The organism is Veillonella sp. Ser01 (assembly GCF_053850375.1).
In genome coordinates, this window is record NZ_JBSPUA010000004.1 from 1 (window position 1) to 57671 (window position 57671).

A 57671-nucleotide genomic window follows, 5' to 3' on the forward strand; every position below is an offset into this window, starting at 1 on the left:
AGGAGTGAAACGACGACAGATTCACTGCATCACTTTCTTCCGAACGTAAGATTTACCGAGCTGCGAAGCAGAGAAGGAAAATCCACAGTGAGGAAGCAAGTAGGGCCACCGAAAAGTAATTAGATCTATGCGACACATGGGGCCCACACATCACCTTCGACGAAGCCCTAAAATGTATATTGTACAATAAACTGTTTTATTATATAACGCCATGGGCGAGTGTGATATGAAGCCGCGGCTAGTGGTAGGAGGTAAACTTAATCTACACGGTAACGCGGCACAACGTGCCAATGTTACCGAACCGTAAAGCAGTTGGGTAGCTTCAGGTACTTGTAATTAACCGATACCTCCGTGTATAGCACCATTGGTATCCGTACCACCAAGTAGTTGAGTAAGTTCATAGTCTAGTAAATATAATTACTATAGACCGCTATATTTTAGTTGTGTAACTATAGATCAATGTAAATTGGATTTATCTATAAGATCATAAATTTACCCTCTGTTACATATTTGTGGGATCGAGTATTGTTCTTGTATTAAGGCGTAGTAGAAGAAATCTTGCCTGTTGCACAAATTAGTGAAGCAAAAAGTGAATATGCACAAAAGTTATTGCATTCTATTTTAGATATTAAACATGATTAAGTGTTAACTTTAATAGGATTAATCGGCCCATAAATTTACAAATCCCTCATAAGATATTTCATAGACTTCTATGATAATCTTGTGAGGGATTTTGTTGATAATACTGATATATTTGTGGTATTCTCATTATGTATAAAAGTAGATTGGAGTGATTAGTTTATATGTATAAATATGGCAAGAGCTGTATTAAAAAAATATTATGTTTTCTCGCAATATGTATTGCAATTTTAGCTATCTCTTTTGGCGTTATGTGGGGGCTGTCTACTGATTATAAGATTTATGGTGTCCCTGTACTAAACTATCACCAAGTGAATGATGAAAAGCACTCTGCTTTGACGCTTCATGTCGATCAGTTTAGAGAACAGATGGAATATCTACATAATCAGGGATATAACACGATTACGTTGGCTCAATTATATGATTATTTAGAAAATGGTACTGAATTACCTAATAAGCCAATTGTTATCACCTTTGATGATGGCTATGTAGATAATTATAAAAATGTATTGCCTATTTTAAAGGAATACAACATGAAGGCTACCTTGTTTATGATTAGTGATGCAGCTAATACGCCTGGTTTTGTTTCTACAGAACAAATGCACCAAATGGAAGCGGGTGGATTTGATATTCAAGGCCATACAAATCATCATAAAATCTTAACAAAAATTGATCCTACCGAATTACCGGATGCTCTTCTTGGTGGGAAGACTTCTTTAGAGGGGATTTTGGGTGAGCCTATTGAGTATCTAGCATATCCTGGTGGGTTTAATGATATGCTCGTTCAATATGTAAGTAAACAATCTGGTTATAAAATGGCTTTCACAGTACAACCAGGTACAGTACAGCCAGGCGATAATTTATATGCCTTAAATCGATTGGCTATATTCCAAGGTGACACACCGTACTTATCGTTCTGGTTACGCCTACATTGTGCACCATTCATTCACTATACATGGTCATTACGTGATTTTTTACGCGATAATGGATGGCCTACATTAGCATCTATTATACCGTTATTCTAGGAGGAATTATGTCTTACGAAGTATTAGCAAGACCTTTGCGTGTTGCTATTTTAACAGTTTCTGATACACGTACCTTTGAAACTGATAAGGGCGGTAATAAAGTACAAGAATTTTTAGAACAAGCAGATCATATTGTGGCAGATCGTAAAATTGTCATTGATGATTACAATGAAATCAGAAATGCAATGATTCCATGGTGTAATGATGAATCTATTGATGTTATCATCTCTACAGGTGGTACGGGAATTGCTAAGCGCGATGTAACAATTGAAGCGGCAAATAGTCTCTATGAGAAACATATCCCTGGTTTTGGGGAAATCTTTAGATATTTGTCCTATACAGAAGATATTGGGACTAAGGCGATGGCTTCTCGTGCAGAAGCAGGGGTGAACAATAATACGTTAATGTTCTCTGTTCCTGGCTCTGTAGGTGCTGTTACTTTGGCGATGAGTAAACTCATCATTCCTGAAATGGCACATCTTGTTCGTGAAATTACAAAATAATAAATTAAGACTGCTCATACGTGGGCAGTCTTTTTTGATAATATAAATCAAAAAGTGATTTTATGGATATAAAAATATTCAGGTATAACCTAATTTATAGGCTTAAAATCTATATATGCTAATTCTCAATATTTAAAACAATACCATTGCAGTATTGTTTTATTTCGATTATACTAGATTTAGTAATACGTTTGTCCGAGTGCACGAGAAAGGAGACCTTATGAAGTTAAATCAGGCCACGGATTATGCATTTCGCATGGTCTTACATATGGCGCTCTTACCTTCGGGAACGAAGCTAACGGGTTCTGTATTGGCTGAGCAAGAATTGATTCCAGAACGATTTTTGCTCAAGATTATGCGTAGTCTCATTGCAGCTGGGATTATGAAATCCTTTCGCGGTGTAGATGGTGGGTTTGCCCTCAATCGAGAACCGCAAGAGATTTCATTGCTCGATGTAATTAGAGCGGTAGAAGGGGATGCGTATTTACAACGGTGTTTATATGATGTAGGTTCTTGCTCTAAATCTTGTATGGGGCATTGTGCTATCAATGAAGCTATGGGGAAGGTTCAGGACCAATTGATCAATCAGTTGGAGAAGGTTAACTTTAAAACTCTTGCTCAACGTGAACAGTTGATTGAGTCTGAATCCTTACCATATTTACAAGCTTAATGATACAAGATTTTGGTAAAAGCTCATCAAGTGATGTAGGTATTTTATTCTAAGGAGGAAAACACATGTTTGAAGCTGTAGATTTAGCTCGAATACAATTTGCGCTAACATCTATCTATCACTGGTTGTTTGTGCCGTTCACACTAGGCATGACAGTGACTGTAGCTATCTTGGAGTGGACATATGTGTCTACTGGTAAAGAAGTATACAAAAAAATGGCAAAATTCTGGGGCAAATTGTTCCTAATTAACTTTGCTATGGGTGTGGTAACTGGTATTGTTCAGGAATTCCATTTCGGTATGAACTGGGCAGAATATTCTCGTTTTATGGGTGACATTTTCGGCGCTCCATTGGCCCTTGAAGCATTAATGGCATTTTTCTTGGAATCTACATTCATGGGTGTATGGATCTTCGGTTGGGACCGTTTGAATAAAACTGTTCACGCTCTTGTAGCTACGTTGGTAGCATTAGGTACTAACCTATCCGCATTCTGGATTCTCGTAGCAAACTCCTTCATGCAACATCCTGTAGGTTATGTAATCCGTAATGGCCGTGCAGAAATGGATAATTTTTTAACAATTGTTCAAAACGGCTATGTACCAGGTCAATTCTTCCATATTGTGTTGAATGGTCTATTAACAGCAGGCGTAATTATCATGGCCATCAGTGCTTGGCACTTATTGCGCAACAATGCGACAGACTTCTACCGTCGTTCTGCTAAATGGGGTATGGTTATTGCTCTTGTATTCGGTACTTTAGGCGCTTTGGCAGGCCATCATCAAGGTCAATACATTACAAAAGTACAACCTATGAAAATGGCTGCTATGGAAGCGTTGTGGGAAACACAAGATCCAGCTCCATTCTCTTTAGTAGCTAATATTGATACTAAAGCACAAAAGAATACTGGTGCTCTTGAAATCCCTGGTGGTTTATCCTTCTTGACTCAAAACTCCTTTACATCTGGTAAAGTAGAAGGCATCAAAGATCTTCAAGCTAAATCTGAGGCTCAATATGGTCCTGGTAACTATATTCCAGATGTTCCAGCAATCTTCTGGACATTCCGTATCATGGTTGCCGCTGGTTCCATTATGTTACTTGTTGCATTCGTAGGTCTCATCCTTAATGCAAAAGACAAATTAGTTGGAAATCGCACATTCTTGAAAATTATGTTCTGGACATTGCCATTGCCATTCATTGCTCATTCTACAGGTTGGTTTGTAGCAGAAGCAGGTCGTCAACCATGGCTTGTAAATGGTTTACAATTGACTGCAGACGGTGCTTCTAAAGCCGTTACAGCTCCAGAAATTATGACTACTATCATCGGCTTCACAGTTGTGTATATCATAGCAGCTATTGCGGCTATCTACCTTGCTGTAGAACACATCAAAAAAGGTCCAGATGGCAATCCATCTCACGATGTAGTTGAAAAAGAGGAGGCGAGATTATGGAATTAATTTTTAATAACCTTGAAGTGGTATGGTTTATTTTAATTACTGTACTATTCGCTGGCTTCTTCTTATTAGAAGGTTTTGACTATGGTACTGGTATTTTATTACCATTCATCGGTAAAACTGATGTTGAACGTCGTCAAATGATCAATGCCTTGGGTCCTGTTTGGGACGGTAACGAGGTATGGATGATTACTGCTGGTGGTGCATTATTTGCATCCTTCCCTCATGTATATGCTACATTGTTTAGTGGTTTCTATTTAGCGTTATTCTTGATGCTTGCGGCGCTTATTATCCGTGGCGTATCTTTTGAATTCCGCTCCAAGAGCCCTAACTTGTTATGGCGTAAAACTTTCGACTACTGCATCTTCTTTGGTTCCTTGATTCCTGCATTGTTGTGGGGCGTTACAGTTGGTAACTTGATTCAAGGTACTCCAATTGATGCAAGCATGACCTATGTAGGCACATTCTTTGATTTGTTAAGCCCATACACAGTACTTTGCGGTATTGCGTTTATCTTGGTATTCACATACCATGGTGGTTTGTTCACTTCTATCAAAACAGCTGGTGCTGTTTCCGAACGCGCTCGTGCAGCTTCTTTGGTAGTTGGTGTTCCTACAGCTATCGGTGCATTAGCATTGGTAGGTGCAACTTATGTATTTACAGATTTGTTCAACTCTGTATTAGCAATCGTTTGCTTTGCGTTGGCAATCGTGTTCTTCCTCATTTCTTGGGGCGCAGCACGTACTCGTAATACTAAATTGGGCTTCTTATTTAGCTCCTTATCCGTTATCTCTGTAACGGCTGCTTACTTTGCTGGTTTGTTCCCTCGCATCATGGTTTCTTCTTTGAATCCTGAGTGGAGCTTAACTATTGCAAATGCAAGTAACTCTACTTACACATTGACATTGATGACTTGTGTAGCCTTTGTATTTGTGCCAATTATCTTGGCTTACCAAATCTGGGTATACTGGACATTCCGTCATCGTGTATCTGAAAAAGACTTACACTATTAATAGAATAGAATTATAATTCTAGTGAATTGTAAAATTTAGGTCTCAATGTGAGGCGTGTCGTAGCGGCACGCCTCTTTTTTGTGGTAAGATGGATATAATATTGATAAATTTAGATTCACTTGGACTAACTTAGATTATATTTTAACAGAATTTAACTGAGACTTAGTTAGGGCAGTCTAATCGATTTGATTTTATATTTTTAATAGTTTTACCGTAGAGGATACTATGATACAGCGTACTGCTTTTAAAGCGCTGCTAGAACATAAAGGTCAGCTATTACTACTAGGATTAACCTGTTTAGTAGAGAGTTTGGCTATTGTTGGGCAAGCTTGGTTCTTTGGAACCTTAATTAATAATTTTATATTTTCAGAGAATACCTTACATGATGAAAGGTATTCTATTATCTATTTAGGAATTGCTATTATTGTAAGGTTGCTTGCACATTATATACAAGAATCCGTAGCAAATCGATTAGGTACTGCGGTAAAAGCAACCTTTAGAGAACGGGCCTTAGAGCATATGTTTAAACTTGGTGTGCAACATAAGGAACGCCATGGCGATGTAATACATATGCTTACTGATGGATTGGAGCAAGTAGATGCTTATGTGGCTCGTTATATTCCTCAAATCCTATATGCTATTATGATTCCTCTTATTATGGGCATTGCTATTGTAGATACATTACCTATTATTGGTATCATTTTGATTATTACAGTGCCATTGATTCCGTTCTTTATGATCTTAATTGGTAAGCAAGCGGATCGTCTAAATAAAGAACAGTGGGAGCGGATGAGCTTCTTATCTGGTCATTTTCTTGATGTATTGCAAGGGATTACAACATTAAAGCTCTTTGGCCGTGCCAAGGATCAAATTCAAGTTATTGGTCGTTTATCTGAGGAGTTTAAAGATTCTACATTACGAGTATTGCGTGTGGCGTTTTTATCTGCTCTAGTTCTTGAGCTCGTAAGTACTATTAGTACGGCATTGATTGCGGTATACCTGGGCTTAACATTATTGGATGGTGAAATCCCATTCTTTTCAGCTTTCTTTATTTTGCTATTAGCGCCAGAGTTCTATACGCCATTTAGACAATTGGGGGCTGCCTTCCATACGGGTATAGCAGGTAAGACCTCGATTTTAAAATACGAAGAGTTTATGAATCGCCAGCCATCGCTGCCTATAGGCGGACAATCTCAACTTAAAGGTAAGGTACAAGCAATTGAAATTAAGGATTTAACGTTTACCTATGAAGATAGTGAAAATGGTGTACAACATATTTCATTAGAGGCTAAACGTAATTCTCCGATCATGCTTGTTGGTGAAAGTGGGGCAGGGAAATCTACACTTGCCCATATTATTGGGGGATTTTTAACTGCTCCTAAAGGCAGTGTTACTATAGATGGTCTTGATCTATGTGACATCGATATTGAGTGGTGGCGCCAACAAATTACCTATGTATCTCAACATCCACATATTATGAAAGGAACTTTGCGTGACGTATTATCCTTTGGGATGAATGTAAGTGATGAAGAGATTATAGAAGCTTGTAAAGAGGTACAGCTACTAGATGTGATCAATAGACAACAAGATGGACTAGATACTGTTATTAGTGAAGGTGGCTTGGGTCTGAGTGGTGGCGAACGTCAACGGGTTGCCTTAGTACGTGCATTTTTGCGAAAGGGTCAAGTGTTAATTCTCGATGAGGTGACGGCACATCTTGATGTAAAAACAGAAGCTATTATAAGCAGTGCTATCAAACGTTTGATGGATAATAAAATCGTCATTATCATTGGTCATCGTCTACAAACGATGCATTGGGCATCCACACTATACGTTTTGAAACATGGACGTATTATTCAACAAGGTTCTTATGCGAAGCTTCTTGCAGTAGATGGTTATTTTAAGGACCTTATTACCTCTGGTTTAGGTGAATTTTCTTCAACTATTGAAGAACAATTAAAAACAGAAAAGTCATTTACCTTAGAACATAGAGCAGAGATAGATTATTCAATTCGGGTAGATCATCAAGATGCTTACGTATTGGGACAAGATACAATGCAGACTCCTGAGGTTTCAACTTCTAAGATGGGCGTACAAGGATGGAAATTATTATTTACTGTGCTGAGCCCCGCAAAGTGGTCGTTAGTATTAGCTTTGATTTTTACATTCTTAACGGTATTTATGAATGTGGGCTTATTAACTGTATCTGCATGGTTATTGGCATCAGCAGCATTGCAACCGGGACTTACTTATTTGAGCCTTGCTATTGTAGGCGTCCGCTTCTTTGGTGTTAGTCGTGCTGTATGTCGTTATTTTGAACGGTATACATCTCATCGTATGGCGTTCCAAGGTCTATATGGTTTGCGTGTATGGTTTTATGCTCATTTAGAACCATTGGCGCCGGCTATTCTTAAACGTTTTGGTGCAGGGGATATGCTAGGCCGCATTATGGGGGATATAGAGGTACTACAATTTTTCTACTTGCGTACGTTGATTCCTCCTGCAGCAGCCATTGCTTTAACTATTTTAGTTGCCTATGGTGTATCTACGATTGATAATAGTTTGGTTGCGCCTATAGTTTTAGCAGCCTTTATATTAGGTCTAGTTTTGCCTTTAGGTATATATGCTCATAACAAACAATCGTTGACGGCGATTGGACCTCAACAAGGGGAATATAAATCCCTATTAAGTGATACCATGGATAGCTTGGAGGATGTTATTAGTTACGGTAATGAACAGTTAGTATACGATCGTATTCAACATATGATGAGTAGTGTAGATGCTAATAAAGGTGTTATCGAGCGAGGCATGAACTTAGGCAATACGCTGTTCCTAGGTGGAGTCCAAATTACCGTTGTCATTGTAGCCATATTAGCAGCCAATGCGTTGACCGGAGCTTGGGCCAGTGTTATGGTAGCAGTTGCTGCTATTGGTACACAAGCTTGGTTTGAGGCCTTACAACCTATGATCGCTGCCGTTCATCATGGTGCTGAAAGTAAAGTGGCTACGAGTCGTCTCATAGCACTTGCAGATGAGCCAATTCCAGTAGTGGAACCAAAGGCACCAAAACCATTTAATGCTAATCGAGAGATTACATTTACCGATGTATCCTTTGGTTATGATGCGCATCGTCGTATTTATGAACATCTTAGATTGGACATTAAACAAGGTCAATCGATTGCTATTGTTGGTGCTAGTGGATCTGGTAAGACTACATTGTTTAATATGCTTGAGCGATTATATGATTACAGAGGCTCAATCCATGTTGGTGATGTAGAGTTAAAGGATATTTCTATCGATACATGGCGTAATGCTTTAGGCACGATAACGCAAGATACATATATTTTCCATGCGTCCTTTGAAGATAATATTCGACTAGCAAGACCGGATGCCTCAGAAGCTGATTTAGAGTATGCTATTGATCGTGCTTCGTTGCGCTCTGTAGTGGAACGCTTGCCAGATGGTATTCATACGATTGTTGGTAGTGGTGGTCATGGTCTAAGTGGTGGTGAACGACAACGGGTTGCTTTAGCTCGACTATTCTTGCGAAAACCTCAAGTTGTTTTGTTAGATGAACCATTAGAAGGTTTAGACCAAGTAACGAGGAAGGCTCTGCATCGTGATTTGATGGAATATGTACAGGATAAAACATGCTTATATATTACACATCAGTTAGAAGGATTAGAGCATATGGACCGTATCTTATTTATGGATAAAGGTCAAATTATAGAAGATGGAACTTACGAAGAATTAATTGCCCTTCGTGGTCATTTCTATGAATATTGTTATCTATCCATGGCAAGTATTCAATAAAAATAAATATCAGTTAAACTATCTATTATAAATATTAAACTATAATAGGTTGAATGTTAAACTGCAGTAATAAAGCCCCTTTTACTATGTAAAAGGGGCCTTATGTATACCTATATTTAATAGTATATGTATTAGTCTTTTATCGATAAATCATGCAATATATGGTATAATTTGTATATCAAAAGCTGTTTTTTACCCTTGGAGGGGTTATGACTAAGATCTTCACCAAATTACGAGCTTTGGTGGATGAAACATTATCTGATCATGATACAGTGGTGGATAAGATGCCTACCATGGAAAAGGCACCATTAGAACAAGACCTGTTCGACCACCGTTTATTATATATAGAAGAAGACACAGTTAATCGTATGTTGAGGGCTGCTCTTCGCAATCATTGGTTCTTCTACGCTGTAACGTTTGAATTTGAACCAAACAATCAAATATTCCTATCCATTATTACTAAATGGGGGAATGTGATCAATGTGGAATTCACCTTAGAGGATTTATGGTTTGATGATTACTCATCATCTTTTGCAATCCGTCTCGATACAAATAATATAGATACAGGTGGGTTTATTTTAAACTCTATCCTACACTTATTAGGTAACTGGTGCCTCAGTCTCTTTGGTATATTCTTTAATCCTATTGCATTAGGTGAGAAGGGATCTACTATGCGTTTCGAGAAAAAGGGGATTATCCAGTTCGATTTATTACCAAATACACAAGTAAAAAAATTTATACCTTTGCCTGAACGACATATCGGTAGTAATGGCCCTGTTCTATTGGGGAATCCTCGTACTAGCCAATCTGTTTTACAGTTAGATTACTATGCGTTCCACGATCCAGTAGATACATTCACTGTACCAGATGTACCAACCCGTACTAGCTGGCTTCGTTCTATCGACATTGCGGCCGTTCTCTTGTTACCAATCGGCGTGTGGATTACCTTTATTATCTTGCATCACTACTTGCCTACAGAAACTTTAGAATTCTCATTCTCTACATATTTCTTGATTTCTTTAGGGATTTTTATTATTTCCTTCTTGGTTATGAATATTCCAAGATATTTGTACATGTACTTTGATTCTCGTAAACAGTGGCAAAGTGCATTTGTGCATAACAATATCAAGATACAAATGCGTAAGTTACACCGTCGCATCTTCATGCAGCAGGCTACACTTACATCTGATTGTGATGAAGATACGGCTAATGAAAGCCAAGAGCGAATTAAACATTTATTATTACAAATTCGTGATAAGCGGTTCCTCGCAAATCGACTTAAAATTGCTGACGATGATAGAATGCGTAAGCAAAAGGTTAAGTTTATTATCGCCTATATCGGTTGTACACTGATTGAGTTAATGTTACTCATGAATTATTAGGCATTGATTATTAAATAGCTGAAATAACTGAATAGTTTATAGTAAAGAAAAAACGTATCTCTTTCTAGAGATACGTTTTTCTTTATGAAGTGGGACCTGTTATGAGTTAACGCTTTTTACGACGTTTGCGAACGGTTTTTCTAATTTCTCGTTCTGTTTCTGATTTAGGTTGTTGCATTGACTCATAAGTTGGTCGATTTACAGGCATAAATGGTGGGTTACCATATTGATTCGGTTCTGGCTGACCAGGCAATACCCAGAATAGGAAGCCTATGAGCCATACGAAAAGTTCAAGCAAGTAATTGAATGGCGATACAGCAGAATAGGTATTGATGAAAATGATGATTACCGACCATAGAATACCTGCCCACGCATTAAAGCCGATATCATGAATACGACGGCCAAATAAGATGCAGGATAATGGGAATAAGGATGCTAATAAAATCCATATAACAACCCTTGTAAACCAATAGGCTGGTAAAGAAACAACAAAGTCCAAGAATAGATCATCAATATAGTGAACGATGTGGAATAAAATCATTAAAGCAATGAAGCATATGATAAATTGTAGTCGATTTAACCGTCCCGCTAGATTAAAAATCGATAATCCCATACGTCGACCTTGGAATGCAATGAGCAAACCGACAGTACATATGAGTAGTGTTCGTAATACAACATAGAGTAAATCCATAAGTTCCCCTTTATTTATATCTTATAGTTGAGTTAATTCTGGCAAGACTAGCTCAAAGGCTACACCTTGCTTCATTGATTTTACAGTATCCACTGTGGCTTGAATCGCCTTGGTAGTAAAATTCATTGCTAACTCTGCCGCATCATAAGGTGAATATCCCCTCATTACTGCACCGGATAATACAGCAGTAAAGATATCCCCAGTTCCTGTAGCTTTCACAGGGATAAGAGGAATATCATAAGTTTTTAAATAATCAGTTGGCCCATCATAGACAGCGATAACCGCATGCGTTTCAGATGGTACGCTGGTCATGATAACCATGTCAGGCCCCATTTGGTGCAATCGCTTGCAACGATCGCGCAATTCATCATCGCTAATAGGATCTGTAGAAAATGGAATATCTAATAAGAAACAAGCCTCCGTGTAATTAGGCTTTACAATATGAGCCTTGGAAACAAGTTGGCGCATAGCTACTACCATATCAGGTGTATAAATAGAATAGAGGCGACCATCATCGGCCATAGCAGGATCGACGATAATCATTTGGCCTTTGTTACCGAAGCGATCGATGGCTTCTTCCACGAGATGAATTTGTTCTGGCGATGCTAAAAAACCACTTACAATAGCGTGAAAGTCGATTTCGTTTTTATCCCAGCAGTCCATAAAATCTCTCATATGTGCCGATAAATCTACAAACTCGTAGTGTGGATATTCTAAGTGATTACTCAATACAGCTGTTGCCAATGGAACCGCTTGGCAACGCATAGCGCTGATGATTGGAATCATAACGGTTAGGGCACAACGGCCGATGGAGCTCATGTCTTGAATTGTTAAGACTCTAGGTACTTCTGTCATAGACACCTCCAAAATATTATATATTTTATTGTACGTTATGTAGGGCTTTCTGTAAATGTAATGATGTAATTCATGAAATTAACTTCATAATGTAGTATAATAAAACAGATAGACTTTTTATGGAGGATAGTGACAATGACAAGGTATGTGTTTCGACGCCTAGGTGGCGCAATCATAATCTTATGGGTCATCATTACCGTAACATTTGCATTAATGCATGCAATTCCGGGGGGACCTTTTACAACTGAGAAGAAATTACCACCTCAGGTGAAAGCAAGTATTGAAGCAAAGTATCATCTTGATGATCCTGTGTGGAAACAGTATGGTGATTATTTAGGTGGTGTTATTACTGGTGATTTGGGACCATCATACAAGTATGAAGGCCGTAGTGTAAACGATATTATCAGCGATGCATTCCCAATTTCTGCACAGCTCGGCTTATTATCTTTAATGGTGGCTGTAGTAGGTGGCATTGCAGCAGGTGCTATTAGTGCTATGCGCCCTAATGGTATCGTTGATTATGCGGTAACCATATTATCTACAATTGGTATTTCTGTGCCTACCTTTATTATTGGTGCAGTTCTTGTATATGTGGTGGGCTTTGAACTAGGCTGGTTCCCAGTGGCCTTATGGCGTGGTCCATCTTATATGGTACTACCAGTATTAACGTTAGCTGCACAACCGATGGCATTCATTGCACGCTTAACACGTAGTGGTTTGCTTGATGTGTACCAACAAGAATATATCCGTACAGCTCGCGCCAAAGGCTTGGGTTCTTGGACTATTTTGACACGTCATGCGTTAGGAAATGCTATTTTGCCAGTTATTACTTATTTGGGTCCATTGGCTGCCAGCCTTTTGACTGGTAGCTTTATCGTAGAAACGATTTTTGCTATTCCAGGCCTTGGACAGTATTTCGTAACATCTATTTATAACCGTGATTATACTGTTATTTTGGGCATTACGATTTTCTATAGTACTCTTGTAGTATTTCTTAATATCTTGGTGGATATGATTTATCCGTTAATTGATCCACGTGTTACGACAGAGGAGGGGACAGATGAATAAGGAAGATTTTTTACCTATTGAGCGATCCCCTCAAGAAGAAATTACAAGCTTTATAAAACGTCCGAGTAAATGGGCGAGATTTAAGGTAAATCGCTTGGCCGTAGTAGGGGCAACCATCATTTTGGTGATGATTGTATTGGCTATTTTAGGCCCACTTATTTCGCCGTATACCTATGCAGACCAATCTTTGATTGATGCGAACCAAAGCCCAAGCTTTAGTCATTGGTTTGGTACCGATACATTAGGTCGCGATATTTACACTCGCGTTATGTACGGGGCTCGTATTTCCTTAACCATCGGTTTTGTAGCGGCATTTATTAATCTTGTTATCGGCGTTACCTATGGCGGTATTGCAGGTTACCTTGGTGGAAAGGTTGACCGCATCATGATGGGGCTGGTAGATGTATTGTACGGTATTCCACTTTTACTGTATGTAATTTTGTTGATGGTTGTACTTGGTCCTGGCTTAACATCTATTTTCGTAGCATTGGGCATTGCGTACTGGCTGAATATGGCCCGTATCGTACGTAGTCAAATTTTGAAAGTTAAAAACGAAGAATACATCATTGCTGCTGAAGCGATGGGCATTCCAAAATATCGCATTTTATTGCGTCATATTTTGCCAAACTGTGTAGGTCCAATCATTATTACTTTGACATTGGCCATCCCAGAGGCTATTTTTACAGAAGCATTCCTTAGTTTTATCGGCTTAGGTGTAAATGCACCTATGGCGAGCTGGGGGGTACTCGCTTCTGAAGGGATTAGTAGCATGCGCTCTTATCCGTTCCAATTGATTTTTCCTGCTGTTGCCATTAGTGTTACCATGCTTGGTTTTGCATTCCTTGGCGATGGCTTACGTAATGTATTAGACCCTAAGGAAGGAGATAGATAATGAATAACGCAATTGTTGATGTGCGCAATGTGTCCATTACCATCGATACCTTCCAAGGCCCTTTACGGGTTATTCGCAATCAAGATATCTCCTTACAACCAGGTGAGATTTTAGGTATTGTTGGTGAATCCGGCTGTGGCAAATCGGTGCTAGTTAACTCCTTAATGGGATTACTACCATATGGTAAAACAAAAATCAAAGCCGATACATTTATGATTGATGGCAATGATTGCCTTGAATTCACTGAAGATGACTGGAATGAATTGCGCGGTACTACTGTTGCTATGGTATTCCAAGATCCTATGACATCTTTGAATCCAATCATGACGATTGGAGAGCAACTGTATGAGGTTATCCATCGTACCAATGCATATGGTGAGGATTATGACGAACGAGCTATCGCCATCGACTTGTTAAAGAAGATGGGCCTTTCTACACCGGAAAGACGATTGTCTCAATATCCTCATGAGTTAAGTGGTGGTATGCGTCAACGCGTTTGTATCGCCATGGCTGTGGCAGGTCGTCCAAAGATTTTAATTTGCGATGAACCTACAACGGCTCTTGATATTACAACAGAGGCTCAAATCTTACGCCTTATGCAAACATTAGCTGTAGAGGCTGGTATTGGGATTATATTTATTTCTCATAACTTACGTGTTATCGCTCAAATTTGCGACCGTGTTATGGTTATGTATGCTGGTAAATGTGTTGAATCTGCTACAGTGGAGGGCATCTTTAATGAACCGCGCCATCCGTACACATTAGGGTTATTGCTTGCTCTGCCACAAGGTAAATGGCATGGTGAGTTAAAAGCCGTTGAAGGTCAACCGCCAGATTTGTTTGATTTGCCGCGAGGTTGTGCATTTAATCCACGGTGCAAGTGGGCTATGCGTATCTGTGGTAATCGGATTCCTATGGTTACAAATGTTGGTGAAAATCATCAATTTACATGTTGGTTAGCTAAGTTGGAGGGACTTTAATGAGTTACGTATGGGAAACTGACAATCTCGTTAAAGAGTTCACTCTGTCAGGAGGCTTATTTAAGCCAAAACACACGGTACATGCTGTACAAGGCGTGAGCCTATATCAATCACCAGGGGAGACCCTTGGTATCGTAGGTGAGTCTGGATGTGGTAAATCCACATTTGGCTACACTTTGATGGGCTTACATCAAGCTACATCAGGTTCTATTTATATGAATGGTCGTCAGATTGATCCATATGTGGATCGAAAAGCTGTTCATCCGGTGATGCAAATGGTATTCCAAAACCCTTATGCATCTCTTAATCCACGTCTTACAGTTAATGCGATTCTAGAGGAACCGTTGGAGCTAGATCCAAAATATACACCTCGTGATCGTGTTATTCGTGTAAAAGAAGTGCTTGATCAAGTTGGTTTGAACATGACCTTTGGTGAGCGTTATGCTCATGAATTGTCAGGTGGTCAACGTCAACGTATCGGTATTGCACGGGCTCTTATTATGCAGCCACAGTGTATCATCTGTGATGAACCGATTTCAGCACTAGATGTATCCATTCAAGTACAAATTATGACCTTGCTTGAGAGATTACAAGAACAACATGGTATTTCGTACCTCTTTATTTCTCATGATTTAAATATGGTGCGCTACATCAGTCATCGCATGGTAGTTATGTATTTAGGGGCTGTTATGGAAGAAGGTCCAGCGTTGGATTTATATGAATTCCCACAACATCCGTATACTCGTGCTTTGACCGCCTTAAACGGTCCTGTTATACCGCATGCTCCAATTGGAGCACCGCTTAAAGGGGACCCACCAAATCCACTAAATCCACCAAAAGGTTGTTTGTTTAGTGGTCGATGCCCAGAGGCAGAAGGTCGTTGCTTTACTGAACGTCCGCCTCTTCGTGATTGGGCAGATCGCCGCATCGCATGCTGGCACATATAATGGGAGAATAGTATGGAAAAGTTACTTGTTGGCAAGTCCTTAGAACATCAACTCGATACAGTCATAAAAGAATTAGCACCAAAGGGGAATATATCCTATGTAGTACTTCAATTTGACGATGAAGAGGAGCCGACTATTATTGCTTCTAAAGGGGAAGATACGGTACACTCTAGTGCAAGTTTGATTAAGGTACTCATTATGGAGTATGTATTCCATTTAGCTCGTACAGAGCAATTGGATCTTAATGATACAGTTCCTCTATCTAGAACACCACGTGTTGAAGGCGGTGGTGCATTACAAGAACTGGTAGCAAAGCATAGCTTTACGTATCTTGAGTTATGTCGTCTTATGATGGTTCTTAGCGATAATATGGCGACAAATTTACTCATTACTGTTCTAGGCATGGAGAATATCAATGCTCGTGCAGAACAGCTTGGTGTAGATGAAATAGAACTCAATCGTATGATGATGGACTTTGACGCTCTAGCAGAAGGACGTGATAACCATTTGACTGCATTGTCATTGGCTCGTCTGTATAAACACATTTTTGAATGTCGCGATAGAGATGCTTATGGCCGAGAAATGTGGAATATTTTAGGTCGCCAACAATTCCGTGATATCTTGCCGTTTTATTGGGGCGAGGATACACGCTTTCACCATAAAACAGGATCCCTTGACCGCGTAGAGCACGATGGGGGCGTATTAGAAACATTTAGAGGTCATTTCTGCTTTATCCTCTTGATGAGCGATATCGATAATGACCGAGGTAAAGAGTTAGGCGCTCGAGTAGGGCGTATCATGAAAGAATTTGTAGAGGAAGCATTGCCATGATGGATAAACGAAATTTGTTAAAACTCATGGTCCTTGCTCTTGGGGTGAGTGTGCTCTTATTTGTATTTGGTTATCCTCGCGGGGAACAACCAATTGATGAGCATACCATTCGATATGTTATTGAGCAGGAACCATCCACATTGGATCCAGCAAAGTCTACTACCTCTCCGGAGGCTACAGTTCAACTTCAATTATTTGACGGTTTAGTTCGTTTAAATGATGAAAGTGAACCAGAGGCAGCACTTGCTAAAAGCTGGGATATTTCTGATGATGGTCGCGAGTATACCTTCCATTTACGACCTGATTTGAAATGGTCTAATGGAGAGCCTTTGACGGCTCATGACTTTGAATACGCGTGGAAACGCGTATTAGACCCTGAAGTCCATGCGGACAATGCATATATGTTATATGTATTAAAAAATGGCGAAGCCTTTAATAATGGTGACGCTACAGCTGATGATGTTGGCGTTAAGGCCACTGATGATGATACATTAGTAGTTACCTTAGAGAATCCAACAGCGTATTTCTTAAAATTACTAGCTTCTCATAGCTATTATCCAGTGAGTCAAAAAGCTGTAGAGGCTCATGAAAACTGGGCTGCCAATGCAGATACATTTGTATCTAATGGTCCATACCGCTTACTATCCTGGAAGCATAATGGAGAAATGGATTTCATTAAGAATCCTAACTATTGGGATGCAGATTCTGTGAAAACAGAGAAAATGAATTGGCCTATTAGTGAATCCCAAAGTACACGCCTTACATTGGTTGAAGGTGGCGAAGCAGATATGACGGTTGAGCCTCCTGTAGCGGACCAAAAACGCTTAGAAGAGGCAGGTCTATTACATATTGGACCTATGCTTGGTAACTATTATTACGTATTCAATGTGAAAGCAGAACCTTTCACAGATCCTGAGGTGCGTAAAGCTTTCTCCATGGTTATCAACCGTGCTAACATCGTTAACAATATTGTTCGCGGTGGTAAAGAGGCGGCCTATGCCTTTGTTCCTTACGGCATGCTTGAAAGTAATGGTCGTGAAGACTTCCGTGAAGCGGGTAGCTATCTTGTTTATGAAGATGTAGAACAAGCTAAAGAAATCTTGAAAAAAGCTGGCTATGATAAAAATCATCCATTGCCTCCAATTACGATTTTGTATAATACAAGTGAATTACATAAAGCGATTGCCGAAGCTGTACAAGATGCTTGGGTCAATGCATTTGGTGCAGATGTGCGCTTACAAAATCAAGAGACAAAGGTATTCTTAGCCGACCGCGAAGCTGGTAAATATCAAGTTGCTCGTGCTTCTTGGGTTGCGGATTACAGTGATCCACAAAACTTCTTAGAAGTATTCTCTGCTGAAGACAATGATAGTCAGTACCATAATGATGATTATAACGAGTTAATCGCTCGTATTCGTACGACACCAAATGGGGCTGAACGGGATGCATTGATGCATAAAGCAGAACAGATGATTTTTGATGAATCTCTAGTAATGCCATTGTATTTCACAACACAACCATATGTAACAAATGGAAGTATTCAAAATTATTTCTGGACTACATTGGGCCTTGTTGACTTTAAAAAAGCATACAAATAAGATACACTTAAGACGTACACTATGTGTACGTCTTTTGTTGTATTTTATGAGGACATATGAACTGGATTGAACCAAAACGCTTAGCACCGGGCCTGACTATAGGAATCATGGCACCTGCCAGTGCAAGCGATGAAGATTTACATAGAATAGAAGAAATTTGTAACTTAAGGGGATATAATATTCTTTTTGGTGAAAGTGCACATCGTAAAGGACTTTATGGTGGTACACCAGAGGAGCAGGCCCAAGAGTTCCAATATATGATGACCACCGCACCTTGTGATGCGGTACTAGCCTTGCGCGGTGGTTACGGAACAATGCGTTATCTAGATTTATTAGATTATACAGCAATCCGTAATCATCGAAAGGCTTTTATTGGGTATAGTGATTGTACAGCACTTCACATGGCGATCAATCGATATAGCCGACTCATTACCTATCACGGGCCGATGGGCGTAGATTTTAAGCTTGAACGCAAAGCAGATATTGATGCCTTATTTAATACTTTAGAAGGTAAATTACAAGTCATAGAACCCTTACCTGAACCGCCTCGTGGTGCTATTGGTACTGAGCTAGGAGAAGGTATTTTACGGGGCGGAAATATGACGATGTTATCTATGTTGTCGGGAACACCGTATTTTTTAGAGGATGCATCTTGGGAGGATACATTACTATTCATTGAAGATGTAGGAGAGGCACCTTATAAGCTAGATCGTATGTTACAACAATTTCGTCTCTGTGGTTTATTGAGTCGCATTAAAGGTTTAGTGATTGGTACTTTTACAGATTGTGAAGGCGACGATGATGAGCGTGATTACGATTTAGGCTATGAAGCGTTACGCTACATGGAGGAAAATAGAGACCCTGAATTGTTGGAGCCTTTTGTTTGTTATGTCCCAACAGGTCATGGAACGCCGCATCAAACATTACCACTAGGAGCGATGATTAACTTTAGGTATATTTCCAATACCATAATTGTTCATCCCTATACGAAATAGACACATTCTTTTAGATAGAATAAATAATAAACAGTATAAATTAGAAAATAAAAAGGGAAGTTATGACATTACAAGAACGAGAGGATCGTGCCTGTGCCATCATAGATAGTATGGCTGAGGAATTGCGCGATATCTCCTTATATTTACACGATAACCCAGAATTGGGCTTAAACGAGCATAAAGCAGTTAAGATAATTTACCAATTCTTAGAAAATCATAATTTTACATCTCAAGTAGGATTAACAAATTATCCTGAGTTACAAACGGCACTACGTGGTGACCATAACCATGATGCGAGACATAAAATAGCATTCTTAGGAGAGTATGATGCCTTACCTGAACTCGGTCATGGTTGTGGCCATAATCTCATTGCTATGATGAGTTTAGGCGCTGCTGTTGCCTTCAGTCAAAGTGCACCAGAATCATGGGGGACGACCTTCTTTGGTTGTCCTGCGGAGGAAACTATTGGTGGTAAAGTATACATGGCAGAGGCTGGTTTATTTAAGGGCTATGATGCGGCGCTAATCATTCACCCAGGCGGTGAAAATGAGGTGGGTGGCACATCATTAGCGACGCATCCACTAGAGATCACCTTCCATGGACGGTCTTGTCATATAGCATCATTAACTGACTCTGGTATTAATGCTTTAGACTGTGCTGTAGATTTATATCAAAAAATAAAAGAGTTAAAGAAAACATTCCCTAAAGGGGCTATTGTAGGGTCCATTTTTACCGAAGCTGGTACAGCCCCAAATGTAGTAACTCCTAAGGCTACAATTCGCATGACTGTTCGCGGTAGTACGGTGGACGATTTAGAAGGTATTATTTTACCGGCTATCAAAGAGGCTGCTCAAGAGATCGGAGCATCTTATGGCGCCCGTGTTGAGATGCATCATTATGAGCCTCTCTTTAAGGATATGCGTCAAGATAAACAGCTATTAGATCTCTTTAACGATGTGATGACTGAATTTGGTGAAACGCCCCGTATATTGCCTGATGATGAGGCTGATGGTAGTACAGATGTAGGAAATGTATCTTATGAAGTACCAACAGCACAGCCTACTTTGCAGATTGGGTTAGGTTTAGAGGCTCATACACCAGAGTTCACTTGTGCAGCAGGTTCCGACTATGGATTGGAGCAAGCGATTAAGGGCGCTAAGATTATGGCTGTGGTAGCCTTGCGTTATGCAGTGGGTAAGTGATGTTCAATTTTTGACATATAGAGGTCAAAAAGGTACAATAGATATAATATTTAAGTAAGTATGAAACAAGCCGTCTTCAACAAGACGGCTTTTATTCCGGTGGAGATAGATATGAGTGTTTTAACCGTTTCAAATGTAACCCATGGTTTTGGAGCGCGACAAATTTTAGATGATGCATCATTCCGCTTGTTGAAAGGTGAACATGTAGGGTTAATTGGTGCTAATGGTGAAGGCAAGTCTACATTCCTAAATATCATTACAGGTAAAATACCTCCTGATGAAGGTAAAATTGAATGGTCCAACCAAGTAACTGTAGGTTATTTGGATCAACATGCGGTCCTCGAAAAGGGCATGACCATTCGCGATGTATTGCAACGAGCTTTTGATGATTTGTTTGTAATGGAGCAAAACATTAATGATGCGTACAATCGCATGGGTGATGTGTCTGAAGATGAAATGAATAAGCTTCTCGAGCAAGTAGGGGAGTGGCAAGAAATTCTAGAGCAGCGTGGCTTCTATGAAATTGATGCGGTTATTGAGCGTACAGCTGCAGGTTTGGGCCTTATGGATATTGGACTTGACCGAGATGTTACGGAGCTCAGCGGTGGCCAACGTACAAAGGTTTTACTTACAAAACTTTTACTAGAAAAACCAACGATTTTGCTCTTGGACGAACCGACAAATTATCTTGATGTAGAGCATATCCAATGGTTGCAAAACTATTTACAAAACTACGAAAATGCGTTCATCTTGATTTCTCATGATATGGAGTTTTTAAATTCCGTAGTCAATGTTATTTATCATATCGAGCAAGCAGTTTTAACGCGTTATACTGGCGACTATCATCAGTTCCAAGCGGCTTATGAAGTGAAAAAAGCGCAAGCGGCTAAGGCTTATGAGCGTCAACAACAAGAAATTGAGCGCATGGAAGATTTTATCCAACGCAATAAGGCCCGTGTAGCGACCCGTGGTATGGCAAATTCTCGAGCTAAACGGTTAGAGAAAATGGAAATTTTGGAAAAGCCAAAAGAGTACATTAAGCCAAGTTTTGGTTTTAAAGAAGGCCGTACGCCAAGTCGTTTTATTGTAGAAGCCTTTGGTTTGGAATTAGGCTATGATGAACCGTTGACTCGACCAGTAGATTTTCAAATTGAAAGAAATAAAAAAATCGCTATTCGTGGCGTCAATGGTCTAGGTAAAACAACATTGTTGAAAACAATTTTAGGTTTATTAAAGCCTGTAAGTGGTGAGTTGGTAAAAGGTGAATTCCTACAAATAGGCTATTTCGCTCAAGAGGATACACCATCCAATTCTGAAACTGCACTAGACTATATTTGGAACGAATATCCGGCAATGACTAATGCAGAGGTGCGTGCAGCGCTTGCTCGTTGTGGCCTTACTAACGAGCATATTACATCGCAAATGCGCGTGTTGTCTGGTGGTGAGAATGCAAAGGTTCGTTTATGCAAACTGATGCAAAATAAGTACAATGTACTCGTATTAGACGAACCAACGAATCACTTGGACATTTATGCAAAAGAAGAATTGAGTCGTGCTTTGCGTGAGTTCAAAGGAACTATCGTTTTAGTAAGTCATGAACCTGAATTTTATAAAGATTGGGTTACGGATATTTGGAATATTGAGGATTGGACGACGAAAATCGTTTAGGAGGACCGATGAATCAACGTGCAAAGGATGGGATAAAGCAATTTTTAGCGGCTTTATCTGTTGATACAGAGGCGCCAGAGCTAGAGAAAACACCAAGTCGTGTAACAGAATTATATAGTGAATTATTCAGTGGCGTAGGATTAGATACAAAATCTGCATGGGGAGAAACCTTTAGCACAGACTATAAAGGTCTTGTGGCTGTGACAGGGATTCCGTTTTACTCCATGTGCGAGCATCATTTACTACCTTTCTTTGGTACTGTAGATATTGTGTACCAACCTAAGGATGGGTGTGTTGCAGGGCTTAGTAAGTTCCAAGATATTGTTAATATTCTTAGCCGTAGACCGCAATTACAAGAGCGGTTGGCGTCTGAACTCGCAGATGCTATTATGAATGATTTATCTGCTCATGGTGTATTCGTACGCATTACATCGACTCAGTTGTGTATGCTTATCAAAGGGACCATGCAGCAAGATTCAAAGGTTATTACATTAGAAAGCCGTGGTGTACTAGCCGAGACTGGTACATTACGAGACGAAGCGTTGGCAATGTTAGGTGGAGGACAGGCAAATGTTTAAACGTAGAAATTATACATGGAATGATGGCAAAAGTTTATCTTTGTGCGATCGTACCCTCATTATGGGCATACTCAATGGCACACCTGATTCCTTCTCTGATGGAGGGCTATTCAACACACCAGAGGCAGCAGCTGCTCATGTAAAGCAAATGATTGAAGACGGTGCTGATATTATCGATTTAGGCGTTGAATCTACACGCCCAGGCTGTACACCATTGACAGCAGATGAAGAAATTGAGCGTTTGTCTCTATTAATAGATCCTGTATTAAATGCATCTACAGTGCCTGTATCTATTGATACCTATCATGCTAAAACAGCTGAATATGCCTTCTCTAAAGGGGCGCATATTTTAAATGACATATGGGGACTACATTATGATCCTGATATGGCAGCGGTAGCAGCTAAATTTAAGGTTCCTGTTATTATCATGCATAATAGCAATGATAAAGATTACGGCGACATTATTGAAGATATGAAGGCTTTCTTCTTCTGCGCTATTGATAAAGCATTGAAAGAAGGTGTAACACCTCAACAAATCTGGTTAGATCCAGGTATTGGCTTTGGTAAAACAGAAGAACAAAATATTGAAGTTATGCAACGTTTAGGTGAGTTAACAGCTTATGAATATCCTATTTTACTAGCACCTAGCCGTAAGCGCTTTATTGGTTCTATGCTAGGTGGATTGCCACCAGAAGATCGCGATGAAGGTACTGTAGCCGCTTGTATTACCGGTGTATTCCAAGGCGTTGATATGGTGCGCGTTCACAACGTGAAAATGCATAAGCGCGCTTTAGCAGTCGCGGATGGCCTATTACGAGGTGAATAATGGATAAAATCGTTTTAAAAAACATGGCATTTTATGGATACCATGGCAATTTGACATCTGAACAAGAGCAAGGACAGCGCTTTTTTGTAGATGTTGAAATTACTACGGATCTTACAAAGGCCGGTCAAAGTGACCAGTTAGAAGATTCTATCAATTATGTAGAAGTATATGAGCTTGTAGAATCTGTTATGACTGGAGAAAAACATAATTTATTAGAGCGTTTAGGTGCACTTATTGCCGACTCTTTATACCAACATTATCAAGGTATCGTTGGCTTATCTGTAACGGTGCGCAAACCATCTGTACCTATTGCTGGTATCCTAGATTATGTTGAGGTTGTCACTACAAGAGGTCAAATTTGATGTATACCTATTACATCAGTGTAGGTTCAAATATAGGTGATAAAAGAGGCTATATTAATTCCGCTTTTCAGCTATTACAAGGGCATGAGACCGTTTCAGAGGTTATTAGTTCTTCTTTGATAGAAACGGAACCTTGGGGATATACAGATCAGGCGTCATTTATTAATGGCATGTGGTCTTGTAAAAGTACTTTGAATCCTCATGAAATGTTAAGTGTACTTCAGTCCTTAGAACAAGGGGCTGGTCGTGAACGACTCATTCACTGGGGACCACGTACATTAGATTTAGATATTATTTTGGCTTTTGATGAAGGCGGGACTATGATTTCCATTTGTGATGAAACTCTAACTATACCGCATCCTTATTTTTGGGATAGAACCTTTGTCTTAGAACCTTTACATGAGTTGTTACCAACTTTTACCTATAAGGGTATGTCAATTAGTGAGCGATTAGCTACATTAAGTTTGGCATAGAAATCCACAAAAATATTAAAAATAAAATTTACAGTTATACCTAGAATTGGGATTATATTAATAGGGACTTACTGTAATGGCAATATATTATTACGTTTTATGCTTGGGGATTCATAGGGAGTATAAATGAATATAAAACGTATCGGTTTGTGCATACTAGCATTAATTGTAGTGGGGCTGTCCTATTGGCTTGCAGTAGGTGGCAATTACGACAGTAAAACAGTACGCATAGACCCAGAAGAGCATACATTAGTAAATTCTAGTGATGCCATCATTTCAAAACGAATATTAGCGATGAAGTCCATCGATTCACAAGTGTACTTTCTAGGTTATGAAGGGTATGGTATTTATAATTTAGCTGATAATACACTTCGGTTGATGCCTATTACCTTTCGTGGTCAACATATAGAGCCACCGAAGACCGAGAACTACCAACGTGGTTTACGAGAGATTACTATGGTAAAAACTTTCTCTGATTTTAATGGTCCAGAACAATCCGTATTCAAGGATTTGTTGGAATCTACAGATAGAGGCGCTCACTATTATGGGGATTTTTACCATTCAGGTTATGAGTCATCCCTCATTGACATGAAGGACCAGTATTTTATAACGAATACGGTACGAGCTTTAAAGCGTATAAATCATACATTGTATGTATATGATGCGTCAGGGTTTATTATCATTGATTTAGATAGTCGTCGTATTCAAGGGTTCTTTAATAATCGTCTAGGTGGAGAAGGACCCAAAGGAGTACCCGATAGCTTGCGTGGCCACTATGGTTCAGATTTCACGATGATATATGCATTGTCCAAGTTAGATCCAAAGGATTTAGAGATTTTATGGTCAATGAGAAAACAATATTTAGAAAAGTCACCACAAGTGATGGAGAATAAGGATTTATTCCCTCTTAATCTTGATGAGATGACTTTATAGGAGGTATATTATGCTTTGGTCAATTATTGTAGGCGGGTTCATTGGTTTCGTAGCTGGTCGTATTACTAAAAAGGCGCAAAGCATGGGGATTATTCTCCGTGTTATTGCTGGTTTAGTAGGGGCTTCTGTAGGTCAAGCTTTGCTTGGTACTTGGGGCCCAAGTCTTGCAGGCATGGCATTAATTCCGTCCATCGTTGGTGCAGTTATAGTGATTGCTGTAGTAAGCTTCTTTACTGGACGAGACTAACTATATAATAGAAGGACTATTATAGGATTTTCTATAATAGTCTTTTTTTATCGTTATAAATCTATTTTCTTATATACCTATGAGAAAATAGGTATATAATAGTTTATGTATTTTACAAGCAATATGTTTTTATATAACTTAACATTGTTGATTCATATACTGGTAATCGCTGGTTTAAGTGGAATTGTATTAGAAGATGTATATCTTTAAGTACGAATCGTAGGAGGCCCTTATGAAGTTACGTAAAGTAGGTATTATTGGCACTGGACATGTAGGTTCTCATGTAGCATTTTCTCTTGCTCTACAAGGTGAAGTAGATGAACTATATATGATGGATATTGACGAGAAAAAAGCTAAAGCACAAGCAATGGATATAAATGATGCTGTCAGCTATATTCCTCATAAAGTAACAGCTACTGCAGGTCCTATTGAAGATTGTGGGGATTGTGATATTCTCGTATTTAGCGCTGGTCCTTTACCAAATTTATATCAAGATCGTTTAGAAAGTCTTGGTGATACAGTTGAGGTTTTAAAGGATGTTATTCCTCGAATTAAAAAGTCCGGCTTTGATGGTTTTATTATTTCTATTTCTAATCCTGCTGATGTTGTTGCTACCTATTTATGTAAACATTTAAATTGGAATCCAAAACGTATTATTTCCAGTGGTACAGCTTTAGATTCAGCGCGATTACAAAAAGAATTGGCCCACATTTTTAATATTAGTAACCGTACAATTACAGCGTATTGTTTAGGTGAACATGGCGGTAGTGCTATGGTGCCATGGTCTCATGTTTATGTACAAGGAAAACCGTTAGTGCAATTACAACAAGAATTGCCTCATAGATTCCCTACACTTGATCATACTCAAGTGCTAGATGATGTAAAAATTGGTGGTTACCATGTATTGGCTGGTAAAGGCTCCACAGAATTTGGTATTGCTAGTGCAACAACAGAATTAATTCGTGCTGTATTCCATGACGAAAAGAAAGTGTTGCCATGTTCTTGTTATCTAGATGGCCAATATGGTGAAGAAGGAATCTTTGCATCGACTCCAGCAGTTATTGGCAAAGATGGTATCGAAGATGTATTTGAATTAAAGCTAACTAAAGATGAATTAGCTTTGTTTAAAAAATCTTGTGCAGTTATTCGTGAATATGCTCATAAAGCAGAGTCATTGTAAGGTGCTGCTATCTGTTATATAAGTCTATTAATGATAAAAATAAATATCTATATATAGAGAGAATATATATTTAAATGCAAACTAGAGAATATATATTTAAATGCAAACTATAGATAATTTTATTTAGTCCCTAACGAGGTTCTGTGATATAATAAAAAAATGACAGTATACAGATGATGAATATTTTTGGGGGATATTATGACTCAAGACACTATGGAAGTACAACGTCCAAAAAAGCCGCGCAAACGGGTTAGACCTAATCGCAAAGCGCAGGATCAACGTATTATCCTCATGTGGATCAAGCGAATTGGTATAGGGATTATGGTGCTGCTATTATTAGGGCAAGCCTATCGCTTGGTGGCTGTATATCAAGAAAAACAACATATTGAGCAACAATTGCAAGAATTAAAACAGCGAAATGAAGAATTAGAACAGGAAAAGGCTAAGTTGCAAGATCCAAAGACCATTGAGGGGGTGGCTCGTGAGGAGCTCGGCCTTGTAAAACCTGGTGAAGTACCTTATGTAAAATAGGTTTGACTGTAGTAATTTTGATTCGCATCAGTTTGTAGTTTGAGGTTTCCGCATTAATTAGGAGGTTGCATGGCAATCGAAGTTGGTAACATTATTGATGGTACCGTATCTGGTATTACAAAATTCGGCGTATTTGTTGATTTAGGAGAGAAGCAAACAGGTCTAGTTCATATTTCTGAAGTAGCTCATGGGTATGTCGAAGATATTAATACCGTATTAAAGGTTGAAGATCCAGTAAAGGTTAAGGTTTTATCTATTGAAGGTAATAAAATTGGCCTTTCTATTCGTCAAACACAGCCTAAAGAGACAACAAGTGAAGAGCGACGTCCTCGTCGTGTTCAATCTAAACAAAGCACAGAGGCTTTTGAAGCAAAGATGAAATCATTCTTGCGCGATAGCAATGAACGCTTACACGATTTAAAACGCAATACAGAAGGTAAACGCGGAGGCCGAGGCGGTCGTCGAGATTAATAGTGAGAGATGGCATTGAGCCATCTCTTTACTTATGTATAGGCCTTAACAGTATAATAGTGTTAGAGGCATACTAATTATGTAAGGAGCAATTATGAAGTTAGCTATTATTGATATTGGATCAAATTCAGTACGCTTATTATTGGCTACTTATGAAAATAATATATGGCACTATGAGCCGAAACAGTTGTGGACTACTCGTTTAGGCCAACGTAACTCAGATGGTACATTGCGCACTGAATCGATGGAAGCGTCCTATCAAGCTTTTACAGAAATAAAAAAAATAGCGGACCAATATGGGGTGGAATGCTGCTTTGGTTTTGCAACGAGCGCTGTTCGTGAAGCATCTAATGGTCTTGAATTTATGGACCGCATTAGCGAACATTGTCCGATGGAATGGCGTATTCTCACGGGCGACGAAGAGGCTATTTATGGCTTTAATGGTGCCTTAGGGGATCAGTTGAATGATGGTCGTCACTATACAACTATCGATATCGGTGGCGGTAGTACAGAGCTAGCATTAGGCAATAAGGACGGCGTTTACTGGAGCCGATCTTATCCTGTAGGGGCTGTACGCCTTCAATCTATGTCTGATGAAGGTCCTCAACGAGTATGGGAAGAAACTCGATTCCTTTGGGATCCCATGATGATTCAAGGTGAATTTGGTGAATTCATTGGTATCGGTGGTACGCTAACGACGCTAGCGGCCATTGATTTAGGCCTTGAAAACTATGATGGTACGAAGGTACAAGGTCATAAATTAAGTCGTGAAACAGTAGAGGGTATCATTCTAAACTTACGTTACATGAGTCGCGATGAGCGATTACAAGTAAAAGGTTTACCTGCAGGACGTGCCGATATCATCGTAGCTGGTGCAGAAATTTTAACGTCCTTTATGGATGCTTATGAGGTTCCTCATGTATTTGTGAGCGACCAAGATGGTATGGAGGCGATGGCTCGTGAATGTGAAAGAACTTATTCGAACCATTAATCACACCTTAAAATCACATAATCTATTTCCTGAAAATAGTCGAATTCTAGTAGCTTGTTCTGGGGGCCCCGATTCAATGGCTCTATTGTATTTGTTACAAGATATTGCTACGCATCGTCATACAACGTACAAAATAGGTGTAGCCATTGTAGATCACTGTATTCGCCCTGAAAGTAAGGATGAGGTCTTGTGGCTCCAACATCAAGTGGAAGAGTTAGGTCTGCCATTTTATTCCGCTTCCTTTGATGTACCACGCCTAAGTAAGGAATATAAAAAGTCTGAAGAAACTATAGGCCGCCAAGTACGTTATCAATGGTTAAATGAAATTGCCCAGTCTGAGGGCTATGATTATATTGCAGTAGCTCATCATAAAGACGATCAAGCAGAATCGATTTTGGCACATATCATTAGGGGTTCTGGTCTAAATGGTTTAACTGGCATGTCTGTAGTACAATCTGAATATGCTATTCCTGTAGTTAGACCGCTGTTAGACGTAACAAAAGAAAACTTATTAGCCTATATAGGGACAAAACATATTTCGTATTGTATTGATTCTACGAATGAGGATGTACGATACCAGCGAAATAGGATTCGTCATCGCATTATACCTGAATTGGAAGCTATTAACCCTGCTGTGGTAGATGCCATAGTTCGACTAGGAAGTTCTGTAAATGAAGATGTAATGGTTATCTCTGATTTAACGGCCCGAACCTTTGATAAATTAGTGTCGATTGGTAAGGATGAGGTGAGAATCTCTCGCCGTGCCTTGAGACAGGAACCATTGGCAATACAGCGAAGGTTATGGCAGCATTTAGTAAGTACCATTGACCCTGAACTAATGCTTACATCAGCTCATCAAGAGCAATTACTGGACATTGTTAACACAGGGGAAAAGAAAACTTTCACTATAAAAAGTATAAAAGTAATCGCTCAATGTGATACAATAAAGGTATATTGCAAACATTAATATGAATCGTGGAGGTCATATAGATGCATCAAGACGCAAAAGAGATTTTATATACAGCAGAACAATTACAGGCTCGTGTAGCCGAGCTAGGTAAAGCAATTAGCGAAGACTATAAAAATGAATCTGTAGTGCTCGTAGGGGTGTTAAAGGGAGCCATCGTTTTCTTTACAGACTTAGCTCGCGCTATTGATGATAGCGTAGATGTAAGTTTTGATTTTATTTCTTGCTCTAGCTATGGTAGTGGCACAACCAGTACAGGTGTAGTACGAATTCTAAAAGATTTGGATCGCTCTGTAGAGGGTAAGCATGTGCTTGTTGTGGAAGATATCGTAGATACAGGCACAACATTGCATTACTTATTAGAAAATTTACATGCTCGTGGTGCTAAAAGCGTACGCCTCGCTGCATTATTGAATAAACCAGATCGCCGTAAGATGGACGTAGACGTTGACTATGTGGGCTTTATTATTCCTGATTATTTTGTTATCGGTTATGGTTTAGACTACGCAGAAAAATATCGTCACTTACCATATATCGGTATTTTAAAGGAAGAAATGTATCAAAATTAAAAATATGATATAATATATGAGTGCATCTCTCAATGAGATGTACTCAATTCGTTTATACAACTAAATTATTATTGAAAGGGGTAATCTTTTGGGTCGATTTACAAAAAATATCGTCCTTTACTTACTTATCATTGCCGCTTTCGTTATCGCCATTGACGCTTTCTCTGGTCAAAGTGCGAATAAATCTGAACTAAGTTACACAGGATTTATTCAACAAGTACAACAGAAAAAGGTTGAGTCCGTAACGATTACCAATGATCATGGTATTAAAGGTAAACTAAAAAATGGAACAGAATTTAATTCTTATGCGCCAAGTGATGAAACATTAATTAAAACATTACAAGATAATGGCGTAGAAATTACAGCTGCTCCACCTGAGCAACCAGCTTGGTGGATGAGCCTGTTAGGCTCTGCTATTCCTATTATCATCTTGGTTGTGTTGTTCTTCTTTATCATGCAACAAACACAAGGTGGCGGTGGCCGAGTGATGAACTTCGGTAAAAGCCGTGCTAAATTGATGGGTGAAGGTAACGTAAAGGTTAGCTTTAAAGATGTAGCAGGTGCTGAAGAAGCAAAACAAGAATTAGAAGAAGTAGTAGAATTCTTGAAAGATCCAGGTAAATTTACAACTATTGGTGCTAAAATTCCGAAAGGTGTATTGCTCGCTGGACCTCCAGGTACAGGTAAAACATTGCTTGCTAAAGCCGTAGCTGGTGAAGCAGGGGTACCATTCTTTACGATTTCCGGTTCTGATTTCGTAGAAATGTTCGTAGGTGTTGGTGCATCTCGTGTGCGTGATCTTTTCACACAAGCGAAAAAGAATGCGCCATGTATCATCTTTATCGACGAAATTGATGCGGTAGGTCGCCAACGTGGTGCTGGTCTTGGTGGTGGTCACGATGAACGTGAACAAACATTGAACCAATTGCTCGTTGAAATGGATGGTTTCGGTGCTAACGAAGGTATTATTACTATCGCTGCTACAAACCGCCCAGATATTCTTGACCCAGCGCTATTGCGTCCAGGTCGTTTTGACCGTCAAGTTATCGTAGGTCGTCCAGACTTACGCGGTCGTGAAGCAATCTTAAAAGTACATGCTCGTAATAAGCCATTGGCTGATGATGTGGACTTAAAAACAATTGCTAAGAAAACTCCAGGCTTTACTGGTGCTGACTTGAACAACTTGTTAAACGAAGCGGCTTTATTGGCTGCTCGCCTTAACAAAAAAGTTATCACTATGGCTGAAGTTGAAGAAGCAAGTGAAAAGGTTAGCATGGGTCCTGAACGCCGCAGTCATATTGTGAGCGAGAAAGACCGTAAGTTAACAGCGTACCATGAATCTGGCCATGCTATTGTGGCACATTTATTGCCTCATGCAGATCCTGTTCATAAGGTAACAATCATTCCTCGTGGTGCAGCAGGTGGTTACACTATGATGCTTCCTACAGAGGAACAAAATTACAAAACGAAATCTCAATTATTGGCAGATATTCGCGTAGCTCTTGGCGGTCGAATTGCAGAGGCCTTAATCCTAGATGAAATCAGTACAGGTGCTTCTGGTGACCTTCAAAGCGTAACGAATACAGCACGCGCTATGGTAACGCGTTGGGGCATGAGCGATGAGCTTGGTCCTATCGTATTTGGTGAACAACAAGAACAAGTATTCTTGGGTAAAAACCTTGGACACGAGCGCAACTACAGTGAAGAGATTGCAGCAAAAATCGATGCTGAAATTCATCGCATTGTTGAAGAAGCTTATAAAGATGTAACAAAACTTCTTAGCGATAACGAGAAATTCTTACATGATATGGCAAATGCTTTATTAGAGGAAGAAACAATCGATGCGAAAGCAGTAGATAATCTTTACAAATATGGTACAACAAAAGCACCAGAAACTGAGGAGCCAAAAGAAGCTCTTGAAGCAGCAGGTATTGTAGTACCAGAGGTTGTTGAAGCTAAAGAGAACACTGCTACAGTAGATGCTCCTAGTGAAACACCTTCTAATGAAATCAAATAATGAGATATGTAAATAAAAGAGCTGGCCTCGTTGAGGGCCAGCTCTTTTTATGTATGCTCTTTTGATTATAATTACCTATTACTAGCTATAGGTAAATAGTATGCTATCTATATTGCGAAGCTAGTAATGTAGTTGGTGAGGATTAGCTATTGGCCATCATTAATGTGACGTGTTGCCAAGTGCTGTTGAATTCTACGCTCTTTTATAGCTTTCAAATATTTTTGGGCTAGTACATTTGGAATCGCTACACCAACCGCAATACCTACAATAGTGAGGATACCTGTTACACCGTTTTGGACCATATGAAGTAAACCAGATTCTGTTAGTGCATTGATATGAAGAATATCAAAGAGGAATCTGTAATATAAAATACCAGGCATTAAGGCTATAGCAGATGGGACGATAATGATTGTGCTAGATGTTCTCAGCCAAGTAGAAACTTTTACATAGATCACACTCATTACAGCAGCGCCTACAAAGGTAGCACCTGGAATGGAGAAGCCAAATTCAACAGCTAATAAATTGCGGGTAAATACGCATAATACACCGCCAATGCCAATGGATACTAGTAATCGGACAGGAGCGTTAAAGAGTACCGCAAAGGAAGCAGCAGCTGTAAAAGACCCTATAATTTGCTCAATGGATAATACATGAGGCTTAATATCTACAAAGCTAAAGGCCGGCATAGGGTTAAAGTATAATGCCATGGCCATGCCTAAGGTCATGCTACCAACGATAAGGATCGTTCTAATAGCTCTTGTAATTCCCGATAAAATATGGTTGTTGATGGTATCGATAACGGAGTTTATAAGCGGTACACCAGGTATCATAAATAAGGTACAACAAACAAGAACGTAAACTAACGAAGCTTGTTCAATATGTGAATAGAAACCATAGGCAGAAACTATGGCGGCAAAGCCGCCAATTGCAATGCCTACATATTCATTGCAACCAAAGCGTACCGATAAGGTACGACCAAAATAACCGATTAGAGAACAAATAACAGTTACAATAAAAGCTATCATATCGCCACTATACAAAAAGGCAAGGCCTGCTGATCCGAGGGCACAAGCAATACCCTTTATCCAATCAGGATATACTGGAATAGTGGAATCTAATCTTGAAATTAACTGTTCATAAGTTGTAAGTGAATAATGTCGTTCAAAGGCTCGCCAAGTTAGTTTAGATACTGCATTAATCATGGCCATATTGGGTACATGGACAGGTGTTTTTCTAAATACGGTAATAGATCGTTCTTTATGCAGTAAATTGACCATAATCGTAGTATAGGAAATATGTATATTTAAATAATCATGAGGAATACCCATAAATGTGGCGGCTTTAAGCATTTCTTCAATGATTCGATTTGTATCGGCACCACATTCCATGAGTAGTTTGCCTATGTTTAATAGGACATCGAGCTTTCTATGAATATGAATAAACGGGTTCTCAAGAACTTCATTTTTTTCTTCTAATGTAAATTGTTTCATATATCTCCCCAGATAATGATAGATTATATTATTGTTATCTTTTACATACGGTATAACTTAATACTATATGTATTATACCATTAATTATTTTAAATAATCCTTGCTTTTTATAGAGTACACTTGTACAATCGAATTGTAAACCTAGGTTGACAAAGAAAGGGGCTCTAAACTATGCGTGATGAAGTGCTAGAATTCTTGAGACAAAACCAAGGTAGTTTCGTATCGGGACAAGATATGTCCGAAGCATGCCATGTTTCGCGCACAGCAATTTGGAAACATATCAAGGCGTTACGTCAAAAAGGCTACAAAATAGAATCTTATACCAAGAGGGGGTATCGATTATTGGAGGAACCTGATTTGTTAAGTCCATTGGCCATGAAGCAAATCTTAAAAACAGATGTATTTGGAAAGCGGTATGTCTATATGGACACTACCGAATCTACTAACCTAGAAGCTCGTCGCTTAGCGCAACAAGGTGCAGAAGAAGGTACTGTTGTTGTAACAGAGGAACAGGCTGCTGGCCGAGGTCGTTTATCGCGGGGCTGGTATTCTCCATTTGGGAAAGGTCTATGGTTTAGTCTCATTTTGCGCCCTGACTTTGCACCTGTAGAAGCACCAAAATGTACTTTGATGGCTGCAGTGGCATTAACAAAGGCATTTCATAAAATGGGGCTCACTGATGCGGGTATTAAGTGGCCTAATGATATTCTAGTGAATGGCCGTAAATTGGTAGGTATCTTAACAGAAATGTCTGGCTCTATGGAGGAAATCTCTTATATTGTGATGGGCATTGGTGTCAATGTTAAAACAAAACAAGAAGAACTTCCAGAAGAATTAAAATTAATTGCTACATCCCTCGCCATGGAAGGTATTGATATTGAGCGGACAGAGGCATTTAAAATTATATTAGAGTCTTTAGAACATCAATATTATGAAGTTCTCGATAGTGGCTTTGAGGAAACCCTAAATGAATGGCGTCAATTATCGGTAACGCTTGGTGAGGAAATTGAAGTAAGAGCACCAGGAAATACTTATGAAGGCGTAGCAACCGATATTGATGAAGATGGTAACTTATTAGTAAGAATCCCGGATGGGACTGTTAAACGTGTTATGGCAGGGGACGTATCAATTCGTCCGCGTAAATAGGAGGCATTCATGTTATTAGTAATTGATGTGGGGAATACCAACATTGTTCTTGGTGTATACGACAAGACAGAGCTTGTAGGTCACTGGCGTATTTCCACGGATCGCGTTCGGACCACTGATGAATATGGCATGTTGATGATGAACTTATTCTTCCATGACCGCAAGGTAGATGTGAAGGATATTAAAGATATCATCATTTCCTCAGTTGTGCCACCATTGATGCCTACATTAGAGCGCGTTTGTTTAAGGTATTTCAATGTAAATCCTCTTATCGTAGGGCCTGGTACTAAGACCGGTATCGCCATTAAGTATGATAACCCTCGTGAAGTAGGTGCTGATCGTATCGTAAATGCTGTGGCAGCGCATGAACAATATGAAGGGGATTTAATCATTATCGACTTTGGTACAGCTACTACCTATTGTGCGGTTAAAGGTAATGGCGATTATATGGGCGGTGTTATCTCACCAGGTGTTACCATTTCTGCAGAGGCTCTATTCCAACGGGCTGCTAAATTACCACGTATTGATGTAAGAGACCCAGGTCAAGTCATTTGCCGGAATACCGTATCCTCTATGCAGGCTGGTATGTTCTATGGTTATGTAGGCCAAGTGGAAGGCCTTGTATCGCGCATGAAAGCCGAAATGGGCGATCATGTAACTGTCGTAGCTACAGGTGGTTTGGCACAACTCATTAGCAGTGCTACAGGCTGCATCGATCATGTAGAACCTATGCTTACATTAGAAGGTTTACGCCTTATTTACGAAAGAAATAAATAATGCTACTATAATATAGTTACGAATATGTAACAAAGTAGTGTACATTCGGGTACAGCTTATGCTGTACCCTTTTTATTAGGGGATATATATGAATAATAAACAATGGCAAATTGGAGCTGTCAAAATTGATGGACAAGCCATATTAGCGCCAATGGCAGGAGTAAGCGATATTGCTTATCGCTTACTTGCTAAAGAGCATGGGGCCGCCTTGGTTTGCACCGAAATGGTTAGCGCCATGGGCATTAAATATAAAAATGAACGCACCCATGAATTGTTGCGTATTGAAGAGGTAGAACGTCCTGTATCTATGCAAATCTTTGGTTCCAATCCAGAAGCAATTGCATTAGGCGCAAAGGTAGTAGCTGATGCAGGTGCCGATATTGTAGATATTAATATGGGCTGTCCTGTTAAAAAAGTTGTTTCCTCCGGTGATGGCTCTGCACTTATGAAGAATCCTGACTTAGCCGCGCGCGTAGCAGAGGCTGCGGTTAAGGCTGTGGATGTGCCTGTAACGGTGAAAATGCGCATTGGTTGGGATAGTGATTCCATCAATGTTGTGGACTTTGCGAAGCGTATCGAATCCACAGGTGTGGCGGCTATTGCTGTACATGGCCGTACTAAGGAGCAAATGTACAGTGGGCATGCTGATTGGTCTTATATTAAGGCTGTAAAAGAGGCTGTGTCTGTACCCGTTATGGGCAATGGGGATATAGTGGAACCAGAGGATGCGAAGCGCATGCTCGATGAAACAGGATGTGATGCGGTGATGGTAGGCCGTGGTGCACAGGGAAATCCATGGATCTTTAATCGTATTCATCACTATTTAGCGACTGGTGAAGTATTGGCTGCGCCGAGCGATATTGAATGTCTCGACATGTTATTAAAGCATTTTGATCTTTTATGTCAATATAAGGGTGAAAGTATGGCCGTTAAGGAAATACGAACTCATGCAGGCTGGTATATGAAGGGCCTCCCTGAATCAGCATATTGGCGCAATCGTGTGAATACAATTCATACTGTAACAAGCTTTCACAATGAGCTAGAATCATACCGTAAAATATTGTCTGAAATGTAGTCAGATTGACAAATGTACAGTATTTTTATATAATGGTTGAGATAATTTAGAAATAAAAGATAAGGTGTCATCTTACTATGGCACTTTTTTCTTATTTAATTTATATGTAGAAAGAGTGGGGTACCCATGGCAGACGTAAAAGAAACATTACTTACCGCCGAAGGTTTAAAGAAATTAGAAGAAGAATTAACGTATTATAAATCTGTACGTCGTATTGAAGTGTCTGAACGTATTAAGACTGCTATTGAATATGGCGATATCAGTGAAAACTCTGAATATGATGATGCGAAAAATGAACAAGCTTTCATCGAAGGTCATATTGTAGAGCTTGAAAATAAAATTAACACTGCGAAAATCATCGACGAATCCGTAAAAGGTGATGTTGTATCCGTAGGTAGCAAAGTAACGGTACTAGATACAATGTACAATGATGAATTAGAATATGTTATCGTTGGTTCCTCTGAAGCGGATCCATTCAACAATCGTATCTCTAACGAATCTCCTGTAGGTAAAGCTATTTTGGGCAAACGTAAAGGTGATGAAGTAGAAGTTTCCACACCAGATGGTCCTGTTACATTCAAAGTGTTAGCAATCCAATAATTTACATTTACTGACGAAGAGGCGATAACATGAGTGAAGAAATTAAAAATGTACAAGAAGAGCTGAATGAGCAAATGCAAATTCGCCGCGACAAATTGGCTGAATACGAAGCGGATGGCATCTATCCATTTGGTCAACGTTTTATTGTAAAAGATAATGCAAAAGAAATTAAAGATGACTTCTTCTTGAAATATGATGGTCAACCTGTAGTTATTGCAGGGCGCTTAATGACAATCCGTTCCCATGGTAAAACAGCATTTGCCAATGTTCGTGATAAATCTGGGGATATTCAAGTATATTTCCGTAAAGATGTATTGGGCGAAGAGGCTTATAAATACGTAAAAATGCTTGATATCGGTGATATCATCGGTGTAGAAGGTCATGTATTTAAAACTCATACAGGTGAAGTTACAATTAAAGTTAACAAATTAACTTTGTTATCTAAATCTTTACGTCCATTACCAGAAAAGTGGCATGGTTTAAAGGATACAGAACTTCGTTACCGTCAACGTTATGTTGATTTGATTGTTAATCCTGAAGTGCGTGATACATTTGTAAAACGTTCCCAAATCGTTGCTAAAATTCGCGAATACATGATGCGCGATGGTTTCATGGAAGTAGAAACACCAATGATGCATGCTATCCCTGGTGGTGCTGCAGCTCGTCCATTTATCACTCACCACAATGCGCTTGATATCGATATTTACATGCGTATTGCACCAGAATTATACCTTAAACGCTTGATCGTTGGTGGTATGGACCGCGTATTCGAAATGAACCGTTGCTTCCGTAACGAAGGTATCGACAACCGTCATAACCCAGAATTCACTACTATCGAATCTTACCAAGCTTATGGCGATGTTGAGGATGCTATTCGCTTAACAGAGAATCTTGTGTCCTACTGTGCACAAGAGGTTCTAGGTACACAAGAAATCACATACCAAGGTACAGAAATCAATTTGACTCCACCTTGGAATCGTATCACAATGGCTGAAGGTGTAAAAAAATACACTGGTGAAGACTTTGATGCAGTTACTACTGTAGAAGAAGCTCGTGCTATTGCAGATCGCTTAAATGTAGAATATACAGAAAATGATGGTATTGGTAAAATCTTAAATCTTTGCTTCGAAGATTATGTAGAAGAAAACTTGATTCAACCAACTATCGTATATGGTCATCCAAAAGAAATTTCTCCACTTGCTAAAGCAAGTCGTGAAAATCCTTTGGCTACAGAACGTTTTGAAGCGTTCATTTATGGCCGTGAATTGGCAAATGGCTTCTCCGAGTTAAATGACCCAATCGATCAAAAACAACGTTTCTTGGATCAATTGAAAGAACGTGAAGCTGGTGATGATGAAGCTCACCGTATGGATGAAGACTTCGTTACTGCTCTTGAATACGGTTTACCTCCAACAGCTGGTTTAGGTGTTGGTATTGACCGTCTTGTTATGTTCTTAACAGACTCTGCATCCATCCGCGATGTATTGTTATTCCCATTGATGAAACCAGAAGCTCCTAAGCATATTGAAGCTGAAGAAGAAGCAGCTGAATAATCTAAAACTAAAAGGCTCCCTATTCTTTGAGTAGGGAGCTTTTTTATTCGTCATATGATACGAATATTATGTTTTATGATTATTGTATTCTATGAATATTATATTTATTCTACATGTGCTGTTGAAGTATATGTTGACTATGATATTTAGTTACGAAAGGAGAAGACTGTGAAACATTTAAAGGTTGCTTTATCTGATTCCGTGCAATCCAAAATTAAATCCATAGCAGGACGCACATGTGTTGGCGTTTTTGAAACAGATTTTACAGATATAGGTGCCGTTGTTATCGATGATGGTGAGCTAGATCTTGTGAATAATAATCAAATTAGCTCCTTTGGTATACCTGTTATTGTCTTAAGACTTGATGCATCTAAAGATATATCTCTTTATAGAAATCGTATCACGTCCATTATAGAGCTCTTATCTATGAGTATCGACGACTGTACATCAGAGATAGAGAAAGTTGTAGCAAACTATGAAGCATCTATTTTACCACCATTTTTCAGGGCTTTATCTGATTATGTAGGGGATGAAAATTCACAGTTTGACTGTCCAGGTCATCAAGGGGGCCAATTCTTCTATAAACATCCTACGGGTCGTGCCTTTTACAATTTCTTTGGAGAGAATATATTTAGAGCTGATCTTTGCAATGCAGATGTAAAATTAGGGGATCTCTTAATTCATGAAGGCTATGCGTATGATGCTCAAGCACATGCAGCTAAGGTCTACAATGCGGATAAAACCTATTTTGTATTGAATGGTACATCTTCTGCGAATAAGGTAGTGCTTAATGCTCTTTTAACACCGGGGGATATTATTTTATATGATCGTAATAATCATAAATCTATCTGCCATGGTGGCCTCGTTATGTCTGGTGCTACGCCTATATATCTTGAAACAGCACGTAATCCCTTTGGCTCCATTGGCGGTATTTTAGATCATTGTTTTGATGAAAGTTATATACGTCAATTAGTGGCAGAAAAATCACCTGAAAAAGCAAATGCAAAACGTCCTATTCGATTAGCAGTTATTCAACTAGGAACCTATGATGGTACAATTTATAATGCGCGGCAAGTAGTAGATAAAATAGGCCATCTTTGCGACTATATTTTCTTTGATTCTGCTTGGGTTGGGTATGAACAGTTTATTCCTATGATGAAAGACTGTAGTCCATTGTTGTTAGAATTGGGCCCAAATGACCCTGGCATTTTAGTTACTCAATCAGTACATAAGCAACAAGCTGGCTTTTCACAAACATCCCAAATTCATAAAAAAGACAGTCATATAAAGGGACAAGAACGCTATGTGGATCATAAACGTTTTAATAACTCTTTTATGATGCATGCATCTACATCTCCATTTTATCCATTATTTGCATCGCTTGATGTTAATGCGAAAATTCATGAAGGCCAGTTAGGACAAACATTATGGCGTGAATGTGTTGAGGTAGCTATTGATGCGCGTAAAGCCGTATTGAAACAATGTAAATATTTACGCCCCTTAGTACCTCCAATTGTTCATGGTAAACCATGGAAAGAGGGAAATACCCATGAGATGGCTTGTGATGTAAAATATTTTGCTTTTGAGCCAGAAGCCAAGTGGCATTCTTTTAACGGCTATGGTGAAGGACAGTATTTTATTGATCCATGTAAATTTCAACTGATTACACCGGGAATCGATGTGGAAACTGGAGAATATGAAGAGTTTGGCATCCCTGCGAATATTCTTGCTAATTATTTACGAGAAAATCGAATTATTCCTGAAAAATGTGATTTAAATACAATCTTATTCCTCATGACACCAGCAGAATCTAAGCATAAGATGGATGCGCTAGTGGCGGAGCTCGTTCGGTTTGAAGAACTCATAGATCGCGATGTACCGATGGAAGAGGTATTGCCATCGATTTACTATAGTCATATAGACAAATATAAAGGCTACCACATTCGTCAGTTATGCCAAGAAATGCATGACTTTTATAAGTCTAGAAATATAAGTCTTTTGCAACAGCGATTATTCTTGGGTGAATACTTCCCTGACTTTGTAATGAATCCACAAGAAGCTAACTTTGAGTTCCAACGTAACAAAGGAGAATTAGTCCCTCTATGTGAGGCAAAAGGGCGTATTGCCCTTGAAGGAGCTCTTCCGTATCCGCCAGGTGTAATATGTGTGCAGCCAGGGGAGCGTTGGTCCAAGACTGCGTGTGACTATTTCTTAGCCTTAGAAGAAGGTATTAATCAACTGCCTGGTTTTGCGCCGGAAATACAAGGTGTATACATTACGGAACAATCAAATGGATATAAACAAGCCTATGGCTATGTATTGAAAAAAGAATATTAAAGAAAATCTAGCGTGTTATTCGAGCATAGTGCTTTAGGGCTCTCATCACGCGAGGAGGTTATATGAATTCGACACTTATTTTAAAAGGAAATATATTATATACACCGCGGCCTTCAGAGTTTATATCTATTCCACATGGATATATCATTGCCGTTGATGGCGTGGTCGTATATTGTGGTGAAAGTATTCCACCAGCCTATGTAGATTGCGAGGTTACTGATTATGGTGATAATCTCATCATTCCAGGCTTTGTAGACACACATGCTCACGCTCCGCAATATTGTAACCGTGGCCTTGGCATGGACAAAGAATTACTGCCTTGGTTAGAAACCTATACATTTCCTGAAGAGGCAAAGTTTAGTGATTCAGATTATGCACGGTTAGTATATGGCTCCTTTGTGCAGGATTTATGGCGCAATGGGACTACTAGAAGTATACTATTTGGTACTATCCATAAAGAAAGCACATTAGTATTGATGGAGCTTTTACAAAAAGCAGGACTATCGGCCTATGTAGGTAAGGTAAATATGGATCGTAATAGTCCAGAATTCTTGATTGAGAAAACACAACAGTCCTTGATTGATACAAAAGAATGGCTGGATGCATCATCGCAGTTTGGTCCATTGGTTAAACCAATTATTACACCTAGATTTGTACCATCTTGTACAAGCGAATTAATGAGTGGATTAGGGAAATTAGCAGAAGAATATAATGTACCAATTCAATCTCACTTGTCCGAAAATCACGGTGAAATTGATTGGGTTGCATCATTACATCCAGAGTCACCAAATTATACAGATGTGTACTATGAACATCGCTTAATGGGACAGGTACCGACAGTGATGGCTCATTGCATTCATTTAAGCGATGTAGAAATGGATCGTATGGCAGAAACTCAAACTATGGTATCGCATTGTCCATATTCCAATGTAAACCTATCAAGTGGTATTGCACCGATTCGTAAGCTAATGAAATGGAATATACCGATTGGTTTGGGCTCAGATATCTCTGGTGGTCATATTGTATCGATGGCAAAAGTTCTTACGGAAGCCATTGGATTATCAAAAATGAAATGGGTAGAAGTCGATCAAACATATGCGCCCCTTGCATTAAGTGAAGCTTTCTATATGGCTACAAAGGGCGGCGGCAAGTTCTTTGGTAAGGTTGGTAGCTTTGAAAAAGGTTGTGAACTAGATGCCCTTGTCATTGACGATACATCACTATTTGATCCTAATGAACGTACCTTAGAAGAACGATTAGAGCGTTGGTTATATGTTGGTGATGACCGACATATTGTTGAGCGCTATGTAGCCGGCCATATAGTACCTAATCCTCAAGGTTAATATGTGATATGTAATAGCATGGGAATACAAAATAGAATTAAATAGTATTTATAACAGGTAGTTTGTATATAAGGCAAACTACCCGTTTTGATTTGGCCTCATATTGCGTATCAATACCCTTGGTGTATAATAAAATAATGTATAAATTAAGAAAGTGGGGTACTTGATGGATATATTAGGGGCAAGGCGCTCTATAGAGCAGAAGTTACTTATGCAATCCGTTGGCCTGATGGCTCTAGTAGCGGTAAGCGGTACTATAATGGGGATTGTGACGGGTTCTAGTGCGGTCTTATTAGATGGTGTATTTTCCTTTGTCGATGTTGTTATTAAAATCATGATGTTAATGACAGCCAAATTAATAGCGCGTGAAACGAGTAAGCGTTTTCAGTTTGGATATTGGCAGTTTGAACCTTTAGTATTGGCCGTAGAAGGATTTTTTATATTACTAATTGTAATCTATGCCTTATCTAGTGGTATTACAGATCTTATATCGGGTGGTCGTCATGTAGATTTTGGACCCGCTATTTATTATGCTATCTTCTTTACAGTGGCGGACACAATATATTACTTATATGTGCGTCGCATTAATAAGAGTCTGCAGTCCAACTTAATCAAATTTGATAATGTAAGTTGGTATGTAGATGCTTTGTTAGAAGCAGCTATCTTAATCAGTTTCGTCGTAGCTATCATGTTAGAAGGAACTGAATATGCTGATTGGGCAGCTTATATTGACCCCATTGTTCTCGTTGTATTAGCGGTGCAAATGATACCGTCTGCGTTCCGCATTATCATCCCATCTGTAAAACAAGTGTTGGGGTGGGCACCAACTTCATTACATAATGAAGTGCAGGAAATTATGGATCGTTTTATGGAAAAGTACAATTTCAAGGATTATGTTTCTAGCGTACAAGTATATGGCAACACTCGAATTATTGAGATTGATATTTTAGTTCGCAAGAATTTTCCGTATCAAACGATTGCTGAAATCGATGCGATTCGCAATGAAATTGACCAAGAAATCGGAGGGAATCCAACGGAAAAATGGGTTACCATTTCTTTCACCGGCACCCGAAAATGGATGGCAAAAGATTATTTACTAGAGGAAGATGATGATGAATAGTATAAAAATTAACGACAAAACTAGTAGATATCTTATAATTTAATGATAAATACACCGATATATGGTATACTTAAACGTATTGAATATATTGTTCGTAGCATAGTTGGAAGATGAGGTTCATAGTATGTTAGACTTGAAATTTGTCCGTGAAAATATTGATTTAGTGCAACAAAACTTAGATAATCGTCACACGAAAGGCGATTTGGAAACCTTTGTATCCGCTTATGATGAACGCCGTCAGTTGATTGGTAAAGTTGAGGAGTTAAAAGCTCTTCGCAACTCTGTAACTGAAGAAATTAGCCAATTAAAACGCAATAAAGAAAATGCGGATGATAAAATCGCAGAAATGAAAAAAGTAGGCGATGATATTGCTGAGCTTGATAATCGTATTCGCGATGTAGAAGCAAAATTACGTGACGCGGCATTGATGTTACCAAACATGTGCGATGCATCTGTTCCTGTTGGTGCTGATGAAGATGAAAATGTAGAACAACGCAAATGGGGCGAACCACGTCAATTCGACTTTGATGTACAAGCTCATTGGGATTTAGGTGAAAATCTCGACATTCTTGATTTCAATCGCGCTGGTAAAATGAGCGGTGCTCGTTTCACTGTATATAAAGGTTTGGGTGCTCGTTTAGAACGTGCTCTCATTAACTTCATGGTTGATCTTCATGTAGATAAACAAGGCTACACTGAAATGATGACTCCATACATGGTAACGCGTGAAACTTTGACAGGTACTGGTCAATTACCTAAATTTGCTGAAGATATGTACCATGTAGAAGATACTGAATATTTCTTGATTCCTACCGCAGAGGTTACATTGACTAACTATCACAGTGGCGAAATCTTGAGCGAAGAGGAATTGCCAAAATATTATACTGCATTTACTGCATGCTTCCGTGCTGAAGCAGGCTCTGCAGGTCGTGATACTCGTGGTCTTATCCGTCAACATCAATTCAACAAAGTTGAAATGGTTAAATTAGCTAAACCTGAAGATTCTTACAAAGAATTAGAAACATTGACTGATAATGCAGAAGAAGTATTGCGCTTATTAGAATTACCATTCCGTGTAATTACACTTTGTACAGGTGATATTGGCTTTGGTTCTGCAAAAACATATGATGTAGAAGTATGGATGCCAGCTCAAGGCAAGTATAGAGAGATTTCTTCCTGCTCTAATATGACTGATTTCCAAGCTCGTCGTGCAAACATTAAATTCCGTCGTGGACCTAAAGGTAAACCAGAATTCGTTCATACATTAAATGGCTCTGGTCTTGCTGTAGGTCGTACAGTAGCAGCTATCTTGGAAAACTATCAACAAGCTGATGGCTCTGTTGTGATTCCTAAAGTGCTTGTACCTTACATGGGTGGCGTAGAAGTAATTAAGGCTGGAAAATAAGAGGGGGCATTCTATGAAGTTCTTTATTGATACAGCAGAATTTGATGAGATTAAAGAGGCGTATGCTTTTGGTTTTATCGATGGTGTTACTACTAATCCATCCCTTATCGTGAAAGCTAAACGCGATTTAAAACAAGTTATTTCTGAAATCGCTAATTTGGTAGAGGGCCCTGTGAGTGCAGAGGTTATTGCTTCTGATGCAGAAGGTATGATTGCGGAAGCTCATGAGCTTGTAAAATTAGGCTCTAATGTAGTTATCAAAGTGCCTATGACTCCAGAAGGTCTTAAAGCTGTTGCAGTTTTAAGCAAAGAAGGCATTAAAACTAATGTAACTTTAATCTTCTCTGCCAACCAAGCTTTATTAGCAGCTCGTGCAGGTGCTACCTATGTGAGCCCATTTGTTGGCCGTATTGATGATATCAGTATGGATGGCCTTACATTGATTCAAGATATTGCAGATATATTTGCTATTCATGGCATTGAAACTGAAATTATTGCGGCTAGTGTGAGAACACCATTGCATATCATTCAATGTGCAAAAGCTGGTGCTCATATTGCAACTGTGCCATTTAAAGTGCTTATGCAAGCTATGAAACATCCACTAACAGATGCAGGGCTTGAAAAGTTTATGGCAGATTGGAAACAAGCTAATCAATAAGTTAAGTATTCGGCTCGATGTAAGGGCCATATTACAATACACACAGGACTTATAAGGAGGCCTATTATGGATCGTACATTATCTTTGGAATTTGCTCGTGTCGTTGAAGCGGCTGCTTTGCGCAGCGGACGTTTACTTGGTCGCGGTCAAAAGGATGCAGCTGATGGTCTTGCTGTAGATGCAATGCGTCAAGCATTTGACTCTGTTCGTATTTCTGGTACAGTTGTTATCGGCGAAGGGGAAATTGATGAAGCACCTATGCTTTACATTGGTGAACATGTAGGTGCGGGTGGCCCAGAAGTAGACATTGCAGTTGACCCTATTGAAGGCACAAACTTGATTGCAAAAGGCCAAAATGGTGCGATTGCAGTTATGGCTATTGCTGAAAAAGGTGGCTTGTTACATGCACCAGATATGTACATGGAAAAACTTTGTGTTGGTCCTCGTGGTGCAGGTGCTATCGATATTACAAAATCTTTAACAGAAAATATTAAAAATGTAGCTGCAAAAATGAATCGCAATGTTGATGAAATTACACTTGTAATGCTTGATCGTGAGCGTCATTATGGTTTGATGAAAGAAGCGCGTGATCTTGGTGCACGTATTATGTTAATTTCTGATGGCGATGTTAACCCAGCTATGGAATGTTGTATCGAAGGTTCTGGTGTGCACATGGTTGTTGGTACTGGTGGTGCACCAGAAGGCGTATTGGCTGCAGCAGCTTTAAAATGCGTAGGTGGCGATATGCAAGCGCGCTTGAAACCAGAAACAGAAGAAGAAATTCGTCGTTGTCATGAAATGGGTATTACCGATGTAAATCAAGTACTTACATTGGATGATTTAGTTCGTACAGATGATGTTATCTTTGCGGCTACTGCTATTACTCGCGGTAACTTATTGAATGCTATTCAATACTTCCCAGGTGGTGCGCGTACACATACTATCGTAATGCGTTCTAAAACAGGTACTGTTCGTTTCTTAGATACAGTGCATATGGATGAGAAGCTAAAATCCTTAAAAGCAAAATAATAATTAAGCCCCTCAAAATTGATATGTCCTCCCCATTTTTACTGGTTGTCCAGTAAAGGGGGTACATATCAAAAATGAGGGGCTTTTTTTCTCAGTATTTTCTCACAGTCTCTTGATGAGATATATCGAAAAATAGTATAATAACATTTAGTATATGACGTTATAAATACAACGTCTTGTAGTTCATACAAGATGATCGATATAAAGTGTAGGAGGAATTCTGTTGGAAAAGCTAATCATTCAAGGTGGCAACCGGTTGGAAGGCCGTGTACGTGTTAGTAGTGCTAAAAATGCGGTACTCCCTATTATTGCCGGTACTTTGCTAGCATCAACACCTAGTAAATTACTTGAAATTCCAAATTTGGAAGATGTAGGTACAATTTGCCAAGTTATCGAGTCTTTGGGGGTTAAAATTACTCGTAATAAAGCAGATGATGAAATTATCTTCGATGCGTCTACATTGACTGCTACGGAAGCTCCTTATGAGCTTGTACGAAAAATGCGTGCATCTTTCCTCGTAATGGGGCCACTTTTAGCGCGCAAAGGGGAGGCTAAAATCTCCATGCCAGGTGGTTGTGCGATTGGTGCCCGTCCTATCGATCTTCACCTAAAAGCATTCGAAGCACTAGGTGCTAAAATTGAAATTACTGAAGATTATGTATATGCTCATGCTCCAGAAGGCCTTAAAGGCACTCAAATTTACTTGGATTTCCCAAGTGTAGGGGCTACAGAAAATGTAATTATGGCAGCTTCCATGGCGGAAGGTAAAACTGTTATCGAAAATGCTGCGGAAGAACCTGAGATCGTTGATTTAGCAACATTCTTGAATGCAATGGGCGCTAATATTCGCGGTGCTGGTACAAATGTAATCCGCATTGAAGGTGTGCCTCAATTACATGGTGCGATTCATACGGTTATTCCTGACCGTATCGAAGCTGGTACATATTTGATTGCTGCTGCTATGGCTGGTGGTGACGTATTTGTAGAAAATGCATTGCCAGAACATTTGAAACCAGTAGTAGCTAAGTTAAAAGAAGCTGGCGTTACTGTAGAGGAAGAAATTGATGGTATTCGCGTTATCAGTACTGGCAAAGGCATTAAAGCTGTTGATATTAAAACATTACCATACCCAGGTTTCCCAACAGATATGCAAGCTCAATTTATGGCGCTTACTACAATCGCTGAAGGTACAAGTACTGTAACAGAAACTGTATTTGAAAATCGCTTCATGCACGTTGCGGAACTTCGCAAAATGGGTGCCCATATCGATATCGACAACCGTCAAGCGATTGTAGAAGGTATGCCACGCTTACATGGTGCTGTAGTTAATGCTACAGACTTGCGTGCAGGTGCGGCTCTTGTTTGTGCTGCGTTGACTGCAGAAGGTAGAACTGAAGTAGGTCGTCTACATCATATCGATCGTGGTTATGATGATTTCGTAGGTAAATTGCAAAGGTTAGGTGCTGATATTGTTCGGGTTGACGAATAAAAGTACAGAGCCAAAACAGAATAAAAAGAAACGAAGCCGGCGCTCAAAAGGGCCGGCTTTATACAACGAGCAACAAAACTTAGGTGCTGCAAAGGTTGAAAATGCTAAAACTAGTTCTAACCGTAAACCATTACGAAGGACTAAACGCAAGTCTACGAAGCTTTCAGAGGGCGTAGCTAAGCAAGCTAGCCATTTGGCTTCCAATATGCGCGAAGCAATGGTTAAAGTCACCAAAATGCGCCGTGTTGAGCGTCGTAATCGCGAAACTGTTGCCATAGCGAAAACTACACCTGCTATGACATTAAAGCGATTAGTTCGTCCTGAACAAGTAGGCGATTTAATGGGACGATTGAATCGTTCATTGAATTTTGACTTAGGTATAGATTTGGGAACTGCCAATATTCTTATCTTTGCTAAAGGGAAAGGGCTAGTCTTAGATGAGCCTGCCTATATTGCGCGTGATGATAAAACTGGAGATATTCTCGCGTTAGGTGAAGCTGCACGTTCTATGGTTGGGCGTACACCTAAAGGCATATCTGTTATTCGTCCTGTTCAAGCGGGTGTTATCGCAGATTACGATATGACCGAATTTATGTTAAAATACTTTATTCGTTCCGTTGTGCCTGCTTCTAGATTGATGAAAACGCGTATTATCGTATGTGTGCCATCTGGAATTACGCCTGTTGAAAAACGTGCTATTTTAGAGGCTTTACTTAGAACAGGCGCTAAAAAGACTGTTCTTATAGAGGAACCATTAGCAGCAGCTATGGGTACAGGCCTCAATGATGCTGACCAAGTTGGAGCTATGGTTGTCGATGTAGGTGGCGGTACTACTGATATTGCCGTTCTTTGTGATACTGGCGTTGTTGTGAGTGAATCCCTTCGTATTGGGGGAGATTCCTTCAATGAATCTATTATTCGCTATATACGTCGTAAGAAGCGACTTGTTATTGGACCTTTAACAGCAGAAAAGATAAAGATTTCTGTTGGTACCGTAGATCGACGAGCTAAAGAACGAACTATAGAGGTTAGAGGGCGTGATGCCAGCTCTGGACTGCCTAAGATGGTTGCTGTTAATTCCTTAGAAATTCAACGTGCCTTAGAGGCGCAAGTGATGAATATTCTAGAAGGCATTAAATCGATTTTAGAAAAAACGCCTCCAGAACTTGTAGCAGCCATTAATGATCATGGTATCATTCTGACAGGTGGCGGTGCTCTCATCGATGGTTTAGATCGTGTTATTACACGTTCTGTTGGTATTGCATCTTATTTGGTAGAGTCTCCGCGATATGCTGTTATCAAAGGGGTTGCAAAAGCTCTTGATGAAATGTCACAATTGCGTGATACATTGGATGAATTACAATAAAATATTTCATTGAAATAATGTAAAATTTGGAGAAGTTACTATTTATAGATAGGCCATTGAAAAATGGAATGACCGTAGATAGTAACTTCTTTTTTAGTGCATCCTTTTTGTAATTTTTATCTATATGATGTATACTATAGTAAAAGTATATTGCATAAAATTGATGTATGAATATAAATCTATCAATATGGGTTGTCGCTATAGAGGAATTGTAAATGAAACGATATTTATATATGACTTTTGCTGTGTTAGGCTTTCTAGGCAGTACAATACCTTATGCGGAAGCTGGAAATTTAACCGGCGTACGTGTATCTAATCACGAAGGTACAAGTCGAATCGTATTAGATGTGTCTGAAATGCCTGTATCTTGGACTAAATCTTATAATGAGTCCACACATGCTCTTACCCTTAACCTAGGTGGAACCACAAATGGATTGACTGGACCTGTAGCTCAAAATAACACGAAAACAGGTGTTTTAAAAGGTATTGGTTTGCAACCTGTTAATGGCGCTTTACAAGTAACATTGACGGCTAATAAGGATGTACAACACCATGAGTTTACATTGGAAAAGCCATCGCGTATTGTAGTGGATTTATTTTCTAGCTATGCTCAACAAACAACAAAAGATGTAAATAAATCCGTTACGTATAGCAAGATTAATAACACTGTAGCAGAAGGTAAGATTCAAGCCTTTGCGTTATCTGTTGATAATGATTCACCTATGGTAGTAGCCCATGTTCCAGAAGGAAAAACCTTATCATCTGTGATTCAATCACATACTGCCATCATTGGAGCAAAGGTAAAGGGCGGAAGTTTTGATCGTCCTTATTCAGTAGCTAGTGATGGAACGATTGATTTAGAGCGTATTTCTAATCGTGGCACCTTGCGATATACACCAAATCGGGGATATTTTATTGAAGAAAAGAGACCATTATTACAAGCTAAAACACAAAAAGATACCTTCCTAATTACATCTGTTAATACAGGACGTAAAGAAAATGCCTTGACTCTATATACATCAGCTTATGGGCCTTCTACAAAAACTAATGATTTCGGCTATGAAGTGACGGTAGCCAATGGCAAGGTTGTTAGTGGTCAAAAAGGAAATTCTAAAATTGGAGAAAACCAATATGTATTATCTGGGCATGGAGAATCAAGAGATGCACTGCGTAAATTAAAAGTGGGCACACCGATTACGATTCAAAATAGACCGGAGTTAGCACAAGTTAGCACTACTGGTGGTGCAGCGCTACAAGCGGGTACTATGGTATTGAAGAATGGCAATTATGTAGGTGCTGATGGGACCCATAATAAAGCTCGTAGTTTCATAGGAACTACAAAAGATCATAATTTAGTAGTCCTCACTGTTGATAAAGCAGGCCTTCAATCCGTAGGGGTCACACAACAAGAAGGGGCCAAACTATTAGCTAAGCTAGGCGTCGTAGATGGTGCTGAATTATCAAATCAAGGTAGCGTTGATTTAGTGGTTAATGATACGTATGTACATAAAGCTACTCCAAATCCTACGACCTATGAGGATATTGTAATTATAAAATGAATTCGTTGCATACAATTTTGTTTGAAATATTAGTAATAATTTAGTATACTATAAATACATAACTAATTTTGTAAAAGGAGGGATCGTTATGAAAAGAGTAGTGTTGGCCTTAGCTGCTTTAGGCATTTTAAGTGTTAGCTCTGTAATGGCGGCCCCTGTATCATACCAAAGTGTATTAACAGGTAAAGTTGCTTCTACAGTTTCTGTTGGCTCTGCTGTAACAGAAGGTCAAACATTGGTAACTGTAGAGACATTGGCTGGCCCTATGGCTGCTGCTAAATCTACTGTAACTGGTACTGTAACGGCGGTTAATGTTACAGTGGGTTCAGACGTTTCTCGTGATCAAATCGTTGTCACAGTAGAAAGTAAATAAAGGAGAGAAGGAATGAAGTTTTCTCATTCTTGGCGTCGGTATAGAAAAGCGATACTGGCGCTTTTCTTCTGTACTTCACTTACAGCTGCACAGGCTGTTGATTTCATGCCTGTCAATGATGTAACTACAGGTATGGAAGGTATTGCAAAAACTGTAATTGTAGGAGATACTATTTCGACCTTTGATGTAAAGGTACTGGGTGTCATGAAGGATAAGGGGCCATCTGGTCATCTTATTTTGGCAAAGTTCTCTGGTCCTGTTATGGAAAAAACTGGAGGCATTGCTCATGGCATGAGTGGTAGTCCTGTATATATAAATGGCAAGCTCGTTGGTGCTGTTGCCTATGGATGGGGCTTTGCAGACGGTACGATCGGGATGATTACCCCTATTGAAGATATGGTGAAGTTATGGAATATTCCATATGAGAAGAATCTATCGAGACCATGGGACGATAAACAATTGATTCCTCTTGGAACCCCACTTATGGCTTATGGCTTTGATGCAGCGTCCATGGATTACTTCAAATCCAAGTTGCCACAATATAAATATGAAACTTATGATACTGCTAGCGCTAGTGGTGATGAAACTGCAAAACCATTAGAGGCTGGTGGATCTGTAGCAGCATTATTAGTTGATGGAGATCTTAAATTAGGGGCTATTGGTACTGTTACCTATGTAGATGGTGAAAAGATTGTTGCCTTTGGTCATCCATTCTTGAAACATGGCTCTTCAAACTACTTTATGCATAATGCAAGTATCTTTACGGTAGTTAAAAGTTATGATGCTGCTTTCAAATTAGGCTCTATGGGCAAGGAAGTAGGCTCAGTAACTGAAGATAGAGGTGCTGGTATTGCTGGCGTATCTGGAGTGATCTCTCCAGGCATTCCTATGCGCTTCCATTTGAAAGACCTTGATATGGGGCGTGATAAGACTAGCTCTGTTAAGGTCATTGAAGATAGTGAAATGACACCGACCTTAGCGGCTACATCTCTATATAATATGTTGAATAAAACATTAGATCGTAGTGGCGCTGGTACAGCTACAATTTCTTATACTATTACTCCAAGAGGTAAAGAACATAAACCATTGACACGAACTAATATGTTCTATAGTTCTGACTCTATCTCAGAGAAGGCTGTTGATGAGTTCTACAATGTTATCGATGTTCTTATGAATAACCGATTCATTAATTATGAAATCTCTGATATCTCTGTAGAAACTGAAGTAACACAAGATAAGAAAACTGCGAAGCTTATTGATGCGTCTGCATCTTCTACCATTGTTTCTCCTGGGGATACAATCGTTGTAGATGTAACGTTGGAGCCATTCCGCGGGGAGAAGGTTGTTAAACAAATCTTCTTTAAAGTTCCTGAAAATCAAGCTGTTGGTCAGTATACCTTAGAGGTGCGTGGGGGCGGTGAAATCCCATTACCTTATGTATTAGAAAAACAAAAATACAATTTAACTGATGAAATCTTACGTCGATTAAAAGTTCATAAAGATTTTGATGAGCTTTATGATGAAATTCAAAAGACTGATACGAATAATCAAATCGTTGTAGAGTTTTTAGAAGATGGCATTAGCCTTGTTGATGAAGATGGTTCCAAATCTGTTAAAAAAGCGAAACTTAAAGATGTAGAATCAAAACCTACGCCAGGGGATGTAAAGAAAAAAACTGGTCAAGAAGATTTGAGTTCCAATAAGGATGATGACGATCAAATCGAAAAGACTGCTATTGATACAGAGTACATCGTTCAAGGTGATGGTCAATTTACAATTCATGTTATGAAGCCAGCTGATCGTGATAAAGCACTAGCTAAACGCATAAAAGAAGCTAAAAATCAAATCAAGATGGAACATAAATTAGAGTTGGAAGACCAATCAAAAAAGGATAAATCCAGTAAAAAAGATGTGAAAAAGTCTGATAAAAAAGACACAAAAACACCTGATAAAAAGGATGAATCTAAAGTAAATGATACTAATTCAGCTGAGTAAGCTGAAAATGTAAGGGGAAAGGGCTAGACTGTTGAATTGGCTTGAATCGATAGGTCGTGTTGTAATACACGGCCTATCACAGATGGGTAGTGCTACATTATTAGTGTGGCAAACAATAAAACAACTGAAAATGATTAATCTGTGGCATGTATTCCAGCAGATGGCTCACTTAGGTGTAGATTCATTGCCGATTATTAGCTTAACGCTACTATTTGCAGGGGCGGTTATGACCTTACAGATTACAGATGTATTAATTACATATGGAGCTCAAAGTACTGTGGGTGGTCTTATGGCTGTTGCTATGGGACGTGAGTTAGGGCCTATTTTAGTAGGGGTTGTACTGGCCGGCCGTGTTGGCGCCGCTATCACAGCTGAAATTGGTACAATGAAGGTAACTGAACAAATTGATGCGCTACGTGTTATGGCTGTCGATCCTGTTGGTTATCTCGTGGTACCTCGTGTAGTAGCATGTATGATTATGGTGCCTATTTTGGCATTTTATGGTGTAGTCATTGGTATTGCAGGTGGTTACTTTGTAGCTACTGCTATCAAAGGTCTGGCGCCAAGTACTTATTTAGATTCTATTCAAATGTTTTCTACCATTTCAGACTTTACACTAGGTCTTTTGAAATCTAGCGTATTTGGTGCTGTCATTGCATTGGTAGGTGCTTACAAAGGGATGGAAACTAAAATGGGCGCTGAAGCGGTTGGCTTCTCCACAACTAGTTCTGTAGTAACTAGTATTATTTTAGTATTTGTATTAAATTACTTTTTATCTACCTTGTTATATTAGTAGATACATTAGAGGGATTTATGATAGAACTACGCAATGTTGTAGTTGCCTATGAGTCGCGTGTGATTTTAGACTCTATTAATCTCACTATCGATGATGGGGAGACGTTAGTCATTTTAGGTGGTAGTGGTAGTGGTAAAAGTACACTACTTCGCTTATTGATTGGCTTGCAGCGTCCTACATCGGGACAGATTATAGTAGATGGCACAGATATTACAACATTATCTGAAGATGAATTTAATACAGTACGAAGAAAAATGGGAATGGTATTCCAATACTCTGCATTATTTGACTCTATGTCGGTAGGTGAAAATGTAGCCTTTGGCTTACGTCAGCATACGGACTTAGGAGATGATGAAATAAAACGCATTGTAGCAGAGCGTCTCGATTGGGTCGGTTTAAAAGGGTATGAATCCTATATGCCTAATGAATTATCTGGGGGCATGAAGAAGCGTGTTAGCTTAGCTCGTGCCATAGCGTTAGATCCTAGTTTAATTCTCTATGATGAACCTTCATCCGGGTTAGATCCTATTACATCAGGTACGATTAGTATGTTGATTAAGGGAATGCAGCAACGGCTCGGTTGTACATCTATCGTTGTAACGCATGATATGCAATCTGCATTTTATGTAGCAGACCGCATAGCTTTACTTGATAAGGGGAAATTTGTGGAAATTTCTGATACAATAGACTTTAAGAATTCTACAAATAAAAAGGTACAACAGTTTATTCATGGTGAAGCAGAACCAATTAACGTATCTGTGATGGGAGAGGTATAATGAAGTGGACGACGGAGGCCAAGGTAGGGGCTTTCACGATAATAGGTATAGCATTATTTATTGCGGGCATACTATTTGTAGGCCGCATTGATATATGGGCTAAGCCGCAAATGACAATTACTGGTGATTTTGCTCAAGTTAATGGCCTAAAAAATGGTAATCAAGTTAAATACTCTGGTGTAGCTATCGGTAATGTCTCTGATATTGAGATTACACCGCATGGTGTGGTAGTAAAAATGAAGCTTGATGAAAAAACACAAATCCCAAGTGATTCTATATTTACTTTAGGGTCAGATGGTTTCTTAGGCGATAAATTTATCCAAATTTCACCTGGTCATTCTACAGTATATTTACAAGATGGTGATTCCGTTAAGGGCGAAGGTGCAGATGCCATGGATAAAGCTATGCAAAGTGCTCAAAAATTAATGGATGGCACTGAAAAGATGTTGCAGTCTATCAATAATATTATTGGTGATCCTGCAACGCAAAATGCACTTAAACATTCCTTGCAATCTACAGCAACGATGGCTGATAATGCAGTAGCGATTACACAAAATATGGCTGATGTAACAGCACAGCTAAATCAAGCGGCACAGCAATTTAATGCAGATGGTAATGCAGGCAATGATATGCGCGCTATTTTAACTAACTTAAAACAAACTACGGATCGTGTAGATAATATGGCTCGCTCTATGGAATCTACGGTAACAGATCCTAAAGCACAAGAAAATATTAAGGAAACATTACATAATACGGCGCAAATTTCTGCTCGTATCAATAAATTAATGGGTGGTAAGGCGTATCAAACGGATACAAATGGAAATATTGTTGAGGTTGGCACAACTGAAAAAAAGTCTTCCCCTAAGGTTGAACCATCTGTAGATCTGTTGTATAACACAACAGATAATGAATTCCGTATCAATGGTCGTGTTCGTGCTATTAATGATAAAGGTATGGCAGAAATTGGACTATCCAATATTGGGGATGATACAAAATTCGATTTAAATGCAGGCAAATTTGTTAGTCCGAAATGGTTAGTACGTGGTGGTATTTTTGAAAGTGAATTGGGCGTGGGCGTAGATTATAATTTACGTGGTCCTGTATCCTTGTCTGCTGCTATGTATGATCTTAATCATCGTAAATATCGTATTCGTAGTGATATACGTTTACATAAAGATACTTATGGGGTTATTCAAATGACCAGACCGTTCGGTTCCACGAATGGTGGTACCTACTTTGGTATCAAACAAGTATTTTAAAGACTAATACATTCACTTTAGGTGAGTATGGAGGTATATATTATGAATAAAAAGGTTTTATCCTTGGGTGTAATGCTCTCCTTGGCTACTACAGGTGCAATGGCTGCTGATGTAGTTACAACTTCCGTTAATAATGGAGACCAATTAAGCAAATATCAAAAAGAAGCTATTCAATTAACACAGAAGCAATTAGCTGAAAAATCTGTTCAAGATAGCAAAACATATGAGAGCAAATTGGACCTCGATGAGTCTCGTACTATAGATTTGGCATTAGCTAATAACCGTACTGCAAAACAAACTAAATGGGGTTATGAAGCTGCTAAATCTGCAGTTAGCCAAGTAGCAGCAGGTAAAAACCCTAGCGTTAGCTATGGTTGGTCTGCTCAAAAAACCGGTGGTGATACTGGACGCGGTAAATCTGGTAGTCATAACTTCTCCATTAGTGCACCTGTATTTAATCCTCAACTTGATGCAAGTATTGACTCTGCACGTTATACTCGTGAAGGTACTGGCGCTAGTTATGAAGAAGCATTGCAACAAGCAAAATACGATGCAATCAGTGGCTACTATACTTTGATTATGAACCGTAATCTTGTTGATGTGGCTCAACAAGCTGTTAAAGATTACCAAGGTCATGTAACAAATGTGCAAGCTCAATATAATGTTGGCTTGGTAGCTAGTTCTGATGTATTGGCTGCTAAAACAAATCTTGCTGACTCTGAAACGAGCCTTGTTAAAGCTCAAAATGCTGCAAATTTAGCAGAAGCAAGTTTAAATCAAGTCATTGCATATCCTGTACAAACAGCTATTAATACAGCAGAACATGATTTACAATATAAACCTTATAATGTTACATTGGAACAAGCTAAAGCATATGCTTTACTTCATCGTTCTGCTCTTGTAAAATCTGCCCTTGATGTAAAATCTGCAGAAGAGGCTGTAAAATCTGCTAAAGCTGGCTATTTGCCAACTGTAGCGGTAAAAGCAGGTCGTGGCTATGCTGATCCAGATGGTTACTTTGGAACAAGTACAAAATCTTGGAGTGTAGGTGCTACTGCATCCTGGAGTTTATGGGACGGCGGCGCTACACAAAATGCTATTAAAAAAGCTAATGCACAACTTGAACAAGCTAAAGAAGCTAATTTAGCTACTGTTGA

The 57671-nt window shown here is 39.2% G+C and carries 52 protein-coding genes (1 of these 52 running past the window's edge); 49 read left to right on the forward strand and 3 right to left on the reverse strand.

All coding sequences use genetic code 11. The features are described 5' to 3' along the window. Positions 1–803 precede the first annotated feature (803 nt). The 7 genes from ACWTVK_RS07635 to ACWTVK_RS07665 all read left to right on the forward strand — a co-directional run bounded on the left by ACWTVK_RS07635 (position 804) and on the right by ACWTVK_RS07665 (position 10496). Positions 804–1664, forward strand: coding sequence for a polysaccharide deacetylase family protein (locus ACWTVK_RS07635; RefSeq protein WP_303938588.1), 861 nt, complete (start codon positions 804–806; stop codon positions 1662–1664). A gap of 8 nt (positions 1665–1672) precedes the next feature. Then, on the forward strand, positions 1673–2167 hold the full coding sequence (locus ACWTVK_RS07640) for a MogA/MoaB family molybdenum cofactor biosynthesis protein (protein ID WP_156719682.1): 495 nt from the start codon (positions 1673–1675) through the stop codon (positions 2165–2167). A gap of 220 nt (positions 2168–2387) precedes the next feature. Further along, positions 2388–2837: an RrF2 family transcriptional regulator gene (locus tag ACWTVK_RS07645; RefSeq protein WP_456046466.1), complete on the forward strand. Its 450-nt coding sequence runs from the start codon at positions 2388–2390 to the stop codon at positions 2835–2837. 65 nt (positions 2838–2902) lie between these two features. Next, a complete protein-coding gene (locus tag ACWTVK_RS07650) occupies positions 2903–4291 on the forward strand; it encodes a cytochrome ubiquinol oxidase subunit I (RefSeq protein WP_303938590.1) in 1389 nt (462 codons plus the stop codon). Then, positions 4282–5301, forward strand: a complete 1020-nt coding sequence (cydB, locus tag ACWTVK_RS07655) for a cytochrome d ubiquinol oxidase subunit II (RefSeq protein WP_456046467.1) — start codon at positions 4282–4284, stop codon at positions 5299–5301. The genes ACWTVK_RS07650 and cydB overlap by 10 nt, the downstream gene beginning before the upstream one ends. Before the next feature lie 225 nt (positions 5302–5526). Beyond that, positions 5527–9114, forward strand: a complete 3588-nt coding sequence (cydD, locus tag ACWTVK_RS07660) for a thiol reductant ABC exporter subunit CydD (protein ID WP_456046468.1) — start codon at positions 5527–5529, stop codon at positions 9112–9114. A 209-nt stretch (positions 9115–9323) separates the two neighbouring features. Beyond that, positions 9324–10496 carry a hypothetical protein gene (locus tag ACWTVK_RS07665; protein ID WP_119207156.1) on the forward strand — a complete coding sequence of 391 codons (1173 nt, stop codon included), beginning with the start codon at positions 9324–9326 and terminating at the stop codon, positions 10494–10496. 106 nt (positions 10497–10602) lie between these two features. Here ACWTVK_RS07665 and ACWTVK_RS07670 read toward each other — a convergent pair whose 3' ends face one another. Together ACWTVK_RS07670 and ACWTVK_RS07675 are read right to left on the reverse strand one after the other, a co-directional pair. Beyond that, the gene (locus tag ACWTVK_RS07670; RefSeq protein WP_303938595.1) at positions 10603–11187 is read right to left on the reverse strand and encodes a DUF805 domain-containing protein; all 585 of its coding nucleotides are present in this window, start codon (positions 11185–11187) and stop codon (positions 10603–10605) included. Positions 11188–11208: 21 nt separating this feature from the next. Further along, complete coding sequence (locus ACWTVK_RS07675; RefSeq protein WP_156719810.1) at positions 11209–12042, reverse strand: pyridoxamine kinase; 834 nt, start codon at positions 12040–12042, stop codon at positions 11209–11211. Between the two features lie 135 nt (positions 12043–12177). On the opposite strand from ACWTVK_RS07675, the gene ACWTVK_RS07680 reads away from it, so the two are divergent. The 22 genes from ACWTVK_RS07680 to ftsH all read left to right on the forward strand — a co-directional run bounded on the left by ACWTVK_RS07680 (position 12178) and on the right by ftsH (position 32368). Continuing rightward, positions 12178–13110 carry an ABC transporter permease gene (locus ACWTVK_RS07680; protein WP_303938597.1) on the forward strand — a complete coding sequence of 311 codons (933 nt, stop codon included), beginning with the start codon at positions 12178–12180 and terminating at the stop codon, positions 13108–13110. Continuing rightward, a complete protein-coding gene (locus ACWTVK_RS07685) occupies positions 13103–14002 on the forward strand; it encodes an ABC transporter permease (RefSeq protein WP_308522978.1) in 900 nt (299 codons plus the stop codon). The genes ACWTVK_RS07680 and ACWTVK_RS07685 overlap by 8 nt, the downstream gene beginning before the upstream one ends. Beyond that, positions 14002–14982: an ABC transporter ATP-binding protein gene (locus ACWTVK_RS07690; protein ID WP_101928991.1), complete on the forward strand. Its 981-nt coding sequence runs from the start codon at positions 14002–14004 to the stop codon at positions 14980–14982. The genes ACWTVK_RS07685 and ACWTVK_RS07690 overlap by 1 nt, the downstream gene beginning before the upstream one ends. Continuing rightward, entirely contained in the window at positions 14982–15929 is a 948-nt protein-coding gene (locus tag ACWTVK_RS07695; RefSeq protein ID WP_119206323.1) for an ABC transporter ATP-binding protein, read from the forward strand. The genes ACWTVK_RS07690 and ACWTVK_RS07695 overlap by 1 nt, the downstream gene beginning before the upstream one ends. Before the next feature lie 12 nt (positions 15930–15941). Next, a complete protein-coding gene (locus ACWTVK_RS07700; RefSeq protein ID WP_119206322.1) occupies positions 15942–16760 on the forward strand; it encodes a serine hydrolase in 819 nt (272 codons plus the stop codon). After that, on the forward strand, positions 16757–18358 hold the full coding sequence (locus ACWTVK_RS07705; RefSeq protein ID WP_456046469.1) for a peptide ABC transporter substrate-binding protein: 1602 nt from the start codon (positions 16757–16759) through the stop codon (positions 18356–18358). The genes ACWTVK_RS07700 and ACWTVK_RS07705 overlap by 4 nt, the downstream gene beginning before the upstream one ends. A gap of 56 nt (positions 18359–18414) precedes the next feature. Then, a complete protein-coding gene (locus ACWTVK_RS07710; RefSeq protein ID WP_456046470.1) occupies positions 18415–19353 on the forward strand; it encodes a S66 peptidase family protein in 939 nt (312 codons plus the stop codon). 62 nt (positions 19354–19415) lie between these two features. Next, entirely contained in the window at positions 19416–20555 is a 1140-nt protein-coding gene (locus ACWTVK_RS07715; protein ID WP_456046471.1) for an amidohydrolase, read from the forward strand. A 111-nt stretch (positions 20556–20666) separates the two neighbouring features. After that, a complete protein-coding gene (locus ACWTVK_RS07720) occupies positions 20667–22223 on the forward strand; it encodes an ABC-F family ATP-binding cassette domain-containing protein (RefSeq protein WP_119206318.1) in 1557 nt (518 codons plus the stop codon). An 8-nt stretch (positions 22224–22231) separates the two neighbouring features. Then, on the forward strand, positions 22232–22801 hold the full coding sequence (gene folE / locus ACWTVK_RS07725) for a GTP cyclohydrolase I (RefSeq protein ID WP_005387220.1): 570 nt from the start codon (positions 22232–22234) through the stop codon (positions 22799–22801). Beyond that, entirely contained in the window at positions 22794–23627 is an 834-nt protein-coding gene (gene folP / locus ACWTVK_RS07730; RefSeq protein WP_456046472.1) for a dihydropteroate synthase, read from the forward strand. Before folE ends, folP begins: the two co-directional genes overlap by 8 nt. After that, positions 23627–23989, forward strand: a complete 363-nt coding sequence (folB, locus tag ACWTVK_RS07735) for a dihydroneopterin aldolase (protein ID WP_005387223.1) — start codon at positions 23627–23629, stop codon at positions 23987–23989. The genes folP and folB overlap by 1 nt, the downstream gene beginning before the upstream one ends. After that, on the forward strand, positions 23989–24462 hold the full coding sequence (gene folK / locus ACWTVK_RS07740) for a 2-amino-4-hydroxy-6-hydroxymethyldihydropteridine diphosphokinase (RefSeq protein ID WP_456046473.1): 474 nt from the start codon (positions 23989–23991) through the stop codon (positions 24460–24462). Before folB ends, folK begins: the two co-directional genes overlap by 1 nt. Positions 24463–24588: 126 nt before the next feature. After that, the gene (locus tag ACWTVK_RS07745; protein ID WP_456046474.1) at positions 24589–25395 is read left to right on the forward strand and encodes a hypothetical protein; all 807 of its coding nucleotides are present in this window, start codon (positions 24589–24591) and stop codon (positions 25393–25395) included. 10 nt (positions 25396–25405) lie between these two features. Continuing rightward, positions 25406–25642, forward strand: a complete 237-nt coding sequence (locus tag ACWTVK_RS07750) for a GlsB/YeaQ/YmgE family stress response membrane protein (RefSeq protein WP_005387228.1) — start codon at positions 25406–25408, stop codon at positions 25640–25642. Between the two features lie 232 nt (positions 25643–25874). Then, entirely contained in the window at positions 25875–26822 is a 948-nt protein-coding gene (locus ACWTVK_RS07755; RefSeq protein ID WP_456046475.1) for an L-lactate dehydrogenase, read from the forward strand. Positions 26823–27020: 198 nt separating this feature from the next. Continuing rightward, positions 27021–27353: an FtsB family cell division protein gene (locus ACWTVK_RS07760; protein WP_005387230.1), complete on the forward strand. Its 333-nt coding sequence runs from the start codon at positions 27021–27023 to the stop codon at positions 27351–27353. Between the two features lie 69 nt (positions 27354–27422). Then, positions 27423–27824: a S1 RNA-binding domain-containing protein gene (locus tag ACWTVK_RS07765; RefSeq protein ID WP_105094746.1), complete on the forward strand. Its 402-nt coding sequence runs from the start codon at positions 27423–27425 to the stop codon at positions 27822–27824. A gap of 94 nt (positions 27825–27918) precedes the next feature. Continuing rightward, positions 27919–28815, forward strand: a complete 897-nt coding sequence (locus tag ACWTVK_RS07770) for a Ppx/GppA phosphatase family protein (protein ID WP_456046476.1) — start codon at positions 27919–27921, stop codon at positions 28813–28815. Then, entirely contained in the window at positions 28784–29782 is a 999-nt protein-coding gene (gene tilS, locus ACWTVK_RS07775) for a tRNA lysidine(34) synthetase TilS (protein ID WP_456046477.1), read from the forward strand. Before ACWTVK_RS07770 ends, tilS begins: the two co-directional genes overlap by 32 nt. A 23-nt stretch (positions 29783–29805) precedes the next feature. After that, positions 29806–30351: a hypoxanthine phosphoribosyltransferase gene (gene hpt, locus ACWTVK_RS07780; protein WP_105086156.1), complete on the forward strand. Its 546-nt coding sequence runs from the start codon at positions 29806–29808 to the stop codon at positions 30349–30351. 88 nt (positions 30352–30439) lie between these two features. After that, entirely contained in the window at positions 30440–32368 is a 1929-nt protein-coding gene (ftsH, locus tag ACWTVK_RS07785; protein WP_119208255.1) for an ATP-dependent zinc metalloprotease FtsH, read from the forward strand. Between the two features lie 146 nt (positions 32369–32514). Here the strand turns inward: ftsH and ACWTVK_RS07790 are convergent, their stop codons facing one another. After that, positions 32515–33858, reverse strand: a complete 1344-nt coding sequence (locus tag ACWTVK_RS07790) for a threonine/serine ThrE exporter family protein (RefSeq protein ID WP_456046478.1) — start codon at positions 33856–33858, stop codon at positions 32515–32517. A gap of 171 nt (positions 33859–34029) precedes the next feature. Here ACWTVK_RS07790 and ACWTVK_RS07795 point away from each other — a divergent pair, with 171 nt between their 5' ends. From ACWTVK_RS07795 to ACWTVK_RS07890, 20 genes are all read left to right on the forward strand, one after another. Then, on the forward strand, positions 34030–35004 hold the full coding sequence (locus tag ACWTVK_RS07795; protein WP_105086159.1) for a biotin--[acetyl-CoA-carboxylase] ligase: 975 nt from the start codon (positions 34030–34032) through the stop codon (positions 35002–35004). Between the two features lie 9 nt (positions 35005–35013). Beyond that, positions 35014–35781, forward strand: a complete 768-nt coding sequence (locus ACWTVK_RS07800; protein WP_456046479.1) for a type III pantothenate kinase — start codon at positions 35014–35016, stop codon at positions 35779–35781. Between the two features lie 88 nt (positions 35782–35869). After that, positions 35870–36856 (forward strand): tRNA dihydrouridine synthase DusB, encoded by a 987-nt coding sequence (dusB, locus tag ACWTVK_RS07805; protein WP_456046480.1) that lies wholly within the window; start codon positions 35870–35872, stop codon positions 36854–36856. A 126-nt stretch (positions 36857–36982) separates the two neighbouring features. Beyond that, positions 36983–37456 carry a transcription elongation factor GreA gene (greA, locus tag ACWTVK_RS07810; RefSeq protein ID WP_105086162.1) on the forward strand — a complete coding sequence of 158 codons (474 nt, stop codon included), beginning with the start codon at positions 36983–36985 and terminating at the stop codon, positions 37454–37456. A 29-nt stretch (positions 37457–37485) separates the two neighbouring features. Next, entirely contained in the window at positions 37486–39009 is a 1524-nt protein-coding gene (gene lysS, locus ACWTVK_RS07815; RefSeq protein ID WP_178885356.1) for a lysine--tRNA ligase, read from the forward strand. 168 nt (positions 39010–39177) lie between these two features. Next, on the forward strand, positions 39178–41346 hold the full coding sequence (speC, locus tag ACWTVK_RS07820) for an ornithine decarboxylase (protein ID WP_456046481.1): 2169 nt from the start codon (positions 39178–39180) through the stop codon (positions 41344–41346). 62 nt (positions 41347–41408) lie between these two features. Then, positions 41409–42689 (forward strand): guanine deaminase, encoded by a 1281-nt coding sequence (gene guaD, locus ACWTVK_RS07825; RefSeq protein WP_456046482.1) that lies wholly within the window; start codon positions 41409–41411, stop codon positions 42687–42689. Positions 42690–42855: 166 nt separating this feature from the next. Continuing rightward, positions 42856–43809, forward strand: coding sequence for a cation diffusion facilitator family transporter (locus tag ACWTVK_RS07830; RefSeq protein ID WP_195186366.1), 954 nt, complete (start codon positions 42856–42858; stop codon positions 43807–43809). 124 nt (positions 43810–43933) lie between these two features. Next, on the forward strand, positions 43934–45214 hold the full coding sequence (gene serS, locus ACWTVK_RS07835; RefSeq protein ID WP_105086167.1) for a serine--tRNA ligase: 1281 nt from the start codon (positions 43934–43936) through the stop codon (positions 45212–45214). Between the two features lie 13 nt (positions 45215–45227). Further along, the gene (fsa, locus tag ACWTVK_RS07840; RefSeq protein WP_105090294.1) at positions 45228–45872 is read left to right on the forward strand and encodes a fructose-6-phosphate aldolase; all 645 of its coding nucleotides are present in this window, start codon (positions 45228–45230) and stop codon (positions 45870–45872) included. Between the two features lie 66 nt (positions 45873–45938). After that, positions 45939–46901, forward strand: a complete 963-nt coding sequence (gene glpX, locus ACWTVK_RS07845; protein WP_105086169.1) for a class II fructose-bisphosphatase — start codon at positions 45939–45941, stop codon at positions 46899–46901. A 223-nt stretch (positions 46902–47124) separates the two neighbouring features. Then, entirely contained in the window at positions 47125–48390 is a 1266-nt protein-coding gene (gene murA, locus ACWTVK_RS07850; RefSeq protein WP_105086170.1) for a UDP-N-acetylglucosamine 1-carboxyvinyltransferase, read from the forward strand. Then, entirely contained in the window at positions 48371–49756 is a 1386-nt protein-coding gene (gene mreB, locus ACWTVK_RS07855) for a rod shape-determining protein (protein WP_060924957.1), read from the forward strand. Before murA ends, mreB begins: the two co-directional genes overlap by 20 nt. A 215-nt stretch (positions 49757–49971) precedes the next feature. Next, a complete protein-coding gene (locus tag ACWTVK_RS07860; protein WP_456046483.1) occupies positions 49972–51315 on the forward strand; it encodes a phosphodiester glycosidase family protein in 1344 nt (447 codons plus the stop codon). Between the two features lie 88 nt (positions 51316–51403). Further along, on the forward strand, positions 51404–51688 hold the full coding sequence (locus ACWTVK_RS07865) for a biotin/lipoyl-containing protein (RefSeq protein ID WP_005387253.1): 285 nt from the start codon (positions 51404–51406) through the stop codon (positions 51686–51688). A gap of 12 nt (positions 51689–51700) precedes the next feature. After that, the gene (locus ACWTVK_RS07870; protein WP_456046484.1) at positions 51701–53683 is read left to right on the forward strand and encodes a SpoIVB peptidase S55 domain-containing protein; all 1983 of its coding nucleotides are present in this window, start codon (positions 51701–51703) and stop codon (positions 53681–53683) included. A gap of 31 nt (positions 53684–53714) precedes the next feature. Further along, positions 53715–54476 carry an MlaE family ABC transporter permease gene (locus ACWTVK_RS07875; RefSeq protein WP_119206302.1) on the forward strand — a complete coding sequence of 254 codons (762 nt, stop codon included), beginning with the start codon at positions 53715–53717 and terminating at the stop codon, positions 54474–54476. Between the two features lie 20 nt (positions 54477–54496). Next, complete coding sequence (locus ACWTVK_RS07880; protein ID WP_024066737.1) at positions 54497–55255, forward strand: ABC transporter ATP-binding protein; 759 nt, start codon at positions 54497–54499, stop codon at positions 55253–55255. After that, positions 55255–56514 carry an MlaD family protein gene (locus ACWTVK_RS07885; RefSeq protein ID WP_456046485.1) on the forward strand — a complete coding sequence of 420 codons (1260 nt, stop codon included), beginning with the start codon at positions 55255–55257 and terminating at the stop codon, positions 56512–56514. Before ACWTVK_RS07880 ends, ACWTVK_RS07885 begins: the two co-directional genes overlap by 1 nt. Before the next feature lie 42 nt (positions 56515–56556). Continuing rightward, positions 56557–57671 carry the 5' portion of a TolC family protein gene (locus tag ACWTVK_RS07890; RefSeq protein ID WP_456046486.1) on the forward strand. 346 nt of this gene lie beyond the right edge of the window, so 1115 of the gene's 1461 nt are visible here — the first part of the coding sequence; its start codon is at positions 56557–56559; its stop codon lies beyond the right edge, outside the window.

Bases quoted from the DNA above. Each gene is read 5' to 3' on its own strand.
- ACWTVK_RS07635 (WP_303938588.1), top strand. From the start codon at position 804: ATGTATAAATATGGCAAGAGCTGTATTAAAAAAATATTATGTTTTCTC.
- ACWTVK_RS07640 (WP_156719682.1), top strand. From the start codon at position 1,673: ATGTCTTACGAAGTATTAGCAAGACCTTTGCGTGTTGCTATTTTAACA.
- ACWTVK_RS07645 (WP_456046466.1), top strand. From the start codon at position 2,388: ATGAAGTTAAATCAGGCCACGGATTATGCATTTCGCATGGTCTTACAT.
- ACWTVK_RS07650 (WP_303938590.1), top strand. From the start codon at position 2,903: ATGTTTGAAGCTGTAGATTTAGCTCGAATACAATTTGCGCTAACATCT.
- cydB (WP_456046467.1), top strand. From the start codon at position 4,282: ATGGAATTAATTTTTAATAACCTTGAAGTGGTATGGTTTATTTTAATT.
- cydD (WP_456046468.1), top strand. From the start codon at position 5,527: ATGATACAGCGTACTGCTTTTAAAGCGCTGCTAGAACATAAAGGTCAG.
- ACWTVK_RS07665 (WP_119207156.1), top strand. From the start codon at position 9,324: ATGACTAAGATCTTCACCAAATTACGAGCTTTGGTGGATGAAACATTA.
- ACWTVK_RS07670 (WP_303938595.1), bottom strand. From the start codon at position 11,187: ATGGATTTACTCTATGTTGTATTACGAACACTACTCATATGTACTGTC.
- ACWTVK_RS07675 (WP_156719810.1), bottom strand. From the start codon at position 12,042: ATGACAGAAGTACCTAGAGTCTTAACAATTCAAGACATGAGCTCCATC.
- ACWTVK_RS07680 (WP_303938597.1), top strand. From the start codon at position 12,178: ATGACAAGGTATGTGTTTCGACGCCTAGGTGGCGCAATCATAATCTTA.
- ACWTVK_RS07685 (WP_308522978.1), top strand. From the start codon at position 13,103: ATGAATAAGGAAGATTTTTTACCTATTGAGCGATCCCCTCAAGAAGAA.
- ACWTVK_RS07690 (WP_101928991.1), top strand. From the start codon at position 14,002: ATGAATAACGCAATTGTTGATGTGCGCAATGTGTCCATTACCATCGAT.
- ACWTVK_RS07695 (WP_119206323.1), top strand. From the start codon at position 14,982: ATGAGTTACGTATGGGAAACTGACAATCTCGTTAAAGAGTTCACTCTG.
- ACWTVK_RS07700 (WP_119206322.1), top strand. From the start codon at position 15,942: ATGGAAAAGTTACTTGTTGGCAAGTCCTTAGAACATCAACTCGATACA.
- ACWTVK_RS07705 (WP_456046469.1), top strand. From the start codon at position 16,757: ATGATGGATAAACGAAATTTGTTAAAACTCATGGTCCTTGCTCTTGGG.
- ACWTVK_RS07710 (WP_456046470.1), top strand. From the start codon at position 18,415: ATGAACTGGATTGAACCAAAACGCTTAGCACCGGGCCTGACTATAGGA.
- ACWTVK_RS07715 (WP_456046471.1), top strand. From the start codon at position 19,416: ATGACATTACAAGAACGAGAGGATCGTGCCTGTGCCATCATAGATAGT.
- ACWTVK_RS07720 (WP_119206318.1), top strand. From the start codon at position 20,667: ATGAGTGTTTTAACCGTTTCAAATGTAACCCATGGTTTTGGAGCGCGA.
- folE (WP_005387220.1), top strand. From the start codon at position 22,232: ATGAATCAACGTGCAAAGGATGGGATAAAGCAATTTTTAGCGGCTTTA.
- folP (WP_456046472.1), top strand. From the start codon at position 22,794: ATGTTTAAACGTAGAAATTATACATGGAATGATGGCAAAAGTTTATCT.
- folB (WP_005387223.1), top strand. From the start codon at position 23,627: ATGGATAAAATCGTTTTAAAAAACATGGCATTTTATGGATACCATGGC.
- folK (WP_456046473.1), top strand. From the start codon at position 23,989: ATGTATACCTATTACATCAGTGTAGGTTCAAATATAGGTGATAAAAGA.
- ACWTVK_RS07745 (WP_456046474.1), top strand. From the start codon at position 24,589: ATGAATATAAAACGTATCGGTTTGTGCATACTAGCATTAATTGTAGTG.
- ACWTVK_RS07750 (WP_005387228.1), top strand. From the start codon at position 25,406: ATGCTTTGGTCAATTATTGTAGGCGGGTTCATTGGTTTCGTAGCTGGT.
- ACWTVK_RS07755 (WP_456046475.1), top strand. From the start codon at position 25,875: ATGAAGTTACGTAAAGTAGGTATTATTGGCACTGGACATGTAGGTTCT.
- ACWTVK_RS07760 (WP_005387230.1), top strand. From the start codon at position 27,021: ATGACTCAAGACACTATGGAAGTACAACGTCCAAAAAAGCCGCGCAAA.
- ACWTVK_RS07765 (WP_105094746.1), top strand. From the start codon at position 27,423: ATGGCAATCGAAGTTGGTAACATTATTGATGGTACCGTATCTGGTATT.
- ACWTVK_RS07770 (WP_456046476.1), top strand. From the start codon at position 27,919: ATGAAGTTAGCTATTATTGATATTGGATCAAATTCAGTACGCTTATTA.
- hpt (WP_105086156.1), top strand. From the start codon at position 29,806: ATGCATCAAGACGCAAAAGAGATTTTATATACAGCAGAACAATTACAG.
- ACWTVK_RS07790 (WP_456046478.1), bottom strand. From the start codon at position 33,858: ATGAAACAATTTACATTAGAAGAAAAAAATGAAGTTCTTGAGAACCCG.
- ACWTVK_RS07795 (WP_105086159.1), top strand. From the start codon at position 34,030: ATGCGTGATGAAGTGCTAGAATTCTTGAGACAAAACCAAGGTAGTTTC.
- ACWTVK_RS07800 (WP_456046479.1), top strand. From the start codon at position 35,014: ATGTTATTAGTAATTGATGTGGGGAATACCAACATTGTTCTTGGTGTA.
- dusB (WP_456046480.1), top strand. From the start codon at position 35,870: ATGAATAATAAACAATGGCAAATTGGAGCTGTCAAAATTGATGGACAA.
- greA (WP_105086162.1), top strand. From the start codon at position 36,983: ATGGCAGACGTAAAAGAAACATTACTTACCGCCGAAGGTTTAAAGAAA.
- lysS (WP_178885356.1), top strand. From the start codon at position 37,486: ATGAGTGAAGAAATTAAAAATGTACAAGAAGAGCTGAATGAGCAAATG.
- guaD (WP_456046482.1), top strand. From the start codon at position 41,409: ATGAATTCGACACTTATTTTAAAAGGAAATATATTATATACACCGCGG.
- ACWTVK_RS07830 (WP_195186366.1), top strand. From the start codon at position 42,856: ATGGATATATTAGGGGCAAGGCGCTCTATAGAGCAGAAGTTACTTATG.
- serS (WP_105086167.1), top strand. From the start codon at position 43,934: ATGTTAGACTTGAAATTTGTCCGTGAAAATATTGATTTAGTGCAACAA.
- fsa (WP_105090294.1), top strand. From the start codon at position 45,228: ATGAAGTTCTTTATTGATACAGCAGAATTTGATGAGATTAAAGAGGCG.
- glpX (WP_105086169.1), top strand. From the start codon at position 45,939: ATGGATCGTACATTATCTTTGGAATTTGCTCGTGTCGTTGAAGCGGCT.
- ACWTVK_RS07860 (WP_456046483.1), top strand. From the start codon at position 49,972: ATGAAACGATATTTATATATGACTTTTGCTGTGTTAGGCTTTCTAGGC.
- ACWTVK_RS07865 (WP_005387253.1), top strand. From the start codon at position 51,404: ATGAAAAGAGTAGTGTTGGCCTTAGCTGCTTTAGGCATTTTAAGTGTT.
- ACWTVK_RS07870 (WP_456046484.1), top strand. From the start codon at position 51,701: ATGAAGTTTTCTCATTCTTGGCGTCGGTATAGAAAAGCGATACTGGCG.
- ACWTVK_RS07880 (WP_024066737.1), top strand. From the start codon at position 54,497: ATGATAGAACTACGCAATGTTGTAGTTGCCTATGAGTCGCGTGTGATT.
- ACWTVK_RS07885 (WP_456046485.1), top strand. From the start codon at position 55,255: ATGAAGTGGACGACGGAGGCCAAGGTAGGGGCTTTCACGATAATAGGT.